Annotated in this window: 40 protein-coding genes (2 of these 40 running past the window's edge); 19 read left to right on the top strand and 21 right to left on the bottom strand. The window is 64.4% G+C overall.

The features are described 5' to 3' along the window. The 4 genes from H0B43_RS09515 to H0B43_RS09500 all read right to left on the bottom strand — a co-directional run. A protein-coding gene (locus H0B43_RS09515) for a hypothetical protein (protein ID WP_185728142.1) crosses the window boundary here: on the bottom strand, window positions 1–384 show its 5' end (the start). 1,077 nt of this gene lie to the left of the window's left edge; only the first 384 of its 1,461 coding nucleotides appear in the window; the start codon lies at window positions 382–384; the stop codon falls past the left edge of the window. Window positions 385–393: 9 nt separating this feature from the next. Further along, on the bottom strand, window positions 394–2,388 hold the full coding sequence (locus H0B43_RS09510; RefSeq protein ID WP_185728143.1) for a hypothetical protein: 1,995 nt from the start codon (window positions 2,386–2,388) through the stop codon (window positions 394–396). Window positions 2,389–2,587: 199 nt separating this feature from the next. After that, a complete protein-coding gene (locus tag H0B43_RS09505) occupies window positions 2,588–4,930 on the bottom strand; it encodes a glycoside hydrolase family 65 protein (RefSeq protein ID WP_185728144.1) in 2,343 nt (780 codons plus the stop codon). A gap of 2 nt (window positions 4,931–4,932) precedes the next feature. Beyond that, window positions 4,933–5,658 (bottom strand): HAD family phosphatase, encoded by a 726-nt coding sequence (locus tag H0B43_RS09500; RefSeq protein ID WP_185730044.1) that lies wholly within the window; start codon window positions 5,656–5,658, stop codon window positions 4,933–4,935. A 316-nt stretch (window positions 5,659–5,974) separates the two neighbouring features. Here H0B43_RS09500 and H0B43_RS09495 point away from each other — a divergent pair, with 316 nt between their 5' ends. Next, complete coding sequence (locus H0B43_RS09495) at window positions 5,975–6,469, top strand: chromosome condensation regulator RCC1 (RefSeq protein ID WP_252189836.1); 495 nt, start codon at window positions 5,975–5,977, stop codon at window positions 6,467–6,469. 25 nt (window positions 6,470–6,494) lie between these two features. Here H0B43_RS09495 and H0B43_RS09490 read toward each other — a convergent pair whose 3' ends face one another. Continuing rightward, window positions 6,495–7,241 (bottom strand): alpha/beta fold hydrolase, encoded by a 747-nt coding sequence (locus H0B43_RS09490; RefSeq protein WP_185728145.1) that lies wholly within the window; start codon window positions 7,239–7,241, stop codon window positions 6,495–6,497. A gap of 190 nt (window positions 7,242–7,431) precedes the next feature. On the opposite strand from H0B43_RS09490, the gene H0B43_RS09485 reads away from it, so the two are divergent. The 7 genes from H0B43_RS09485 (at window position 7,432) to H0B43_RS09455 (ending at window position 16,220) form a co-directional block, all read left to right on the top strand. After that, a complete protein-coding gene (locus tag H0B43_RS09485; RefSeq protein WP_185728146.1) occupies window positions 7,432–7,803 on the top strand; it encodes a hypothetical protein in 372 nt (123 codons plus the stop codon). 598 nt (window positions 7,804–8,401) lie between these two features. Then, a complete protein-coding gene (locus H0B43_RS09480; protein WP_185728147.1) occupies window positions 8,402–9,916 on the top strand; it encodes a sugar transferase in 1,515 nt (504 codons plus the stop codon). A 489-nt stretch (window positions 9,917–10,405) separates the two neighbouring features. Next, window positions 10,406–11,089 (top strand): glycosyltransferase, encoded by a 684-nt coding sequence (locus tag H0B43_RS41380; protein ID WP_252189837.1) that lies wholly within the window; start codon window positions 10,406–10,408, stop codon window positions 11,087–11,089. Window positions 11,090–11,145: 56 nt separating this feature from the next. Then, window positions 11,146–12,252, top strand: coding sequence for a DUF1972 domain-containing protein (locus H0B43_RS09470; RefSeq protein ID WP_185728149.1), 1,107 nt, complete (start codon window positions 11,146–11,148; stop codon window positions 12,250–12,252). A 120-nt stretch (window positions 12,253–12,372) separates the two neighbouring features. Continuing rightward, window positions 12,373–13,704: a hypothetical protein gene (locus tag H0B43_RS09465; protein WP_312033849.1), complete on the top strand. Its 1,332-nt coding sequence runs from the start codon at window positions 12,373–12,375 to the stop codon at window positions 13,702–13,704. A gap of 3 nt (window positions 13,705–13,707) precedes the next feature. Next, window positions 13,708–14,919, top strand: a complete 1,212-nt coding sequence (locus H0B43_RS09460; RefSeq protein WP_185728151.1) for a Coenzyme F420 hydrogenase/dehydrogenase, beta subunit C-terminal domain — start codon at window positions 13,708–13,710, stop codon at window positions 14,917–14,919. A gap of 59 nt (window positions 14,920–14,978) precedes the next feature. After that, complete coding sequence (locus H0B43_RS09455) at window positions 14,979–16,220, top strand: lipopolysaccharide biosynthesis protein (RefSeq protein ID WP_312033850.1); 1,242 nt, start codon at window positions 14,979–14,981, stop codon at window positions 16,218–16,220. Here the strand turns inward: H0B43_RS09455 and H0B43_RS09450 are convergent. Genes H0B43_RS09450 through H0B43_RS09440 form a run of 3 tightly spaced genes read right to left on the bottom strand, consistent with a single transcriptional unit; the run spans window position 16,205 to window position 20,150 of the window. Next, the gene (locus tag H0B43_RS09450) at window positions 16,205–17,320 is read right to left on the bottom strand and encodes a polysaccharide pyruvyl transferase family protein (RefSeq protein ID WP_185728153.1); all 1,116 of its coding nucleotides are present in this window, start codon (window positions 17,318–17,320) and stop codon (window positions 16,205–16,207) included. The genes H0B43_RS09455 and H0B43_RS09450 overlap by 16 nt on opposite strands. Further along, window positions 17,317–18,282: a glycosyltransferase family 2 protein gene (locus tag H0B43_RS09445; protein WP_185728154.1), complete on the bottom strand. Its 966-nt coding sequence runs from the start codon at window positions 18,280–18,282 to the stop codon at window positions 17,317–17,319. Before H0B43_RS09445 ends, H0B43_RS09450 begins: the two co-directional genes overlap by 4 nt. A 35-nt stretch (window positions 18,283–18,317) precedes the next feature. Continuing rightward, window positions 18,318–20,150, bottom strand: coding sequence for a DUF4012 domain-containing protein (locus H0B43_RS09440; protein WP_185728155.1), 1,833 nt, complete (start codon window positions 20,148–20,150; stop codon window positions 18,318–18,320). Window positions 20,151–20,561: 411 nt separating this feature from the next. On the opposite strand from H0B43_RS09440, the gene H0B43_RS09435 reads away from it, so the two are divergent. Continuing rightward, window positions 20,562–31,337 (top strand): non-ribosomal peptide synthetase, encoded by a 10,776-nt coding sequence (locus H0B43_RS09435; protein WP_312033851.1) that lies wholly within the window; start codon window positions 20,562–20,564, stop codon window positions 31,335–31,337. On the opposite strand, the gene H0B43_RS09430 is transcribed toward H0B43_RS09435, so the two are convergent. After that, entirely contained in the window at window positions 31,317–31,628 is a 312-nt protein-coding gene (locus tag H0B43_RS09430; protein ID WP_185728157.1) for a hypothetical protein, read from the bottom strand. The genes H0B43_RS09435 and H0B43_RS09430 overlap by 21 nt on opposite strands. 403 nt (window positions 31,629–32,031) lie before the next feature. On the opposite strand from H0B43_RS09430, the gene H0B43_RS09425 reads away from it, so the two are divergent. After that, complete coding sequence (locus H0B43_RS09425; RefSeq protein ID WP_185728158.1) at window positions 32,032–32,475, top strand: SPW repeat protein; 444 nt, start codon at window positions 32,032–32,034, stop codon at window positions 32,473–32,475. 80 nt (window positions 32,476–32,555) lie between these two features. Here H0B43_RS09425 and H0B43_RS09420 read toward each other — a convergent pair whose 3' ends face one another. From H0B43_RS09420 to H0B43_RS09375, 10 genes are all read right to left on the bottom strand, one after another. Then, window positions 32,556–33,746, bottom strand: a complete 1,191-nt coding sequence (locus tag H0B43_RS09420) for a TerC family protein (RefSeq protein WP_185728159.1) — start codon at window positions 33,744–33,746, stop codon at window positions 32,556–32,558. Between the two features lie 134 nt (window positions 33,747–33,880). Next, window positions 33,881–35,374, bottom strand: coding sequence for a gamma-aminobutyraldehyde dehydrogenase (locus H0B43_RS09415; protein WP_185728160.1), 1,494 nt, complete (start codon window positions 35,372–35,374; stop codon window positions 33,881–33,883). Continuing rightward, on the bottom strand, window positions 35,371–36,756 hold the full coding sequence (locus H0B43_RS09410) for an aspartate aminotransferase family protein (RefSeq protein ID WP_185728161.1): 1,386 nt from the start codon (window positions 36,754–36,756) through the stop codon (window positions 35,371–35,373). The genes H0B43_RS09415 and H0B43_RS09410 overlap by 4 nt, the downstream gene beginning before the upstream one ends. Then, window positions 36,753–37,214 carry an Lrp/AsnC family transcriptional regulator gene (locus tag H0B43_RS09405; protein ID WP_141467450.1) on the bottom strand — a complete coding sequence of 154 codons (462 nt, stop codon included), beginning with the start codon at window positions 37,212–37,214 and terminating at the stop codon, window positions 36,753–36,755. The genes H0B43_RS09410 and H0B43_RS09405 overlap by 4 nt, the downstream gene beginning before the upstream one ends. 86 nt (window positions 37,215–37,300) lie before the next feature. Next, window positions 37,301–38,854 (bottom strand): APC family permease, encoded by a 1,554-nt coding sequence (locus H0B43_RS09400; protein ID WP_213015111.1) that lies wholly within the window; start codon window positions 38,852–38,854, stop codon window positions 37,301–37,303. Between the two features lie 88 nt (window positions 38,855–38,942). Continuing rightward, entirely contained in the window at window positions 38,943–39,284 is a 342-nt protein-coding gene (locus tag H0B43_RS09395; RefSeq protein WP_312033852.1) for a cupin domain-containing protein, read from the bottom strand. Further along, on the bottom strand, window positions 39,281–40,705 hold the full coding sequence (locus H0B43_RS09390; RefSeq protein ID WP_185728162.1) for an FAD-binding oxidoreductase: 1,425 nt from the start codon (window positions 40,703–40,705) through the stop codon (window positions 39,281–39,283). The genes H0B43_RS09395 and H0B43_RS09390 overlap by 4 nt, the downstream gene beginning before the upstream one ends. A gap of 186 nt (window positions 40,706–40,891) precedes the next feature. Beyond that, a complete protein-coding gene (locus tag H0B43_RS09385; protein ID WP_185728163.1) occupies window positions 40,892–42,334 on the bottom strand; it encodes a family 43 glycosylhydrolase in 1,443 nt (480 codons plus the stop codon). 121 nt (window positions 42,335–42,455) lie between these two features. Then, on the bottom strand, window positions 42,456–42,887 hold the full coding sequence (locus H0B43_RS09380) for a nitroreductase/quinone reductase family protein (RefSeq protein ID WP_185728164.1): 432 nt from the start codon (window positions 42,885–42,887) through the stop codon (window positions 42,456–42,458). Between the two features lie 59 nt (window positions 42,888–42,946). Continuing rightward, window positions 42,947–44,752, bottom strand: a complete 1,806-nt coding sequence (locus tag H0B43_RS09375) for an MFS transporter (protein ID WP_185728165.1) — start codon at window positions 44,750–44,752, stop codon at window positions 42,947–42,949. Window positions 44,753–45,101: 349 nt separating this feature from the next. Here H0B43_RS09375 and H0B43_RS09370 point away from each other — a divergent pair, with 349 nt between their 5' ends. Further along, the gene (locus H0B43_RS09370) at window positions 45,102–45,500 is read left to right on the top strand and encodes a hypothetical protein (protein ID WP_185728166.1); all 399 of its coding nucleotides are present in this window, start codon (window positions 45,102–45,104) and stop codon (window positions 45,498–45,500) included. On the opposite strand, the gene H0B43_RS09365 is transcribed toward H0B43_RS09370, so the two are convergent. Then, complete coding sequence (locus H0B43_RS09365; protein ID WP_185728167.1) at window positions 45,484–45,987, bottom strand: hypothetical protein; 504 nt, start codon at window positions 45,985–45,987, stop codon at window positions 45,484–45,486. The genes H0B43_RS09370 and H0B43_RS09365 overlap by 17 nt on opposite strands. Window positions 45,988–46,434: 447 nt before the next feature. Further along, a complete protein-coding gene (locus H0B43_RS09360) occupies window positions 46,435–47,187 on the bottom strand; it encodes an SGNH/GDSL hydrolase family protein (protein ID WP_185728168.1) in 753 nt (250 codons plus the stop codon). A gap of 836 nt (window positions 47,188–48,023) precedes the next feature. On the opposite strand from H0B43_RS09360, the gene H0B43_RS09355 reads away from it, so the two are divergent. The 8 genes from H0B43_RS09355 to H0B43_RS09320 all read left to right on the top strand — a co-directional run. After that, window positions 48,024–49,547, top strand: a complete 1,524-nt coding sequence (locus H0B43_RS09355) for a sugar transferase (protein WP_185728169.1) — start codon at window positions 48,024–48,026, stop codon at window positions 49,545–49,547. A gap of 107 nt (window positions 49,548–49,654) precedes the next feature. Next, entirely contained in the window at window positions 49,655–51,136 is a 1,482-nt protein-coding gene (locus tag H0B43_RS09350) for an oligosaccharide flippase family protein (protein ID WP_312033853.1), read from the top strand. Window positions 51,137–52,162: 1,026 nt separating this feature from the next. Then, window positions 52,163–52,999, top strand: a complete 837-nt coding sequence (locus H0B43_RS43085; protein ID WP_185728171.1) for a glycosyltransferase — start codon at window positions 52,163–52,165, stop codon at window positions 52,997–52,999. A gap of 1 nt (window position 53,000) precedes the next feature. Further along, window positions 53,001–53,759, top strand: coding sequence for a WecB/TagA/CpsF family glycosyltransferase (locus H0B43_RS43080; protein WP_185728172.1), 759 nt, complete (start codon window positions 53,001–53,003; stop codon window positions 53,757–53,759). Beyond that, window positions 53,756–54,643: a glycosyltransferase family 2 protein gene (locus H0B43_RS09335; protein WP_185728173.1), complete on the top strand. Its 888-nt coding sequence runs from the start codon at window positions 53,756–53,758 to the stop codon at window positions 54,641–54,643. The genes H0B43_RS43080 and H0B43_RS09335 overlap by 4 nt, the downstream gene beginning before the upstream one ends. 94 nt (window positions 54,644–54,737) lie before the next feature. After that, window positions 54,738–55,220 carry a DapH/DapD/GlmU-related protein gene (locus tag H0B43_RS42795; RefSeq protein WP_185728174.1) on the top strand — a complete coding sequence of 161 codons (483 nt, stop codon included), beginning with the start codon at window positions 54,738–54,740 and terminating at the stop codon, window positions 55,218–55,220. Then, on the top strand, window positions 55,220–56,419 hold the full coding sequence (locus tag H0B43_RS09325; protein ID WP_185728175.1) for a glycosyltransferase family 4 protein: 1,200 nt from the start codon (window positions 55,220–55,222) through the stop codon (window positions 56,417–56,419). The genes H0B43_RS42795 and H0B43_RS09325 overlap by 1 nt, the downstream gene beginning before the upstream one ends. Before the next feature lie 34 nt (window positions 56,420–56,453). Continuing rightward, window positions 56,454–57,671: the 5' portion of a hypothetical protein gene (locus tag H0B43_RS09320; RefSeq protein WP_185728176.1), read on the top strand. The gene runs 54 nt beyond the window's last position; the window shows 1,218 of its 1,272 coding nt (coding positions 1–1,218); its start codon is at window positions 56,454–56,456; its stop codon lies beyond the right edge, outside the window.

The following is a 57,671-nucleotide window of genomic DNA, read 5'->3' as shown; positions in this document are numbered from 1 at the left end:
GCCGAAGACGAGGACCGCGGAACTGATCACGAAGAACCACGCCGCGACCACGTCGATGTGCATCAACTGGTAATCCTCGGCGAACCGGGGGAGGAGCAGCACCTGGAAGGCGAAGGTGACGAGAAGCCCGATGCCCCCGACGATCTTGTCGGTCTGCCGGTCGTGGATCGGCAGCTCACCCTCACGCCGCAGCGAGATGCCGATCGCGGCGCAGATGCACAGCGCGGGGACGACGAAGACGTATCCGATGGCGGTGCCCTCGGCCGTGCTCCGCCACACGTCCTGCCACGTCTTCCAGAACGCGAACACCGTGGCCACCAGGATGAGGAGCCACCGGGCCGTCAGCCGGACCGCCGCGTCGAAGGCGATGTTGCGGATGATCACGGTCGTCGCTCAGCGCGGCAGTGGACGGGACCGGCGATGACGGACGACGACCGCGGCAGCGATCACGATGCCGGCGAGCAGCAGGATGCCGGCCACCCCGAGTACCCAGCCGACGGTCGTGGAGACACCGGACGAATTCGCTCCGTCCCCGGTGCGGGGCAACGACAGTTGGACGGGATCACGGGTGGCGGCGGTGAACAGCACGTCACCGTTGAGGGCCGCCCAGCGATCCGGTTCGGCGCGTAGCCATTCGAGTGACCGGTCGAGTTCGCCGGGAACGCCCGTGGATCCGGCGACCACCACCTGCCGCGTCCCGTCGAACGCGGTCTGCAGCGAGGCGAAGTCGACCGGCGCACCGAATGTGACGGTGGCGGAACCGTCGGTCCCCGGATCGGTCAATTCGAGAGTGGCGTTCTCGGTGCTCGCCAGGGGCAGGGGCACACCGTCCGGCAGATTCCCGTCGGCGGCGATGAAGATGGCCGGTTTCTGCGAGTCGACGGCCTCGTCCAGCGACACCCAGTTGGGGTCGAGTTCGACGGTGGTCAGCGACTGCAGACCGGTCACGACGGCGACGGCGCGCGCGGTGTCGTCGAATCCGCCGACGGTGCCGGCCACGTCGACGGTCGGCAGCAACGACTGCGGCAGGGCGTCGAATCCTCCGGGATGCGGTGTGCCGGACGGTTCACTGGTGACCTCGCTGTCGGGGTCGATCGACAGCGTGACCGGCTGTTCGAGTCCGCACTGGTTGGTGGCGCCGGTGGTCTGCAGGGCGACGGTGAGTGTGGTGACCCGCCGCAGTGCGTCGTTCGGCACGTCGATCCAGCGGTCGATCACACCGCTGGGCTCGGCGGCCCAGCTGGCGATCTGCCGGTCGCCGGCGGTGACGGAGATCAGCCCGTTCTGCGTGCTCGGCAGCGGTGTGTACGTGCCCTGCAGGTTGACTCGCACCGTGTCCGAGGCCCGCCCGAGCCGGGTCTGATCGAGTCCGAGGGCGACCTCCACCCGCCCGTGTGTCGTGGAGCTGAGGTTGCTCTGGCCGAGACCGCGCAGCGTCGTCGAGGTGGGAGCGAGGATCGGCGGGTGATCCATCGATCCGGCGGTCGCCCGCGCCTCCACGGCGACGCTGGCCACCTGACTCGTGATCAGCCGGCTCTGATTCAGCAGCGTGCGATCGTCACCGGTCAGGCGGAGAGCAGGCGCACCACTGGGGGCGGGGATCAGTTCCGTCGCCGCGGTGCCGTTTTCCCGGATCACGATCGACCGCTCGAACGGACCGTCGACGGACGTCGGTGTCAGCTGGTCGTCGGGGAGGCGCCGCACGTCGACCCGCACCGGCTGCGCACCGTAGTAGGCGACGACCGCCGCGCCGAGGTCGACCGCCGCAGCACTCTCCGCCGAACTGGGATCGCCGGGCAGGTAGAGATGCAGCTGCTGCAGGACCGGTGGGAGGAAGTCCGCGACCACCTTCGGATTCGCGGGGGTGCCGCTGTACACGGCGCGCACATCGCGGAAGTTCAGGCTGCGCCCGGTCCAGTCCTCGGGGCAGATGTTGTCCAGCGGCACCAGTGTGGTCCGTAGCGTGACCGCGACCGCCTGCTCGGTGAGCTCGGCGCCTGCCAATGGAATGGACACCGGCGCATTCGCCGCGGGAGCGCCGGGCAACTCCACCCGTCCGAGCGACCGCCCGGCGGACTCGACGTCGATCCAGGCGCGTCCGACGTTGCCGGGAAGGTCGACGACCCCGTCGAGCGACGTGGGAGTGAGCCCCTGCGGCACCGGAACGGTGATGGTGACCTCGTCGTGGTTGCCGCGGAACGGCACGGCCTCACCGAACCCGAGCGAGCGGGAACCGAGCGCGACGGTGCCACGCGGCTGCGGCTCGATCTCCGACGACACCGGATCCTGTGCATGCGCCACCGGAACTGACAACAACGACAGCCCACACGCGGCGACCACCGCGAGAAGCCGGGCAGCGGGCGGGCGGAACGGTACGGCGACGGGCATCAACGACTCTTTCGGTGCGGCGCGGTGGAGACATCTTCGGGAACGGTACAAATGGGACGGTCGTGCCTGACGCTACAGCGAACCGGTCGGTTTCGTTTATCGAACCGCATTCGACACGGGGAAGTATCGAACCGCATTCGACACGGGGAAGCGTAATTTGTTCGCTTGCTGTCAAGTTGGGTACCGCAGACGGGAGCGCTCAGCCGCCGCGACGTACGGGTGCCCGCCCGTACGGTTGCCGCACGGGCGCGGTGCTCGGCAGATCCGGGATCGGGCGTGTCTCGGGGAACGAGTTGAGTGTGAACACGCTCCCGTGGTGGGCGAGCTGGACCGGTTCGCCGGACAGCAGGCGGTAGGTGGCGGTGTTGGCCCGGATGTCGACGTGGATCTGGCTCCCGCGCACCGTCATCCGGAACGAGAGATTGACCAGTTGTGGGGGGATGCGGGGCGCGAACGAAATCTCGCCGTCGTGGTCGCGCATCCCGCCGAATCCCGCGATGCAGGCCATCCAGGTGCCGGCGAGTGACGCGATGTGCAATCCGTTCTCGACGTTGGCGTGGAGGTCGTGGAGATCGGTCAGGGCGGCCTCGGCGAGGTAGTCGTACGCGAGTTGAAGTTGGCCGACCTCGGCGGCCATCACGGACTGCACGCACGCAGAGAGGGAGGAGTCCCGCACGGTGAGTGCCTCGTAGTAGGCGAAATTCGCGATCTTCTGTTCGTCGGTGAAGGCGTCCCCTCGCAGGTACATCGCCAGCACCAGGTCGGCCTGCTTGACCACCTGCTTGCGGTAGAGATCGAAGTACGGATAGTTGAGCAGCAGCGGATAGTTCTCGGGTGGTGTGCCCTCGAAGTCCCACTCGTCGTGGTGGGTGAAGGCGTCGGATTGCTGATGCACTCCGAGTGCGGTATCGAACGGAATTCGCATGTGCTCGGCCGCATCTCGCCAGAGGGCGGCTTCCTCGTCGTTCACGCCGAGTTCACGCGCCAGCCCGGGACGTCTCTCGCAGGCGGCCGCCGCGTCGCGCAGATTCTTCTGCGCCATCAGATTGGTGAACACGTTGTTGTCGGCGATGGCGGTGTACTCGTCCGGTCCGGTGACACCGTCGATCCGGAACTCGCCCCGCGCATTGTGGTGGCCGAGCGACGTCCACAGCCGGGCCGTCTCCACGAGCAGTTCGACGCCGCACTCGGCTTCGAAGTCCTCGTCGCCGGTCGCGGCCAGGTACCGGGACGTCGCGGCGGCGACGTCGGCCCCCACGTGGAACGCCGCGGTGCCGGCGGGCCAATAGCCGGAGCACTCCTCGCCGTTGATCGACCGCCACGGGAACACCGCTCCGGCCTGCCCCAGTTGGACGGCGCGGTTCTTCGCCTTGTCCAGCGTCGAGTGCCGCCACCGGAGGGCGTCGCGGGCCGAATCCGGCACCGTGTACGTGAGGAGCGGGAGCACGAACGTCTCGGTGTCCCAGAACGCGTGTCCGTCGTAGCCGGGCCCGGTCAGTCCCTTCGCGGGGATCGCCCGGGACTCGCCACGAGCACCCGCCTGCAGCACGTGGAACAGCGCGAACCGCACCGCCTGCTGCAGTTCCGCGTCGCCGTCGATCTCGACGTCGGCCGTCTCCCAGAAGGCGTCGAGGTACTCGCGCTGTCGTTTCAAAAGCGTGTCCCAGCCGGTTTCGAGGGCTCCGGCGAGCGCCCCCTCGACCTGACCGCGCAGGGCCGGCGTCGACCGCCGCGCCGACCACCCGTACGCCAGGTACTTCGTCACCTTCAGGCGCTCACCCTTGGGGACGTCGACGGCGACGGTGAGGCGGGCCAGATCCTCCTCGGTCTCGATGCTGCACCGCCCGCCGGCGGGGTAGTCGATCTCGTGGTCCATGCCCGCGGCCATCCGCAGTCCCGACGCCCTCGTATGGTGGGCGAGGACGGCGCGGAAGTCGTGGGCCGCAGCGAAATCGGAAATCAGTGGGCTGTCGAGGGCGGCCGCGACCCGCGGATCGTCGGTGCGGACCGGGATGGACTCGTTGGCGAGCAGGTCCGACTGCAGGACGAGTTCGATGTCGCCGTCGAGTGGCTCCACCTCGTAGTGGATGGCCGCGACCGCGCGCGAGGTGAACGAGACGAGTCGCTCCGAATGGATCCGCACTCGGCGACCGGTCGGTGACGTCCACTCGGTGGTGCGCCGCAGGGTGCCGGAACGAAAGTCGAGGACGCGCGCGTGGGCGGGTGCGCTGCCGTACCGCATGTCCAGGGGCTCGTCTTCCACCAGGAGGCGGATGATGCTGCCGTCGGTCACGTTCACGATCGTCTGGCCGTCCTCCGGATAGCCGTAGCCCGCCTCGGCGTAGGGCAGCGGGCGCTGCTCGTAGAACCCGTTGAGGTAGGTGCCGGGGAGACCCCGCGGCTCACCCTCCTCGAAAGTGCCGCGAATCCCGATGTGTCCGTTGGACAGTGCGAAGGTGGACTCGGTGGCGTGCAGTGCCTCCAGATCCAGTCCGCGCCACTTCAGCTGCCACGGCGAGATCTCGTAGCCCTTGTCGTCCATGCTCACCTTTCGAGAAGTTCGGCCAGGTCGTTCACCACCACATCGGCGCCGTGCTCGCGCAGCGCATCGGCCTGATCGTTCCGGTTCACGCCGACGACATAGCCGAATCGACCGGCGCGGCCCGCTTCCACCCCGGACAGCGCGTCTTCGAACACCGCGGCCTGGTCGGGGTGCACGTTGAGTGCGCGGGCGGCCGCGAGGAACGAATCCGGTGCGGGCTTCCCGCGCAGGTTCTGCTCTCTGATGACCACCCCGTCGATGCGGACGTGGACGTAGCGGCTGAGGTCGGCGGCGTCCAGTACCGACTTCCCGTTCGCGGACGACGTCACCACGGCGATCTTGAGGCCTGCGTCGTATGCGGCGCTGATGTAGCGGACCGAACCGGGGTAAGGGCTGACGCCCTCCTCCTCGATGATCGCCAACAGCAGCGTGTTCTTGCGGTTTCCGACTCCGTTGATCGTTTCTGCGCCGGGCGGATCGTCCGGCGTGCCCTCCGGCAGGGTGATGTTGCGGGAGGTGAGGAACGTCCGGACGCCGTCGGCGCGGGGGCGTCCGTCCACGTAGTCGTAGTAGTCCTCGTCGGTGAACTCCCGGAAGTTCGTGCCCTCGCGATGCTTCAGGAACTCGTCGAACGTGCGTTTCCACGCCTTCCGGTGCAGGACCGCCGTTCCGGTGAGCACGCCGTCGAGATCGAACAAGCAGGCCGAGATCGCATCAGGCAGTCCCATCACCTCCCCGACGGTACCGGCGGGGACCGCGGTTTCGCTGAGGCGCGCGCAAATTCTGCACTCGATCGGACCGGGCCGCTCGTTGACTCCGGCCGAGGGCGGTCGAATGGGGCCGTTCGTCGTCTACGACGAGCGAGGAGCGGTCGCCGAGGTGTGCGCGCCGACGGGCGGGACGCAGGCACTTCAACTGAACGCGCCGCGCTGGGCCGCAGAGCGTGTCGGAACGGTGACGAATCCTCTCAATTACACCAAAACGTACCAAACGGACCGTATGTTCCGTTCGATCGATAGATACTCGAACGAAGGAGACGGTCAGTTGAAACGCTCGATGGTTATCGCCGCAAGTTGTGCGCTCCTGACTCTGTCGGCCTGCGGGTCCGAAGGCGACCCGACGCCGACGTCCGACACGTCCGGTTCGGCGACCAGGGCCACGTCCACGGCACCGGCGGCCACTCCGGCGTCGACGGAACCCACGCCGCCGGCCGTCGAACCCGAATCCAACGGCGGCGGAGGTGGCGGTTCGTCGGGAACCGGGCAGCAGGGGGGTTCCGGTGGGGGTGGTCAGGCGCCGGTCGCCGGTCAGCAGCAGGCGCCGGTGGTGCCGCCACCGGCCGGGGTGCCGCCGGCGGTCGAGCAGCCTGTCGTGGAGCAGCCGCCCGCAGCCGAGCCGTCGGTGGTCGAGGAGGAACCGCCGGTGGCCGAGGAGGAGCCGCCCGCCGAGGAGAACGAGCCGCCCGTCGACGGGCCGGATCCGGAGGCGGAGGGCGGGGATCCGCCGGCAGGCGAAGAACAGGCACCGGAGAATCCCTGAATGCACTCCGCCTGCGCGGGCACGGTCACTCGGTCAGTTGGTTGACGCGGTCGGCGAGCAGCGCGCAGTAGGTTCGGTCGGTGCCCGGGGCGAGTCGCACCCAGTAGCTGGTGTGGTCGCCCCGGAACAGGTAACCGTTGACGTCGTCGATGGCCTCGGAGTACTGCTGCCAGACCGTCCATGGGCGCCACCAGTTCAGGATCACCGCCTGCCACCGTCGGGTGCGGAGCCGATCGAGGAGGTCCACCACCCACGCTGCCGGGTCGGCGAGTGAGAAGGCGGCCGATTGGTCCGCGAATGTGCGGAGCGGCGAGTTGCCCGGGCAGCAGCAGATGGCGTCCAACGGGTCGGCGATCTGCCACACGGGCATCCCCGTGATCGGGCGTTGCCCCGCGATGCCCCAACCGGGCAGGTTCGGGGACGCCGGCCGCAGGGGGTCGGCGATCAGTCCGGCCCCGCGAACGTCCAGGGTGGGGTGCTGTCCCCGTCCCACCTCGGCCGCCACGGTGCCGGCGAGAGCCGCTCCACCCGAGTAGCCGAGCAGAACAACCGGATTCGGATCCTCGTCGATCATCCGCAACAGGAGCGCGCGACCTTCGGACAGCGCCTTGTCGAACGCCGAGCCGCCCGGATCGGGCACGGGGCCGTAGCTCGCCTCCCACGGCACCTGCTTGACGACGAACCGTGCGGGGTCGAGGAGTTGTGTCGTGTTGGTGAGCATGTTGACGTCGAGATCCTCACCGATACCTCGGCAGCACAAGACGGTGATCATCCAACCTCCCACGTGAGTGCCGATGCGTGCCCGAGCACACTTTCCCACTCGCGTCCCGGGGTGTCCCCTGATCGGGGGAGTCGAGATTCATGCGATGCGCCGCCCGATCAGCGGACAGACGCGGTCGCCGGCTCACGAGAGAGTTGTCCTGTACCGGGATCAGCCGAACACATGGACAGGATATTTCGTGATGTCACCCATCTCCAGCCTCGAGGTCGCCCGAGCCCGCCGGTCTCGTCGCGTGCTGTTCGTCGGCAACCCCACCCGCTACAACGACGTCTCGCAATGGGCGATGGTCAGGCAATGGGTGGCGCTCCACGGACTGGAGCCGATCCGCGAACTCGACGGCAACGTGCTCTGTGTCATCGTCACCGAGGACATTCTGGACGGACGGTGCTCGGCGACGGAGACGGCCACCGTCCAACAGGCCCGCGCGCTGGGGGTGCCGTGCATCGGCGTCTACGACACGACCCAGATCTGGCAGGTCACCGCCCGAGTGCGGGCGCGGATCGGACGGACGGCGGTCGGTGCGTCGCCGCGGTCCCGTCACGACGGTGCGTGAGGCGGCGCAAGGGTTGAGTCGTAGCGCCGAATTCTCGGCGCTGTCATTCGAATTCGGCACCACTTCGAGATTGCTGATGCGAAATATCGTCACCATTCTCGGTGACGAGACCGAATAGAAAAGGTCAACACAAACTTCGAGTATGTATCGCGGGAATTTGCCAGTACTTCGAATGTGTCCGGACGCTCTGTCCAGACTTGCTCGGCCGAAAATCGTTTCGCCTCAGCACCTGTGGTCAGTTTGCTGAAATCGGTTGTGTCCGAACCAATTGTGCGGGTGAGAAACCGCTGCTCAGTGGGTGTTTAGCGCGGACCGCGCGGTCTGATATCCGCTATGGGGATGAGACAGGACCGAATTGCGCTGATAACGTCCACACTCGTTGTGAATGTTCGATGTCGTCCAGCTACATGGCGGTGCTCGGGGCAGTTCTGGATCGTTGCTCGTAGGATTTCGTCGCCTACGCGTAAAGGCCGCACGGCACGCACGGCGTTGCGCCATGGGTGACGACACTGCTCTTCGCTCTGAAATCCGCTGTCGTGAAACGGCTGACTCGACCTTCACACTCTGCCGGCGACCGGTTCGACAGTGGAGGGGATGCATGGCGACGTTCAACTCGACTGTGGAGAGAGCTTCAACTGTTCACAGCGTTGCGGCAGCGTCAGCGCAACGAGGGGTGGCGCGCCGACATTGGCTGGCCGTGTACATCAGGCGAATCCTCCTCACCGACACGCTCGTCGTCGTGCTCGCGGTGGCCCTGGCTCAATGGGTGCGCTTCGGGGGTGCCGGAACTCTCGTCGACTCGCGCACCCTGAACAACGTGAGCTACGGTCTGATCTCCGTCGCCCTGGTGGCCTCGTGGCTCGGCATCCTCGCCGTCTTTCACGTGCGATCCCCGCGAGTCGTCGGGAGCGGCCCGGAGGAGTATCGGCGCATCGCCACCGCGACGCTCCGGCTGTTCGGCCTCATCGCGATCGCCGCACTCCTCCTGCACGTGGAACTGGCACGGTTGTACCTGGCGATCGCCTTCCCGACAGGTCTCCTCGGTCTCCTCCTGACCCGGTGGATGTGGCGGCGGGTCCTCGCTCGCAAACGTGCGCGCGGACTGTGCCGGACGGCCGTCCTCGTCGTCGGCGCCGAACACTCCGTGCGCAACCTCGCGAGGACGTTCGATCGGGGAACGGCGGACGGGTACAACGTGGTCGGGGTATGTATCCCCGCGCACCATCGGCCCTCCGGCGATGCGATCACCGTGGACGGACGGTCGATCCCGGTCCTCGGTGACGAGCACGACGTCGTCGATGCGATCGAGCGATCCGGAGCCGACACCGTCGCGGTCACGGCCACCGAGCATCTCGGCCATCACGGGCTTCGCGAAATGGTGTGGGATCTCGAGCAGTTGGACGTCGACCTGGTGGTCGCTCCGGGAATGATGGATGTCTCCGGGCCGCGCCTCGAGATGCGGCCGGTCGCGGGACTGCCGCTGATCCACGTGGAGAAGCCGCGCTATCACGGCGCCAACCGATTCGGGAAGACCTCGTTCGATCTGGTGTTCGCGATCGTCGCACTCGTACTGCTGAGCCCGGTGATGCTGTTCGCGGCCGTGGCCGTCAAGCTGACGAGCCGGGGACCGGTCCTGTACAGATCGGAACGAATGGGCATGGACGGCAAACCGTTCCCGATGTTGAAGTTCCGGTCGATGGTGGCCGAAGCAGACACGCACAGTGCCACCCTGAGTGGGCACAACGAGGGCGCCGGAGTCCTGTTCAAATTACGCGACGATCCGCGTGTCACGCGCGTGGGTCGCGTCCTGCGCAAGTACAGCATCGACGAGTTGCCCCAGTTCATCAACGTGCTGCGACGAGAGATGAGTGTGGTGGGACCGCGGCCTCCGCTGCGTGTCGAGGTCGAATCGTACGAGAACGAGGTGCATCGCCGGCTCCTGGTGAAGCCCGGCGTCACCGGACTGTGGCAGGTGAGCGGGCGCTCCGACCTGTCGTGGGAGGACTCGGTGCGACTCGACCTGTCCTACGTCGAGAACTGGTCGATGGTCGGCGACATGCTGATCATCGCCAAGACCCTGAAGGCGGTGGTCTCCCATGACGGCGCGTACTGATCCACGACGACATCACGATTCCGACCGTCGCTCTCGATGCGTCACGAGACGAAGAAGCAAGGGAAAGACGGTGATCGCGTAGTGCGAATTCTGGTCGATGCCTATTGGTGGGTCGATGGCCCGTATTCGAACCGTCTGGTACTGCGCGAGATCGTTGGTCGGTGGCGGTCGGCATTCCCCGACGACGAGCTCGTGCTGGCGATCCCGTCCAAGTGGAGTGATTCCGAGGCAGAGTTGCCCGTGGGAGTCGAGCGCATTCCGACGCGAATGAGGCGCCATCCGACCATCAATGCACTCGAGCTTCCCCTATACCTCAAAAGGGGGAGAGACTTCGATGCAATCTTTCTCCAGAATTTCGGTGCACCGACGTCGAACGCCGCAGTCCTGGTGCATGACGTTCTCTTCCAGAGCAACCCCGAGTGGTTCACGCCGATCGAGCGACTCTACCTCTCGGCCATTCCTTTTCTTGCGAAACGCACCGGGCGCGTATTGACGACGACACGCCACGAGGCCGATCGGGTTTCTACGTACAACACCATCTCGGCCGAGGTGGCCGTGACGGGACTGGGGCTGTCGACGACGTTGCTCGAAGCGCGGTCACGACAACCGGGCCACCCGCTGAAGACTCGTGGGTTCCTGCTCACCGTCGGGCGACTGAATATTCGCAAGAATCTGGAGAACACGATCGCCGCCGCAATCGAATCGGGTGCGATCTCGGAGGACTTCCCGCTGGTCGTTGTCGGTCAGCGATCCGGACGGCTCCCCGAGACCAGCGAATCGGTCAGATCAGGTGTGGCAGCCGGTGCGATCGTCTTCATCGAGTTCGTGCCAGACGAGGAACTGCGGTGGCTGTACGAGAACTGCGCGCTGTTCTGTTTCCTCTCGCTCGGTGAGGGATACGGTCTGCCGCCGGTCGAGGCGGCGTACTTCGGCGCACGCGTTCTCGTCAGCGACATTCCGGTCCTGCGAGAGAATCTCGGTGCCTGCGCGCAGTACGTCGATCCACACGATGTTCCTGCGATCTCGGGCGCGATCACCGCATTGTTGGCCACTGAAGCGAGAGAGCAGGACGATGCGGCGCGGTCGAATCCGGGAAGTCCGATAACCGGGGACTGGGATGTGACCGTAGAGACCATCCGAACAACCGTCGCCGAGCTTGTGGACAGCACATAGTCCCCAACGATCTGTCCTCGAACAGCGCGGTTGTCGACAGGAAGAACAGGAATTAAATGACGTCAGTGGGTCGTTCGGTTGCAATCATCGGAACGCGAGGTTATCCGAGCTACTACGGTGGCTTCGAGACCCTGATCCGGCATCTCGCTCCGTGCCTCGTGGAAAAAGGGTGGGATGTCACCGTCTATTCGCGTCCAGGTGCGACTGTCCCCACGGATCCCTCACGTGACCCGAGAGTCGTCGTCCGCAATACTCCCGGGCTCGAGTCCCGGTCCCTCAGCACGCTGTCCTACGGGTTGACGTCATGCCTGGACGCGGCAGTGAAGAAGCCTGACGTAGCTCTCGTCCTGAACGTGGCGAACGGGTTCTGGCTGCCGGCGCTCAAATCGCGAGGAATCCCCACCGTCGTCAACGTGGACGGGATCGAGTGGGAGCGTGCAAAGTGGGGCAACGGCGCCAAGCGGGTCTTTCGTGCCGGCGCCACACTGACCGCGCGCTATGCGACGCGGTTGGTGGTCGACTCCCTCGAAATCAAGCGCCGATGGGAAAACGACTTCCAGCGTGAAGGCGACTTCATACCCTATGGAGGCGACTTCGTCGATCCACTTCCGCCGGTCGAGGGACTCACACCCAAGAAGTACGTCTTGATGGTCGCGCGGTTCGTGCCGGAAAACACCGTCGTCGAGTTCTTCGAAGCCGCAGAGGTCTTGAGCCGCGATCGCGACGTCGTGATAGTCGGATCGTCGGGGTACGGCGGCGAGCTGGACGAGCACGTGCGGGCGCTGGCCCAGCGCAATGAACGGGTCACATGGATGGGTCACGTCAGTGACGATCGAAAGCTGTTCTCACTGTGGCAGAATGCGGGCGCCTATTTCCACGGTCACAGTGTGGGCGGAACGAACCCCGCGTTGGTCCAGGCCATGGCATGTCAAGCGCCCATCGTCGCGCGAGACACGGTGTACAACCGCGAAGTTCTGGGGGATGCAGGCAGGTTCGTCGCGGCGGAAGCATCGGAGATCGTGACCACCGTAAAGGATGTCATCGCCGATTCGGCGGGCCAGCAGGTAATGCGCGATCGGGCACTCCAGCGCGCATACGACTATTACACCTGGGAAGATGTCTGCCAGCGTTACGAAGAGTCTCTTCTTACGGCGATCGGCTGACCTGGCTCAGAGCTGTTCGATGAACCCCAAGGACCTTGATTGATGTTTGTGCACTCCACTGAATCGCGACGTGCCGCCCCATGGCGCACATTCGTCGACGGGCGCGACCGGCACGAGCTGGTGACCTCCGCCCTCGTGGTCGCTGTGGTCGTCTCGTCGTTCGTCGGCCGCTACGTCGTCGCCATCGCTGGATACAACGTCAGATGGGAGCAGGTTGTGCCGCTGCTCCTTGTAGGGTGGCTGATGGCCGACGCCCGGACCAGGGCCGCCTTCTTCCGCGCTCTCACACATCCGGTGGTACTCGTCTTCGGCGCTTTCGTCGCATGGAATGTCGTGGCGACGCTGATGTTCTCCCCGAGCCTCGGTAAGAGCGCGTCGATTCTCGCCTGGTTGGTCATCGATCTGCTACTGCTCGCGGGAATCATCTCTCTCGGCACCCGCGCAATATGGTTCGAGAACACGGGCCTTCGTTGTGTCGTTCCGTGGGGGCTGGCCGGGTTTGCAGCGTTCATCGTCGCCAACACTTCTCACGGTGGCTTCACACCCGGTACGGATTTCGACGGAATGTACCAGGTCTACGTGGCACGCATGACGTCGCAGGAAGCCAACATCTATGCCTCGATCCTGGTGCTGTGGACGTTACTTCTGGTGGCAGGGAAGGGACGCGACCGGGTCTGGATGAGTGTCGCTGCCATCGCAGTTCCGCTGGGAATCGTCGGGTCACAAACGCGCACGGCAGTCTTCTGCCTGGCTGCCGGGCTGATCGTGTATTTGGGGTTCGAGGCGATGCGCTCGTATCGGCAGCGCCGGAATCGCGGGGGGTTGTGGTTCGGTCCGGTGATATTGGCCGTGGGAATTGCCGTCGCCTACGGCGTTGCAACCATGCTGCCGTCCTTCGGTGAGGACGCCCTGCGCGCAGAACCGTCGGCGACGAGTTCGTCGAAGTCCGCGGAACCTTCCGAGCCGTCGGGAAAGTTGGGCGACATCGACCTCGAAGGCGGAAATATCGCGTTCAGGATCGAAGTGGCGAAGGCCGCTGCCCAAGATATGCACGGTGCGAACCTGTGGCTCGGAAACGGCACCAATACATTCAGCCTGCGTCATGACCAGCCCGGCTCACCCGGAGTGCCCGGCCACATCATCATGCTTCCGGTACAGATCCTCTACGACGTCGGCATCGTTGGTCTGTTGCTCTTGGCGGGACTCGTCATCACTGTGTTGCGCCATGTGCCATGGCAGAGGCGGCCGATCGCCTTTGCCGTGGTGGTGGCGTTTGCAGCGGCAGCAACGATGACCAGTATGTTCTGGTTCAGCGTTACCTGGATCATCATGGCGTCGTTGATTCGTCCGGTGACGGACGAGGAACGAGGCGCCGAGGATGAGGACTGTTCTCCGGACCGCCGGTCTGCCGACAGCGTGACCGCGACACACCGTGCAGTGAAGGGCATCTGATTCGTGGACCCGAACCGGCTGCACGCCGAGATCGAAGAGGTCGTCCGACGCGGAAACTGTTCCGGCTGCGGGGCGTGTGCCCTGCTCGACAAGGATGTTGTTCTCGAACTCGCGGACAACGGATTCATCCGTCCCCGCATCGGTGTGTCGGGTCCCTCGGACACCGATCCGACCGCGCTCGCCGAGTTCCGACAGTCGTGCCCCGGTGTCTCCGTCCAGGCACAAAGGCCGGTGGGGACCAGACGTCACGATTTCCTGGGACCGATCGTGTCGATCTGGGAGGCGTACGCGCTCGACGAGGACATTCGGTTCAAGGGAAGCAGTGGGGGCACCCTCACTGCTCTGAACGAATGGTTGGTTGCCACCGGACAGATCGACAGTGTCGTTGTCGCTGCCGCCTCCGAATCGAATCCTGCGAAGACCGAGACCAGTTCAGTGCGGACGCGAGCGGACATCGTACGGGCGACGGGGTCGCGCTACGCGCCCACCGCCAGTGCGGCGGCCGCTGATATGGACAATCCCGCCTCGGCTGTCGTCGGGAAACCCTGCGAGGTAGCCGCACTGCGAGCACTGGCGAAGTCCCGCGATCAACAGTCTCCCCTGATGCTTTCGTTCTTCTGCGCCGGTGTGCCGAGTCAGCACGCGACGGAGTCCCTGATTCACGATCTGGGGGTGGACGATGGCGCTGAGGTGGCGACGGTGCGATATCGCGGGCACGGTTGGCCAGGGGACTTCTACGTGGAAGATGCCCACGGCAACTCGGTCCGAACGTCCTATGACGTTTCGTGGGGAAAGCATCTGGGGCCGGCGGTGCAGCAGCGCTGCAAGCTCTGTCCGGATGGTGTCGGGGAAAGCGCCGACATCAGTGCCGGCGACTTCTGGCGGACGGACAGTAGTGGATACCCCGATTTCACCGACCAGGACGGTCTGAGCGTCCTCATCGCGCGAACCCGGCGAGGCGAGGACGTCATCCGGCGCGCCGCCGAGGAGGGAGTGATCGCGATCAGTGCGATCGATCCTGACGCGGTTGCGGATGTGCAACCCTTCCAGGTGGTTCGGCGCGCGACCCTGCTGGGGCGTATGGCGGGTAGCCGGCTTGCCGGGCACGCGGCCCCCCGGTACCGCGGATTCCGCTTGTGGCGGCTGTCGCTGCGGGCGCCTCTCAGAACCCTTCGCGCCGTGGCCGGAACCTTTCGACGGGCCCGGCGATGGTAGCGAGTAGTGATCCGCGGACGAAGATCTCGGCGGCGATGCAGTCACCGAGCATCATTGCGGTGACGCGACTGATCGTCCAGCTGTCACCCCTGATCACCGCCCCCATCATCGCGCGCGAGCTCGGGCCGTCAGGGCGGGGTCTGTACGCCGCCTGCTTCGCCGCGACGATACTTGCGCCTGTCGTTCTCGGTATGGGCCTTCCCCTTGCCGTCCGGCGACGCGCGTCGATCGGTGCTCCCGAATCCACGATCCGGGCCGTCTACCTCGTTCTGCCGTTCCTGGTTCCGGCAGCAGTTGTGATCGGGCTCCTGATCGAGCGGTTGGTGATCACCGAACTCGATCCGGCCGGCGCCCGGGCATTCCTCCTGGGGATGGGCTGTTCCGTCGGGTTCATCGCAACGTTGTGTTTCCAGAGTGTGTTGATCGCGAGCCAACGCTACGGCGCGATAGCTCTCCTGCAATCGACACAACCCGTGGCACTCACATGCGGAGTCGCCCTCGGATGGATTCTCGGAAGTCTGACGCTTCCGTGGGTGCTGGTCAGTGCGGCGGCGAGCACACTCCTCTCCACCCTCGTGGGCGTGTTCCTCACACGAATATCACCGCGTGGACCGAGATCGCGCCTTCGCCCACTGGCGCGGGAGAGCGTTGTGTATTCCGGCAGCCAAGCGGCAGAGACGGCCTCGAATACGCTTCCTCAGATCGTTGCGGTCGTCGCGATCGGGGCGCACGATGCGGGATTGTTCGCTATCGCGATAACGGTCGCGAGCTTGCCGATGACCCTCGGACATACGATTGCGTCGGTGATGTTCCGGGACGTCGCAGCGTCGGCGTCGGAGGCGAGTAAACGTATTTCGGCGCTGTCGATCCGCATCACGGCCCTCACCGTCGCTGTGCCTGTGGTGGTGCTGGGATGCACGACGCCCGTGCTCATTCCGTTGATCTTCGGTGAGGGCTTTCGAGGCTCGACAGCAATTACTTTGATCTGTCTGTGTGGATCGGTCTTTCTCACCGTGAACTATGTCGCGTCCCAGATGCTGGTGGCGCAGGGCAGAGGGGGTCTCATGACCGCCGCACAGATCCTCGGGCTGGGCGTGAGCGTCGCACTGATGTTCATCCTGGGACCTCACCTCGGCGGTGCCGGGGCGGCGCTGGCGTCGGTCGCAGGCTGGATGGTGACCACCCTTTCGAGTCTGCGCGCTCTCCGATTGAGCCCGACATCGTTGCTGTTTCGAGCCGGTGACCTCCGCCGATGCTTCAACGTCGTGGCGAGGGGACATATCGATTACAGCGCCGCCTGACGGACATCGATGTCACTCAGGCCGGCGCCGAGCTCGTCCATCATCACATTGGTCCTGTTCAGGATTAGCTCCACCTCGCTGCGTGCTGCGGAAAGATCCAACGACTCCACGAGTGCGAGGGTCTCGCGCGCCGGATCAGGCGACGCCCTCAGGTCGACGTGCAAGTTCCACCCCAGAGCATCGACGAGTGGGGCAAATTTGCGCGAATACGCCCAGGGGATCGCCGGCGTACCTACGGACAGAGAGTTGAGACAGGCGTGCATGCGCGCGCCGATGACCAGGTTCGCCGTGGCGAGGATCCCGCGAACACCCGTCAGCGAGTCCGGCACGAGGATCTCGACTGCGTCGCCGAAATGGCTTCCCACCTGTCGGACAGCGGGTACATCGTTGTCCGTCATCGGCGAATCGAGAACGTGTGCAAGCACGCCGACCCGGTGACCGCGCTGGAGAAGCCCATCGATGAGGTCTGTGACGGATCGGCGATAGCTGTGGTAATCGACGTGGGGGTTCTCGGACCAGAGCAATCCGGAGACGTTGACTACTACGTCGCGTTCGTCCGCCCCCTCATGATCTGGCTGTGCCAGTGCGAACACCAAGTCTGTCGACTCTGCTGCGGACTGCCGTCCCAACTGTCGCGCATACGTGAGGCTTACAGGATCGCGTGCGAAGACGCGGGTGGCCTGCCGTAGGGACTTCCTCGCGATCAGCCGTCCGACCCTGCTGTCGAACGGACCGATCGTCTGGGGCATGAGTATGGTCGGCACTCGACGCTGTGCGGCAACGCGCTGTACGTACGCCATCAAGATGAGGCGTCGCAGCCCGTAGATGTCCGTGAAGCTGTCGCCTGCGCCGGTATCCAGAATCGCGTCGTATCGGGAAAGTTCCCGCTTGATCGGCCCTCGTGAGCGAAAGATGTCCCGGAGTACGTTTCGCTTGCTGAGCGGAGTGTCCTGACTGTCCTGCGTGTGGTACGTCAATTCGGCGTTCGGCCATCTCCGTGCGACGACCGACTCCGTACCCTCCGCCAGAGCGCGCAGCCCGAGGTTCGTCGAATCCCGGTCGGCCCAGAGCACGAGGATTCGCGGATTGGTAGTGGTCATGTCGTGGCCTCGTCGATCCTGCTGGATTGCGCGAGCAGTGAGCGGGTGTACCAGAGAAACTTGCGCGACTCGGACCGCCACAGCACTGATCGTTCCGGTGCGCCGAACGATTTTACGTAGAATGCAACCGATCTCGACAGAAGTCCTGCGACGACGGAGATCTTCCACAACACACTGTGTATGCGGTTCCGGGCCAACTTCCACTTGTACAGATCGTAGAGATTGATCACCCATGCAGGATTCGGCCTGGTCGTCGCGGCGGCTCCTGTACTTCCCCCGACTACGTGGGTTCCCGTCTGTTCGGCGCTCATGACTATCCGCTTGCCGTATTGGCGTGTGCGAAGACAGAATTCCAGGTCTTCCGCATACATGAACCATCGTTCGGTGAGTCCGCCCAACTCGTCCCACGTCTGCTTACGGACCATCATGCAGGCTCCGGATACCCAATCCAACTCTCTCGTCGCGAAATCGTGGGTGTGGAGGAGATACAGACCTTCCAGACGAGGATGCTTGTGCGACAGTCGCGAGAGGCCCGAAAAGTGATTGAACACGCTGACCGCATCGGGTCTCCGGCCGCCTTCGCGGATCTCGAGGCGACCCGCCGGTTGACTGAGCGTCGGAGCGACGATCCCGACGTCCGGCGACTTGTCGAAAATGGCCGCCAGTGCGAGAACGTCTCGGGGGGAGATGCGTGCATCGGGATTGAGCAGTAGTAGCGCGCGCCCCCGTGCGTGGCATGCCGCGCGGTTGACACCCCGTGCGAAACCCACGTTCTCCTCGTTGCGGACGATGACGGCGTCCGGCGCTGCCTCGGCGAGAACTGCCAGCGTCCCGTCCGCGGATGCATTGTCCAGCACGACGAGCTCGATTCCGTCCTGCCGGGACAGCGGGCGAACACAATCCCCGATGACGGCTTCGCTGTTATAGGTCACGATGATCACGGAAACCTGAGACTCGTCCATACTTTCCTTCTGTTCGGGACCGAGGTGCGGAAGGATCATCCGGCGCACACCGGCGCGCTGACGGTCACTGTCGGATCGTCGACGAGTGGCTGGACGGGCACCCGGGCTTCACCTGGTGCGGTGGGCTCGGTCAGTTCGTATCGCAACTCGACGGTCGCGCCCTTGGGGATGGTGACGGGAACGGTGAAGACGGGGTGTCCCAGTTCTTTTCCCTGAATGGCGAAGGACTGCTTGCCGTCGACGGTTGCCTTCGTCAGGGTGGCGCCGTTGGTCGACAGCAGCGACACCATGGAGAGGTTGGTTCCGTACGGCAGGCGCTTGTCCTTGAAGGTGCCGGCGACGATTCGTGGAAAGTTGCTGTCCGGCGTGTTGTTGGTGAGCCGGACGGTGACGGCCGTCGTGCGTGTGTCGCCCGTGCAGTCGCCGGCGGTGTAGTCGATTTCGCGGTCGAGGTAGTAGTCGAGCTTGTTGCCGCCGTTGTTGTTGATCACCACACCGGCGTACGGTGCGGGATCTTCGGGGACGGTGTATCCGAGAGTGGTGTCGGCGAGTATTGCCTGCTCGTCCGGATGCGCACTCCATACCGCGATGCGGCGCTCCCCGGCGGCGCGCCCGACCGCGTCGAGCAGGCGCTGGGGTGACTCGATCTTGCCGGTCATCTTCTCGACGACCTTCCCGGCGATGGTCTGGAGGTACTCCTTGCGATCGGCGTTGTCGGCGGTGTAATTGGCCTCGTCGGTGATGAACCGGGTGTAGGCGGTGGATTCGGTCAGTTCCACGACGTTGTCGGCGTCGACGACTTCCCCGTCTGGCAGGGTGACCGGGCCGACCGCCGCCAGAACGTAGCTCAGCGCGACGGGATCGGTCGCGATCGCTCCGTCGACCTGCTCGCCCGACTCCTGCGCCCACATCGATTGCCAGATCCGGGCCGCGTATGGGAAGTGGGAGCTCAGGTTGCTGTTTCGGATGTCGACCGAGGGATTGTAGTTTCCGTACATGCTCTTGTAATCGGAGCCGAGATCGAGAGGCCGCTTGTCGTAGGACACTTCGGTGTTCTTGCCGAGTTTCTCGATGCCCATTTTTCCGTTGCTGGCATGGATGACGCTGTAACCACCGACGAGTCCGCCGGTGGCGCGTGCTTCCGCGTTGGTCTGAAAAGCGAGGAAGTAGCTGCGTGGCCCGTCGAGGCCGAGCATCGCCGGAAGAACTTTGGCACCGATCGACGTGTTCTCCAGGAGTTTTGCCACGTCGTCGGTTTGATTCTGAAGCTGGGTTCGGGCATCGTCCACGAGTCCGAGGTATCCGGCGCCGCGAATGCCCTGTGCCTGAGTTGCCAAGTTCCGCGCGGCGATCGATGTCTCCTGGAGCGCCGGTGCGGCATCGCGCAGCGGCTGAAGTTGTACGCTGCCGCCTTCCGCGATCAGGTCTCGCGGTGACAGCGCCACACCGACGTCGACCGCGGGTGTGAGAACGTCGCGGGTGAGCCCGACCACCACGTCGGACATCTGCTGTGCCGACTCGAACGGTGCGCCGACGCCGGGCACGGCAGCAAATGCACTCCACGGAACCGAATGCAGGTTGTCCTGTGCGGCTGCGGCCCGTTCGCGGGCTTCGGTCGCGGCTCGCTGGGCGCCCTCGGTGTCGCCGTCGAGTAGCGAATCCTTGGCGAGCTGAGCGTTGTCCCGCGCGCCGGTGAGGTTGTGCTGGACCTGCCACGCGGAGAAGCCGAACCAGGCGAGAACAGCGACGGCCGCAACGCCCACACCGGTGAGTATCCGCCGGCGCGGGCTCCAGCGACGCGTATCTTCCGGTGCCTCAGCAGGTATCGGATCGTCGCTGTGGGAGTTGTTGGGCGACTTCGCGTCCATTAAGGTCGGCTCCTAGCTATCGAGGATGAGGTTTCTGGTCGAGTAGCTGAACTATCGGTCGCGGATGTGGGCACACGGCTACTGTCCGTCGTGTCACTGCGGGCGGTTTCCGCCGCCACATTCCCTTTCTCGGGAAGTTCTTCGACTCGGGGCACCGTGTCGTATTCACCTCTGTCCGTGTCTTTTCCGCTCGTCGAAGCCTAAGGGTAAGTGCCACCGCGGTCCTGCTCGGGCCGGACTCCACATACCCGCCTCCCGAGCGCTGCGAACGGGTTGGGACTGCGAGTAGGGTCACGGTAACGATTGGCTCTGCAACACCTATACGTAAACGGCCCGTGCCGGGTGGTTCGTCACGTTGTAGATCGGGGGCAGGTAGTGGGCTCGGGGTTCCCGCGCAATAACGCAGGTGACGTGGATTCACGCGCCTTCCCGCTCTCGCACGCCCAAAAGGGGTTGTGGTTCGCGCAGCAGTTGGAACCGAACGTTCCCATCCTGGTGGCCCAATACGTCGAGTTACGCGGGCCGGTGAACGTCGGAGCGTTGAAGTGGGCGTCCGAGCAGGGATCGTTCGACATCGAGTCTCCCGGGGTCCGGATCGTCGCCCATGCGGGTGAGCCGTACCAGTTGGCGGACGAGACGATCGAGGACGAACTCGCCTACGTCGACCTGCAGTCCTGTGAGGACCCGGTGGCCGAGGCGCATCGGTGGATGGACGAGCGCCGTCGCAGGCCCATGCGGGTGTATCGGGATCGCCTGATCTCGGCGACGCTGCTGCACGTCGGTCTCGATCACTACTTTCTCACCACCTTTGCGCACCACCTGATCCTCGACGGTTACGGCGCCATGGTGCTGATGAACCGGGTGGCCGAGCTGTACACGCACGCAGTCGAGCGCACGGAAGCACCCCGGTCGAAGGCGTTGTCGCTGCGCGAGTTGTACGAGGCCGAGGATGCCTACCCGGATTCCCGCCGATTCGAGATCGACCGCGCGTACTGGGCCGAGCGCACACAGGATTTGCCGGAACCGTCCCGGCTGACCGACCGTCGGGCGGCGCCGTCGGCCGTCTCGCTGCTCGCCGGCAGGGTGATGGATGCCGGCGTCGTCGAAAAATTGGGTGCGCTCGCGCGCGAGTGGAATTCGTTCGAGGTTCCGATCGTGGTGGCGGCGTTCGCCGCGTATCTCGCGCGAATGACGGGCAATGCCGAGGTGGTGCTGAGCCTTCCGGTGTCCGCTCGCACCACCGCGGGTGCGCGACGTTCGGGTGGCAGTGTGGCCAACGTGGTTCCGCTTCGCATAGTGGTGGATCCCCACGGAAGCACTCGCGACCTGGTGCGCCGCGTCCAGTTGGAATTGACGGGTGCACTGCGACATCAGCGGTACCGGTACGAGGACATACTCCACGACATGCGGTCGGCGTCCCGGGTCGGTCGCGGCTTCGGGCCGATGGTCAACATCATGATGTTCCACACCGAGACGTGGTGGGGTGACGTGCTCGGCGAACTGAACGTTCTCACCGCCGGTCCCGTCGACGACCTCGCGGTGGCGATCTACCCGGGCGCGGCCGGCCGGAACGTTCGCGTGGACTTCGAAGGAAATCCGTCGGTGTACGGACCGGGCGAACTCGAGGGCCACCACGAAAGATTCCTGGACTACCTGGGCGGATTCGTGGGCGCGGCCACCGCGGCGGCGGTCGGCAGCCTGCCGTTGCTCACCCCCGGTGAACTCGACGCGCTCGCCCCTCTCACCGGCCCACCTGCGGCGGCACCGTTGACTCTTCCGGAGATATTCGACCTGACGGTGGACTCCGGCTCGGTGGCGCTCCGTTGCGGGGACGCGGAGATGACGTACCGCGCTCTTCACGAGCGATCGAACCGGCTCGCCCGCAGGCTGCTCGCACACGGTGTGGGTGTCGGCAACCGAGTTGCGTTGATGCTTCCGCGTTCGATCGAGCAGGTGGTGGCGGTGTGGGCGGTCGCGCGGTGCGGTGCGGCCTTCGTTCCCGTCGACACGGGCTACCCGGCCGAGCGCGTCGCGCACATGATCGACGAATCCGGCGTCACCCTCGCCGTTGCCGCGGAACCGGAGGTGGTGCCCGCAGGTGTCGAGTGGGTGGATGTGGCCGATGCGCCGGGAGACGGCACACCCCTCGCCGATGCGGAACTGGCACATCCGATCAGGCTGGACAACGCGGCGTACGTCATCTACACGTCCGGCTCGGTGGGGCCGCCACGCGGTATCACGATGCCCCACCGGGGGCTCGCCAATCATGCCGCCGCGGTGGGTCGTCTCTACGCAGCGACCCCGCGGTCGCGGGTGCTGATGGGTGCGTCGCCGTCCTACGACGCCTCGATTCACGAACTGCTGGTCGCCGTCACCGCGGTCGCGACGTTGGTGATCGCCCCGCCGGCGGTGCGCGGCGGAAACATGCTGCTCGACCTGCTGCGGCGTGAGCGCATCACCCACTGGACCACGACGCCGGCGGTCCCGGCGCAGATGGATCCGACGGGATTGCCCGACCTCGAGGTACTCGCCGTGGCGGGGGACGTCTGCCCGCCGGAACTGGTGGCGCGGTGGGGTACCGGCCGCACCGTCCTGAACCTGTACGGCCCGACGGAGGTCACCATCTGGGCCACCGCAACCGAATCCCTCGTCCCCGGGGCACGCACCACGATCGGCCGTCCGATCGAAGGTGTGTCGGCTGTGGTGCTGGATCGGTTCCTGCAGCCGGTGCCCGCAGGGGTGGTGGGGGAGCTGTACCTGTCCGGTCCGGGCGTGGGACGCGGCTACCTGGAGCGGCCGGGTGTGAGCGCGACCCGATTCGTGGCCGACCCGTTCACGACGGATCTGCAGCGCATGTACCGGACCGGCGATCTCGTGCGGTGGTCACCGGACCACGAACTGGAATTCGTCGACCGCGCCGACGATCAGGTGAAGATCCGTGGATTCCGGGTCGAACTGGGCGAGGTCACCGCGGTCCTCGGCCGGCATCCGGGTGTCGACACGGCGATCGCGGTGGCACACGACCGGAACGGCGAGTTGACGGTGGACGGCTACGTGCACGGCGCCGGTCTGGATCCCGAGGAGATTCTCGCGGGGGTGGCGGAGCGGCTGCCCGGGTACATGGTTCCCTCGACGGTCACCGTCCTCGATTCGGTGCCGCTCACCCCGAGCGGAAAGGTGGATCGCTCCGCGCTACCGATTCCGGCACCATACGAACGCGAGTTACGTTATTGGACACGAGAACTCGAAGGTCTCCCGGTCGGCGGGGGGTTGCCGCCCGACCATGACGTGGCGGTGACCTCGGGGACGCTCACCGATGTGGTTCCATTGGCGCTGGAACGCCACCTGTACCGGGACCTGTGCGATTTGGCGTCCGAGCGCGGGGTTCCGCTGTTCACCGTCGTCCACGCGGCCGTCGCGGTGTGGCTGTCCGTCGTGAGCGGCGAGGACGATCTCGCCATCGGAGCGGTTCTGCCCGACCGTCCCGACTCGGTGGTCGACCCGGCCTCGGAGCCGCTGGTGCTGCGCAGCAGACTCGATCCACGTCTCACGTTCGACGAATTCGTGATGGTCACCGACCGGACCGAGCGAGCTGCGTGTGCGCACGGGGCCGTTCCGTTCGCACGAGTGGTCGACGCTGTGGGGCAGCAGCTTTCGCCGTCTCGGCACCCACTGTTCCAGGTCGCGCTCGCCGAGGAGGGGGAGAGGAGGCTCGACTGCCTGGACCTGGTCGTGTCGCTGAACGGTGGCGGTCGCCACCCCGAGGTGCAGTTTCGGTACGCAGCACCTCGTTTCGACCGATCGACCGTGGAGCGGTGGGGCCGGCGGTTGCACCGCCTGTTCGGGATGATCGCCGAGGACCCGCGCGTCGCGCTGAGTTCGATCGACCTGCTGACGCGGGAAGAGCGCGCCGCGGTCCTTCCTGTACCCAAAGAGTATGAGCACCAGACCAAGTCGTTGCCGGCGGTCTTCCGGCGCCGCGTCGCCGCCAATCCCGACGCCCTCGCCGTCCGCTGCGGCACGGAGACGGTCTCCTACGCGGACGTCGACCGTCGCTCCGCTGCTCTGGCGCGGACCCTGCGATCCTCGGGAGTCGGGGATGAGGCCATCGTCGCCGTCGGACTGTCGAATCCGATAGACAGAGTCGTTGCGCACGTTGCCGTGCTGCGGTCGGGGGCAACCTGTCTGCCGCTGGACCCCGACCATCCGATCGAACGCCTGCGGTACCTGTTGGCCGACGTGGTGCCGGCGCTGCTGGTCATCAGTCGTAGCGATGCCGGGGACATCCCGCACGGCGGACACCCGACCCTCGTTCTGGACGACCTCGGCGAGGCGGGGGGCGGCGACCAGGGAGTGACGCTGCCGGAGTGGATTCACCCGGATCGGACCGCCTACGTGTTGTGCCCCGTCGGCTCCGCGCCGGTCGCGCTGACCCACGCGAATGTGCTGGCCGGCCCGCGATCGGCGGACGACGGTGACCGCAGGGTGCGAGATATCTGGGAATCTCTCGCCGCGGGCACGACGGTCGCGTGCGAACCCGCGCAACCCGCGGGCCCGGATATCGGGTCCCACCTCTACGTGCTGGACCGCGCATTGCGGCCGGTCCCGCCCGGCACGGTGGGAGAACTCTATGTGGGCGGGCAGGTCGCCCGCGGATTTCAGCGTCGGCCCGCGGCGACGGCCGAACGCTTTGTCGCCGACCCGTTCGTCTCGGAGCGGACGGCGGGCGCCGGGGGACTGCGGATGTACCGAACCGGCGACCGAGGGCGGTATGTCGACGGGCGGCTGGAGCGGATTCCGGGGGACTCCGACGACAGCGGCCTCGCACGGTGGCAGCGGGCGCTGCGAGGCGTCGGTTCGTCGTCGCCGGTGCCCACCGACCGGGTGGCCGGGGCGGTGGCGTCCCCGTCGGACCGCGTGCACGAGTTCTCGATCGGCGCCGATCGCCACGACGCCGCGGTACGGCTGGCTCGGGAGCAGGGCGGGACGCTGTTCACGGTGTTGCGGGCGAGCCTCGCAATCCTGCTCGCCCGCATCGGTGTTCACCGTGACATCGTCATCGGCGGCGAGGCGGGGTTGGCGGGGGACCGGGCGAACACAGTGGCGTTACGCGCGCGGATCACGCCCGCGATGTCGTGCCTCGAGGTTCTCGAGCAGGTGCGCCGCTTCGACGTCGCGGCGTTCCAGCACGCGGATGTGCCGTTCGAGGCCCTCGCCGACCTCATCGGAGGAGAGCGCCCGCAGGTGTGGCTCGCTCTCTCACCCACCTCGGACGAGGACACGACGCGGATGCCGTTCGATCTGGCATTCACCTATTCCGAGCGCTGGGTGGGTCACGAACCGGCGGGTGTGGACGGTGTGGTCACCTATACGCCGTCGCTGTTCGACGCCGCGACGGTGCGTTCGCTGGCCGCTTTGTTCGTGGATGTGCTGGTTGCCGTCACGGACCGTCCCGAGATCGACGTCGGCAGCATCGGTCTCGCTGCCGGCCCGGCCCTCGACGGCGGCGAGCCGTGCGCACCGAGAACGCTGTCGGAGATTCTGACCGGCACCGCCCGCGTGTTTCCCGACGCTCCGGCGCTCACCGACGGCGAGGTGACCCTGACGTACCGTGAGCTCGATGCGCGGTCCGACTCGCTGGCGCGTGCCCTGATCGACGCCGGGGCGCGGCCTGGTGGAGTGATCGCGCTCGCCCTGCCGCGGTCGATCGAATTCATGATTGCGCTGTGGGCCATCACCAAAACCGGCGCGGCCTTCGTTCCGGTCGATCCGACGCATCCGGCGGAACGCCTGGAGAGGGTGCTCACCGAGGCCGATGTGCGCATCGGAGTGGGTGCGATGTCGGTGGGTGGATCCCGAATCGAGTGGTTGCCGCCGACGGCCGGCGACAATCTGGACGGTGTTGTCCCGGTGCGTGTTCCGGTGCACCCGGACGAGGTGGCGTACGTCATCTACACCTCCGGTTCCACCGGTACCCCCAAGGGGGTGATGGTGCCGCACCGAGGTGTGTCCTCGCTGACCGAGGAGGCGGTCCGACGCTACCGGGTCACGTCGCAGTCGCGGGTGCTCCACGCCTACAACCCCACGTTCGACGCCGCGCTTCTCGAGACGCTCCTCGCCTTCGGTTCGGGTGCGTGCCTGGTCGTTACTCCCGCCGAGGTGTACGCCGGACCGGACCTCCACCGGGTGCTGGTGGAACACCGGGTGAGTCACTACCTTTCGACGCCGGCGGTCCTGACCACATTGAGTACCGACGGCCTCGAGCACATCGAGGTCGTGGCGGTGGGCGGCGAGGCTCTGCACCCCGACCTCGCCGCGGTGTGGAGCGACGGCAGGCGAATGCTCAACGCCTACGGTCCGACGGAGTCGACGGTCGTCGCGACCCTTGCCGACGTCGACGGTCACGTGACCATCGGAGGTCCGATCCGCGGCACCACCGGCCTGGTGCTCGACGACCGGTTGCGCCGGGTGCCCATCGGTGCGGTCGGCGAACTCTACCTGTCCGGTGCCGGTCTCGGCCGCGGATATGTCGGGGACCCGGCACGGACCGCGGTGCGTTTCGTCGCGGGCCCGGGTGGTTCCCGGTTGTACCGGACCGGCGACCTGGTCCATCGCCGCGCCGACGGCAATCTGCAGTTCATCGCCCGCGTGGATCGGCAGGTGAAGATTCGTGGCGTCCGCATCGAACCGGGGGAGGTCGATGCGGTGATCGCCCGGGTCGCCGACGTCGACGGTGCGATCACGGTGGCCCGCCCGCACGTGGCAGGCGCGGACGCGCTGGTCTCGTACGTGGTGCCCCGCGGCAGCCTCGATGTGGAGTTGTTGCGCAAGAGACTCGAGGACATTCTGCCGTCGTACCTGGTGCCCGCCGCCGTCGTGGTGCTCGAGGTTTTTCCCCTCACTCCGTCGGGCAAGATCGACGTGAAGGCGTTGCCGGCGCCTGCGCTCGAGTCGCGCGCCTTCCGGGCACCCGAATCGGAGGTACAGCGGGCCGTCGTCGCGGTCTTCGCCGACGTGCTCGCGGTGGACCAGGTCGGACTCGACGACGAGTTCTTCGCGCTGGGCGGAAATTCCCTGATCGCCACGCAGGCGGCCGCCCGGTTGAGCGAGGCGGTGGACGCGCACGTCCCGGTGCGCATGATCTTCGAGGCGTCGACGGTGGAAGCACTGGCCGAGCAGGTGTCCTCGCTGCCCGGAACGGGCACCCGTGCCGTCCTCGCGCCGCGTCCCCGGCCGGATCGAATTCCCCTGTCGCCCGCACAGAGGCGCATGTGGTTCCTCAGTCGCTTCGACCCGGCATCGCCGGCCTACAACATGCCGCTGGCCGTTCGATTGACCGGTGCACTCGACGTTCCCGCGTTGCAGCAGGCCGTGTTCGACGTGCTGGAACGGCACGAGTCGCTCCGGACGATGTTCCCGGAGCACGACGGCGAACCGGTGCAGTCGGTGGTGCCCGCAGAACGAGTGGAACTGGACCTGTCGCCGGCACCCGTTCCTGAGGATGCCGTGGACGCCCACGTCCTCGCGGTCGTCGCAGGCGGATTCGACGTCTCGGCGTCGGTCCCCATCCGCGGGCGGCTTCTGCGCGTGAGCGAGAACGAACTGGTACTGGTCGTGGTGGTTCACCACATCAGTGCGGACGGCTTCTCCATGGCGCCGCTCGCCCGGGATGTGGCCACCGCGTACCTGGCGCGGGCGCGAGGCGAGAGCCCGGCGTGGGCCCCGCTTCCGGTGCAGTACGCCGATTTCACGCTGTGGCAGCGCGAGGTGCTGGGCGACGAGGACGATCCGGCGTCGTCGGCGGCGAAGCAGTTCGAGTACTGGACGCGGACACTCGCGGGTATTCCCGACTTCCTCGAGCTACCGACGGATCGCCCCCGGCCCGCGGTGCGCACCAACCGGGGTGCCGCGGTGCCCGTGACGATCGATGCGGCAACTCATCGCCGACTCGGTGCCCTGACGCAACAGCACAACACGACGCTGTTCATGGTGGTGCACGCCGCTCTCGCGGTGCTGCTCGCCCGGGTGACGGCGACGTCGGACATCGTGATCGGCACGCCGGTGGCCGGCCGCGGTGAGCGGGTGCTCGACGATGTGGTCGGCATGTTCGTCAACACGCTCGTGTTGCGCACCGAGGTGGATCCCGACGCTTCGCTCGTCGACGTGCTGGGGCGGGTGCGGCAGACCGATCTCGATGCCATGGCGCACGCGGAGGCGCCGTTCGAGCGTCTGGTCGAGATTCTGAATCCTTCTCGTTCGCAATCCCATTCGTCGCTGTTCCAAGTGATGCTCGCGTTCCAGAACCAGAAGGCGGCGTCGCTGGAACTGCCGGGACTGACCATCGCGCCGCTCGCGATCGACGCGCAGGTCACCAAGTTCGACCTCGACTTCTCGCTGTCGGACGGCTACGGCGAGAACGGTGACCCTGCCGGCATCTCCGGAATTCTCACGTACTCCGCCGATCTGTTCGACGCCGCGACGGCGCAGCGGTTCGTGCGGGGTCTGCTGCGCGTCGTCGAGGCGTTCGCGGCGCACCCGGACGTCCGGGTCTGCGACGTGTCGCTTCTGACTGCCGACGAGACGGTCCAGATGCGGGACACCTGGAATGCGACGGATGTCGCGCTGCGCGACGAGACTCTGGTGGATCTCCTCGATGCACAGGTGGCCCGCAGTCCCGGTGCGGTCGCGGTCGTCTTCGACGGCGGTTCGTGGACCTACGGCGAACTCGACGCGCGAGTCAACAGGCTGGCGCGACTGCTCGTCGATCGCGGCATCGGCCCGGATTCGCTTGTCGCGCTCGCCTTCGAGCGGTCATCGGACATGATCGCCGGAATGTGCGCGGTGCTCCGCGCGGGCGGCGGCTACGTGCCGCTCGACCCCGACCACCCGGCAGAGCGGATCGACGACGTGCTGCACTCCTCGGCAGCGGATCTCGTGCTCACCTCCGCGCGCACCCGGGCGCCGTTGCCGGCCGGCACACCACGCATCGACGTCGACACGGTCGACCTGTCCGGGTTCGATCCGGCCCCGGTGCGCGACACCGACCGGGTGCGGCCGCTGCGGCCGCAGAACACGGCCTACGTCCTCTTCACGTCGGGATCGACGGGTCGGCCCAAGGGCGTCGTCGTCAGCCACGCCGCGATCGTGAATCAATTGCGGTGGCTTGCCGACGAATACGACGTCACCGCGGACGACCGCGGAATGCTCAAGGCCCCGTACACGTTCGACGTGTCGGTGTGGGAGATCTTCCTACCCCTGACCGTGGGCGCGCGGGTGGTCGTGACCCGGCCCGGGGGGCACGCCGAACTCGACTATCTGGCGGCCGTGATCCGGGAGTATCGGATCACGATGATGCACCTGGTGCCGTCGGTGCTGGCCGCGTTCCTCGCGGCGGGCGAGGGTGCGGCGTTGTCGTCGCTACGACATCTGTATGTGGGCGGCGAGGAGGTGTCGTCCGAGCTGGTGGAGGACGCCCTCGCGCTCCGGCCGGGCGCGTTCCACAATACGTATGGCCCCACCGAGGCGGCGATCACGAGCACCGCGTTCACGCTGGGTGCGTCCGCCGACGCGCGCGTGCCGATCGGTGCGCCGGTGTGGAACACCCGAGCGTACGTGCTGGACGCGCGGCTTCGACCGGTCCCGGTGGGTGTCGCCGGCGAGCTGTATCTCGGCGGCGCCCAGCTGGCGCGCGGGTACGTGGGGCGCAGCGAACTCACCGCGGAACGATTCGTGGCCGACCCCTTCGGCCCGCGCGGCGACCGGCTCTACCGCACAGGTGACCGCGCGAAGTGGACCCCCGCCGGGCAGCTGGTTTATCTGGGGCGGACGGATCTCCAGGTCAAGATGCGCGGGCTGCGAATCGAACTGCGAGAGGTCGAATCGGCGCTGGAGGCGGCGGACGGGGTGTCGCAGGCCGCCGCGGCGCTCGTCTCGGACGACGGCGGGGGTGACCGTCTCGTCGGCTACGTCGTGGCCGAACCGGGCAGGCAGATCGACGCTTCCGCGCTGACGGCGTCGGTGCGACACCGGCTTCCCTCGTACATGGTGCCGTCGCAGATCATGGTCCTGAGCGAGCTGCCGTCGGGGTCGGCCGGCAAACTCGATCGACGCGCGCTCCCGCGGCCGCGGTTCGAACCCCGGGCGTTCCGCGCCCCGGCGACCGACACCGAGATCGTGGTGGCCACCGCGTTCGAGGAGCTACTGGGCGTCGGGAAGGTGGGCGCGGACGACAACTTCTTCGAGTTGGGTGGCAATTCCCTCCTGGCGGTGCGGCTGGTGAGTGCGCTCGCGGCGTCGACCGGTGCCGCGGTCCCGCTGCAGACGGTGATGACGGATCCGACGCCGAGTTCGATAGCAGCCCGGATGAATTCGGCCGATCACGGTGGTGACGCGGCGCTCGGTGTGGTCCTTCCCATCAGGACGGCGGGGGCGGGGCGTCCGCTGTTCTGTATTCACCCGGTGGTCGGTCTGGCCTGGTGCTACACCGGTCTGGCCTCCCGGGTCGATCCCGATCGGCCGATCTACGGACTCCAGTCCCCGGCGATCGCCGAGGACGGCGCGCAGCCCGCCTCGATCGACGACCTGGCGGCGCGGTATGTGGCGGAGATCCGTCGCATCCAGGCGCACGGCCCGTACGACCTTCTGGGATGGTCGCTCGGCGGTGTTCTCGCCCATGCCGTCGCGGTGCGACTCCAGGACGCGGGCGACGACGTGGCGACCCTCGTGATGCTCGACAGCTACGCCCACCAACCGCAGACGGCGCAGGCGGACCTTCCGGTGAGTGTGGGCGATCTGCTCGCGGGAATCGGTGTCGAGAGGGACGTGCCCGCGGCCGTCGCGGAGATGACTCCCGAATCGGCGGTGGATCTGCTGACCGGCACCGGGGGACCGATGGCCGTGTTCACCCGTGAGCAACTCCACCGGCTGATCGCGAGCGCCGCGCACAACTGCGCGCTGCTGGATCATCACCGCCCGGGTGTCTTTCGCGGCGACGTCGCCTTCTTCACCGCGGGCCGCGACGATCCGACCGGGTCGGCGGCGGCAGCGACGTGGCAGCCCTATGTGGCGGGCGCCGTCCGAAACCGCACCGTCGACAGCGCACACTGGCACATGACGTCGCCGAAGGTCACGAGGGTGGTCGGATCGGCGCTGAGGGGCGACAGCCGCTCAGTAGCGACTACGGAGTAGCTTCCTGCGGCGCCGCGCCGGACGCCGCGCCCACGGCCGGTCGCGGGTGGTCGCGAATGTCCAGACGGCGATCGCGAGCGCGGCGACGGACAGTAGGTCGGACACCGTGAGGCCGTGCGTGGCGTCGAACTCCCAGAGGATCTGGCCCTCGAGCGGACCGTTGCCGAACAGCCAGAGCACGGCGGCGGCGACGGTGGCGCCCGCGGAGATACGGGAGGGCCGGGCGAGGCACAGCGTGGTCGTCGCGAACAACAGGTTCATGAACACGAGGGGATAGAAGGGCGCCGCCATCCGGCCATTCTTCCAAGCCGGGCCGGGAATGCGCCCGCTGGGGCGCGGTCAGGCCACCGTGCGGTCGGGAGGGTCGTTCCGTGTCGCGTCGTACGGGGCGGGCCGCTCGCGCAGGTCTTTCTGTCGAATCGCCCTCCCAATGAGGATGGCGAGCGGTACCGACAGCGCTATCCACGCGAGCACGACCCCGACGATCCACCACACACATCGAGTATGCCCGTCCCCTGGACCCGGGCCCAAGGCCCTGCTGGTCCGCGTTCGGCACTGATCGGGCGCATTATAGGTCCATGGGTACCGGTCGGTAGCGGAAATTCGGAAAAATTACCTGGTCATCGCAGGTTTGCCGCATCCAGTTCGGGGCACCCCCTCGGTAGGGATGTGTTCACTTTCAAGGAGGTGGGTGATGACGACACCAGGTATGTCGATCGAGAGACACCCTGATATCGCCGAGTTGCGGGCTCGCTACGACCGAGTCTCGGAACAACCGATGACGCAGGTCACAGAGGGCCTGATGTTCATGGCGGGCCTCTACATGGCGGCGTCGCCGTGGGTGGTCGGGTTCGCCAGCCAGTCGGGCCTGGCGGTGTGCAATCTGTTGTCAGGTCTCGCGGTGGCCTTGCTTGCGGTCGGTTTCACGTCGGCTTACTCCCGCACCCACGGCATGGCGTTCGTCGCGCCGTTGCTGGGTCTGTGGATGATCGTCAGCCCGTGGCTGGTCGTCGGAGTTACCACCACTGCGGGAATGATCTGGTCGAACGTGGTCTGCGGCATCATCGTGTGCCTGTTGGGTCTCGGTCTCACGGCCATGGGAATGGCGGACGGCGGAATGAGGATGAGGAGAAGGTAAATGACGGCACGTGCCTGCATGGGGATGGGGCACGAGCAGAGAAGCGCCCGCCGATTCGGTGGGCGCTTCGTCGTGTTCGGCTAATGCTGTTTGAGGAACGCGTCGTGCTCTTCGTGGGCGCGTCGGATGAGGTCCATGAGGGTGGTTTCCTCGCGGATAATTTTCTTGAATTTCGGGTCGAGTTTCTTGAGTTGTGCTTCCTCGCCCAGCAATTTGTCATACATGCGTTCGCGCTCGGCCAGGTCTGCGGTGTAATCGAGGTCGAGGTAGTTGATCGCGTGCCGCCGGGCGCCGCCGACCGCGGACTGGGCGCGGCCCCGCTTGCTGGTGAGCGACGCGATGACGGTGATCACGAGGATGCCGATGATGACGCCCAGCGACACGTACGTGCTCACCTCGATGACGTTCACGGGTTCGCCGTCGTTGACGAACGGCAGGTTGTTCTCGTGCAGCGCATGCAGGATCAGCTTGACGCCGATGAACGCGAGAATCGCGGACAGTCCGTACGACAGGTAGACCAGGCGATCGAGCAGACCGTCGAGCAGGAAGTACAGCTGCCGCAGTCCCATCAGCGAGAACACGGTGGCCGTGAAGACGACGAAGACGTTCTGGGTGAGCCCGAAGATCGCGGGGATGGAGTCGAGCGCGAACAGGAGGTCGGTGCCACCGATCGCGACCATCACCAGCAGCATCGGCGTCATGGCGCGCTTGCCGTTCTCGACGGTGAAAAGTTTGTCACCGTCGTAGTGCTCGGTGGTGTGCATGAACTTCTTCGCGATGCGGATGATGAAGTTGTCGGCCGAGTGCGAATCCTCGGTTTCGGGCCGCAGCATGTTGCCGGCGGTGATCAGCAGGATGAGCCCGAAGAAGTAGAACACCCACGCGAACGAGTTGATCAGCGCGGCGCCGAGAAAGATGAACGCGGTCCGCGCGAAGATCGAAAACACGATGCCGAAGAGCAGCACCTTCTGCTGGTCTTCGCGCGGGACACGGAAGCTGGACATGATGATCAGGAAGACGAACAGGTTGTCGACGGACAGCGCCTTCTCCGTCACGTAGCCCGCGAAGTACTCCGAGCCCATGTCGACGCCACCGAAGATCAGCACCGCGACACCGAAGAGCAGCGCGAGGCCGACGTAGACCGTCGACCAGATGGCCGCTTCCTTCAGCGTCGGGATGTGCGCGCGGCGGACGTGGAAGAAGTAGTCGAACGCGAGAAGCGCGACGATCACCACGATTGTCAGTGCCCACGCCAGGGGAGTTACGTGCATCGTCTCTGCCTTCCAGCCGAAGCGAACGCGCTTGTTGGTCAGCGTAGACCGCCGCGTGGCACGACTTCGGTCGATGGCAGAACTGTCGGGGGCGCCGGGTCGGCAGACGGGCTGCCGTCCCGGCGCGGCGGACGCTAGCTTCGGTCGCCGAACACCGTCCGGTGCCAGTCCTTCCGGGCGGTCCCGGTGATGTCGGACATCACGTGCTTGACGTTGGTGTACTCGTCGAGCGAGTACGTCGACATGTCCTTGCCGTAACCGGACGCCTTGTAGCCGCCGTGGGGCATCTCGCTGATGATCGGGATGTGGTCGTTGATCCACACGCAGCCCGCGGCGATGTCCCGGGACGCGGTTTGCGCGCGGTACAGGTCGCGGGTCCACGCCGACGCCGCCAGCCCGAAGTCGGTGTCGTTGGCCAGCGCGATTCCGTCCCGGTCGTCGTCGAACGGCAGGACCACGAGAACCGGGCCGAAGATCTCCCGCTGCACGATCTCGCTGGACTGCTCGGCGCCGACGACGAGGGTCGGCTCGTAGTAGAAGCCGGCCGCGAGGTCGCCGCCGGGAATGGCACCGCCCCGGACGATCTTGGCCCCGGCATCGCGGGCGCGGTCGACGAACCCGGCGACGTGCTGCTGCTGTCGCCGCGACACCAGCGGTCCCATGTCGGTGCCGGGATCGGACGGGTGCCCGAGCCTGACGGTGTCCATCAGTGCCGCCACCCCGGCGACGAAGTCGTCCAACAGCGGACGCTGAACGTACGCGCGGGTGGCCGCGGTGCAGTCCTGACCGGAGTTGATGAGGGCACCGGCGACGGCCCCGTTGATGGCGGCCTCGAGGTCGGCGTCGTCGAACACCACGAACGGTGCCTTTCCGCCCAGCTCCAGATGAAGTCGTTTGCCCGCGGCGGCAGCGGCGATCTGCCGTCCGACGGGAGTCGATCCGGTGAAACTGACCATCCCGACGTCCCGGTGCGACACCAGCGCCGAACCGGTGGTCGCGCCGTGACCGGTGACCACGTTGACGACGCCGTCCGGCATTCCGGCGCGCGTCGCGGCCTCGGCGAACAGCAGCGAGGTGAGGGGCGTGATCTCCGCGGGCTTGAGCACGATGGTGTTGCCGGCGGCGACCGCGGGCAGGATCTTCCACGCCGCCATCTGCAGCGGGTAGTTCCACGGCGCGATCGACCCGATCACCCCGACCGGTTCACGGCGGATGGTGGACGTGTGGTCGGGCGAATACTCACCGGACGCCTTGCCCTCCAGGTTGCGGGCCGCGCCGGCGAAGAACGACACGTTGTCGATCGACCCGGGCACGTCGAACTCGGTCGACAGCTTGATGGGCTTGCCCGCCTGCCGGGTCTCGGTGGACGCGAGATCGCCGGACATCGCCGTCAACTCGTCGGCCCACCGGGTCAGGACGGCGGAGCGCTCGCCCGGGCTCGTCGTCGACCACTGCGCGTACGCGGCCTTCGCGGTGGCGACCGCGTCGTCGACGTCCTCGGCGGACGCGTCGGGGCGCGACGACACCACTTCGCCCGTCGCGGGATCGAGCACCTCGTAGTGCTCGGCTGCTCGGCCGTCCCGGTAGCGGCCGCCGACGTACATCCCGGGCAGATCCTGGTGCTTCACAGGAGGGTCCAGGCTTCGGTGAGGACGCTGCGCAGGATGGTTTCCATTTCGTCGAATTCGGGTTGTCCGCAGATCAGCGGCGGGGCGAGTTGGATGACCGGGTCGCCGCGGTCGTCGGCCCGGCAGTACAGGCCGGCGTCGAACAGGGCGGTGGAGAGGAATCCGTGCAGCACCCGCTCGGCCTCGGCGTCGGTGAACGTTTCCTTCGTGGCCTTGTCCTTGACCAGTTCGATGCCGTAGAAGAAGCCCTCGCCGCGCACGTCGCCGACCATCGGCAGGTCGGTGAGCTTGTCGAGGGTGGCGCGGAACGCCGGCGCCTGCTCGGCCACATGCGCGTTGAGGCCTTCGCGTTCGAAGATGTCCAGGTTCGCCAGCGCCACCGCCGCGGAGACGGGGTGCCCGCCGAAGGTGTAGCCGTGGGCGAACATCGAGGTGCCGTCGGCGAAGGGTTCGAACAGCCGGTCCGAGGCGATCATCGCCCCGATCGGTGAGTATCCGGACGTCATCCCCTTGGCGCAGGTGATGATGTCGGGGACGTACCCGAAGTCGTCGCACGCGAACATCGACCCGATCCGGCCGAACGCGCAGATCACCTCGTCGGAGACGAGCAGCACGTCGTAGTCGTCGCAGATCTGCCGGACCCGGGCGAAGTAGCCGGGCGGGGGTGGGAAGCAGCCGCCGGCGTTCTGCACCGGTTCGAGGAAGACGGCGGCGACGGTGTCGGGGCCCTCGAATTCGATGGCCTCGGCGATCCGGTCGGCGGCCCAGATCCCGAACGCCTCCGGGTCGGTGTCCAGCGGTGCGGGGGCGCGGTAGAGGTTGGTGTTGGGGACCCGGAACGCGCCGGGGGTGAGCGGTTCGAACGGGGCCTTCAGCGCGGGGATGCCGGTGATCGCGAGGGCGCCCTGCGGGGTGCCGTGGTAGGCGATGGAGCGGGAGATGACCTTGTGTTTGCCGGGTTTGCCGACCTTCTTGAAGTACTGTTTGGCCAGTTTCCAGGCGCTTTCGACGGCCTCGCCGCCGCCGGTGGTGAAGAAGACCCGGTTCAGGTCACCCGGGGCGTAGCCGGCGAGGCGTTCGGCGAGTTCGATGGCGGGTTCGGTGGCGTAGGACCAGAGCGGGAAGAACGCGAGCTGTTCGGCCTGTTTGGCGGCGGCCTCGGCGAGTTCGCGGCGGCCGTGCCCGGCCTGGACGACGAACAGCCCGGACAGTCCGTCGAGGTAACTGCGGCCGGCGGAGTCGAAGATCCGGGTGCCCTCGCCGCGGGTGATGATCGGCGGGGTGATGGTGTCGCCGTGCCGGGAGAAATGCCCCCACAGATGGCGGCGCGCGGATTCCTCGAGGCGGGTGGACGTGGGCGAAGCGGTGGTAGCCGTAGTCATCGGGTTCCCCAATCGTATTGCTGTTTGACAAGTTTCAGGTACACCATCGTCTCGGTGCCGAGCACACCGGGAAGGGTACGAATTTCTTTGTTGAGCACGGTCAGCAGGTGGTCGTCGTTCTCGCACACGATCTCGGCCAGGATGTCGTAGGCGCCGGCGGTGAGCACCACGTAATCGATGGCGTCGACGTCGGCGAGCCGGGCGGCGATCTCGGTGACGTCACCCGAGCAGCGGATCCCGACCATGGCCTGGCGCGCGAATCCCACCTGCACGGGGTCCGTCACCGCGACGATCTGCGTGACACCGGTGTCGATCAGCTTCTGCACGCGTTGGCGTACAGCCGCTTCCGACAATCCGACGACCTTGCCGATGGCCGCATACGATCGTCGCCCATCCTCCTGAAGTTGCTCGATGATCTGCTTGGACACGGGATCGAGAGACGCGGGCTGCTCAGACATGGTCGCATCTTCCCCTGCTCGTCGTATCGAAGACAATCGGCTCGGACATTTCGGAAGCTATCGCCTCTTCCCGGTGACGTCGGTGCTCATTGCTCGGGCACCTTCACCTCCGTGTCGGCGGTGAGGGTGTGGCCGCGGAAGAAGTTGCGGGTGCCGGTCGCGAAACACAGCAGCATCAGCGGGATTCCGACCACCAGCATTCCGACGCCGAGGACGAACACGCCCCCGAGCGGGCCGAAGGCGGTGAATCCGTAGTCGGGACTGAGCATGTCGACGGCGCTCTGGAGAAACGCCCACGTCATGCACAGCCCACCCAGCAGCGGGAAGATGCCGCGCATGAACAGGTTTCGCGCCGAGGCGAACAGTGTCCGACGGAAGTACCAGACGCACGCGTAGGACGTGATGCCGTAATAGAACGCGACGGCGAGTCCGAGCGAGGCCACCGAATCCTGCAGCGCGTTGGCGCTGAGGAACGAGAGCACCAGGTAGAACAGGAGTGCCGCCGCGCCCATCACCAGCGTTCCGAAGCCGGGCGTCATGTACCGGGGGTGCACCGAGGCGAACCGCCGCGGCAGCGCCTCGTACACCGCCATCGACAACGTCCCCCGGGCCGTCGGCAGGATGGTGGTTTGCGTCGACGAGAGCGCGGAGATCGACACCGTCAGCAGCAGCAACGAGGCCGCCCACGGCCCGGCGACGGGACCACCGAGGGTGGTCAGCACGTCGTCGACGTTCTCGGGATTGTTCAGTCCGATACCGGTGTCGCCGAACCCGGCGAACGACTGGACGGCGTACCCGACCAGTACGTACGTGGCCACGAGAATGACCGTCGTCAGAACGGCGGCGCGTCCCGGAGTCCGCTCGGAGTCCTTCGTCTCCTCGCCCACGGCCAGGCAGGCGTCCCACCCCCAGTAGATGAAGATGCAGAGGATGATCGCCTGGGCGGCATCGGACATCGAGACGCCGGTCGGGATGATCCAGTCGAGTTTCGGGGTGACCGCCTGCGGTCCGGCCGTGCCGCCGAAGACCTTCGTCAGCGCGAGGACGTTGACCCCGATGAGGACGGCGAACTGCACGGCGATCAGGATGTTCTGCAGTCGTTCGCTGATGAGGATGCCCCGGAAGCTGACGTAGGTCATGGCCGCGATGAAGAAGCACCCCAGCAGCACTTTCGCGGTGAGCGATTCGGCCGCCCCGTGCAACCCGAGAACCTCGAACAGGTAGATGGCCGCGATCTCGGCGGTGTTGGCGAGGACGATGATCGCGGACACCGCGAGTCCCCATCCCGCCATCCACCCGATCCAGGGGCCGAAGGCCTTGGTGGCCCACGTGAACGAGGTGCCGCAGTCCGGGGTGTCGCGGTTGAGTTCACGGTAGGCGAACGCGGTCAGCAACATCGGGACGAAGGCGACGAGGAACATCGACGGCGCCTTGTCGCCCACCGCGAGGACGACGTAGCCGAGGGTTGCGGCAAGGCTGTAGGCGGGCGCGACCGAGGACAGCCCGATCACCGTGTTGCCGATCAATCCCAGTGCGCCGCTGTTCAGCCCCTTCGCGGGGCTGTGCAATTCGGACTGGGGCGTGGAGGGCTGCGTCGTCGAGGGCTGGATCTTCACGGGCGGAGGTTCGGCAATGCTCAATGTGTCTCCCTCGGTGGGTGCGGGGCGGCGGGCGGGGTGCCCGGGCAGGGTGGATCGGGGGTCGGGGGTTCCGTTCGGGGTGGCCGGCCTAGGTGGCCGCGACGAACACCTTCCGCAAGGTGTCGCGCACGATCCACCGGGTCTTCTGGCCGGTGTGCACGCGGACGAGGCTTCCCGGTCGCAGTTCGAGATCGGGGGTGCCGTCCTCGAACTGCACTGTCGCGTCGCCGCTGAGGACCACGAACACCTCGTCGATCTCGACGTCGCGCGTGACGCTGGGCTCGATTTCCCAGATCCCGACGGTGGCGCCCGCGACGTCGCCGAGCAGTCGTTCGCCGACCCTCGGGGCCGGTCCGCTGACCACCTGAACGGCGGGGAGGTGCTGGTACGTGAGATCGGTCGTGTGCGCGTCCGTGGGCAGGATTGTCACGAGTCGAATCCCAATCCCACGGCGTCGAGAGCCTTGAGGAAGGCATTCCGGCGGCCCTCCGTGTGGTCGGCACGGTCGAGCGACCACCGGGTGGCGTTGATGCCGGCCGCCGCCAAGGGCTCGGGCGGGAAGGGGAGGGGCATATCCTTCACCATCTGCAGTTCCGTCAACGCCGTCGTCTCGCCGGACACCTTGTCGAGCATGACGTCGGCCGCGAAGCGGGACGCGCCCACACCGAGGCCGGTGAAGCCGGCGGCGTACGCGATGCGCCCCTTCGCGGCGGAACCGAAGAACGAGCAGAAGCGGGTCGACGTGTCGATGACGCCGCCCCACCGGTGGGTGAATTCGAGGCCCTCGAGCTGGGGGAACGTCGTGAAGAAGTGGTTCGCGAGCCGGGTGTGGGATTCGGGACGGTTCTCGAGGTCGTGCCGCATGCCGCGACCGAAGTGGTAGATCGCGTCGTATCCGCCCCACAGGATTCTGTTGTCCCGGGTGAGCCGGTAGTAGTGGAACTGGTTCGACATGTCGGCGATGCCCTGTCGGGCAGACCATCCCACGTCCGCGAGTTGCGCGTCGGAGAGCGGTTCGGTCATCAGCACGTAGTCGTACACCGGGACCGTGTGCAACCGGTAGCGCTTCAGCAGCGACGGAAAGGCGTTGGTTGCCAGGATGACTCGTCCGGCAGACAGCGTCGCACGCGCCGTCCGCACGCCGACGCGGGCCGACGACCGGGAGCGGTCGAGGCCGAGCGCCTGCGTGTGCTCGAAGATGTCGACGCCGTGCTCCGCGCAGGTGCGGCCGAGTTCGGCGGCGAGTTTGGCCGGATGCACCAGCGCGGTGGACTCCTTGTCCCACACGCCGGCGAGGTAGGTGGGGGAGTTCACCTGGGCGCGCATCGCGGGGCCGTCCAGGACCGTGGTCGTGGCACTGGGCGGGGTGGCGAGCACGTCGTCGGCCTGGTAGTCGGCGATCGCGACCGAGATCGCGCCGTTGCGTTCGAAGTCGCAGTCGAGGCCGAGGGTGTGGACGGTCTTCTCGATGGCGTCGAGGTTCTCGAGTCCGAGTGCTTCGAGGGTGTCGAACTCCTCGGGCCAGCGGCGGCGACCGTTTTCGCTTCCGTGCGTCAGGCTGGCCTCGACGAATCCGCCGTTGCGGCCGGAGGCCGCCCACCCGATGGTCTCGCCTTCCATGAGGGCCACGGACATGTCGGGGTTGCGCTGTTTCGCGAGGAGGGCGCTCCACAGTCCGGTGTAGCCGCCGCCGACGACCACCAGGTCGTAGGCGGCGTCCGCGGTGGCGGCCGGGTAGGTGGGCGTGTCGGCGATGTCCTCGATCCAGAACGGGGCCAACCGGGTGCGCCGGAGCGCATGGTCGACAACCTTCGCGTTCGGTGGATTCTGCTCGAACACTGTCTGCATCACTGGGGCACCTTTGTTGGCGGGCTGACCGAAACTGTGGCGTGTGAGGCACGTCACCGTGGTTCCCTATCCTGACGGGCGCACGCCACTATTTCAATAGTGATTCGCAGAAAGTTGCACTGATTCCGTTGTCAATCGTTCGAATGGGAACTGAATCGGTCGTTTCGGTCGATCCGTACCGACGGGTCGCTAGCGCCGCGCGATGCTCCCGACGTGCAGCGAGACGGAGCGGACCGGGCTGATCTTCGGTTCGCCGCCCGTCTTGACGGCGTGGACGGTGCCGAATTCGACGGTCTCGTCGGGGTAGCTGCCCGCGAACGCGTAGACGTAGTGGGTGCCGGCCACCGCGTCGCCGGGGACGGTGTAGGTGACGGCCTCCTCGAGCACCTCGCCAGGTTGGAGATTCACGTCGATCGGCCCGAAGAACGGTTCGCTGGTGCGGCCGTCGGGGGAGATCGCGCTGGCCCACACCTGGCCCGCGTAGGGGCGGTCCTCGGGTGCCTCGACGAGCATCGTGGCGTCGATCGCCCCGCCCTCTGACGGCAGGGTGGCGTCGGAGTCGCCGCTCAGCGTGACCCGCACCGGCAGATCGGTGTCGGGGTTGGCGGGTCCGGTCGACGCGGGCGAGCCGTCGCCGACCTCGGGCCACCCGTTGGCCCACACGATCCGGTCGATCATTCCCTCGCGTCGCCGCGCGCCGCTGGGCAGATCCCGGTTGTCGCGTGGAATGGCGTGGTACACGATCCAATCCGCGCCTGCGTCGTCGGACACCACCGTGTTGTGGCCCGGGCCCGCCCACGGTTCGCTGCCCGCGAGGATGAGGGCGCCGCCGCCGTCGTTCAGGTCCTGACCCTTGCGGTCGAGGTAGGGCCCGGTCAGCGATTCCGACCGGCCGACGAGCACCCGGTACGCGGTGTCGGCGCCGTTGCAGCAATTGCCGGCCGAGAGAAACAGGTAGTAGTAGCCGTCGTGGAACTCGACGTACGGACCCTCGAAGCGTTCGTCCGCCACTCGCACGGGTTCGCCGGCCGCCGCGGTCCCGTCCGCGCTCAGCGGAATGGCGTGGACGCCTTGGAAGTTGCCGACGAACATGGTCTTGGTGGTGCCGTCGTCCCACACGAACGGGTCGATGGTGCCGCCGACCCCCACGTCGTGGGCGCAGAACACCGGGCGCCCGAGGTCGTTCCACGGTCCCCTGGGGTTGTCGGCAGTGGCGAGGCCGATGCAGGGATTCGACTCGTCGTAGAGGGAGTAGTACAGGCTGTAGCGGCCGCCGGTTTCGAGGACGTTGGGCGCCCACGCGAGTTTGCCGTCGGGATGCCACGCGGGCCGGTCGGGGAAGACGTCCCCGAGGTACATCCAGTCCATCAGGTCGGCGGATTTGAAGATCGACATGTTGTGCATGCCCTGGCCGTCGCCCCAGTCGTCGGCGGTTGTGTACATGTAGAACATGCCGTCGGACGCGCGGACGACGCTCGGGTCGGCGGCCACGGGTTGCACGATCGCGTCGGCCGTCGCGGTCGGGGCCGGCGCGACCGTGAGGACGAGGAGCGTCAGGGCCGTCACGATCCATCCGCGCCGCGGGAGGGGCCGGACGGGGGACCTGCGCGGCGCAGCATCGTCAGTGTTCACACGTAGCTCCCAAACCTCGCCCGCCCGGAATGCGCCAATCTATAAGGGTGAGGTGGAGGTCAAGAGTGAATTCGGGGCACTATGCCGGACTGCAACCGAACCGTGTTCTGCGTGACGGGTGTCAGGATTCGGGGTCGAGCAGGACGAGAGGGATCTCGCGGTCCGTTTTCTTCTGATAGCCGGCGTATCCCTTGTAGGCGGCCGTCACTTGCGGCCACAGCCGGGCCCGCTCCTCGGGGGTGGCCGTGTGGGCGCGCATCGACCGCGCGGGCCCGCCCTGCAGCGAGAGTTTGACCACCGGGTTGGCCTGCAGGTTGAGGTACCACGCGGGGTGGTGGTCGTCGCCACCCCGCGACGCCACCACCACGAGGGTGTCGCCTTCGCGCACCGGCACGGTCAGCATCACGCGGTGCACCTGCCCGGTCTTGCGGCCGACGGTGGTCAACTCCACCGCCGGCATCTTGCCGAAGCTCTTCCCGACCCGCCCGCCCGTGAGGCGCAGGACGACACGGTGCAGGGCGTTCATGAACTTGAGTGACCGGTCCGAAGGCATGGTTTCAGCGTAACGAGGTCGGCGCCCGCACGAGGCTTGATGCGGGCGCCGGCACCGAGTTACGGCCGGTCGTGGACGAGTTCGCTCGGGCCGATTCCGGCCTCGCCGGCGATTCCGGCGAGTTCCGCGCCCACCGATTCCCGCGGTTCGTCCGCCGTGGCCTTCTTCTGCGGTCCGGTGAGCAGTGAGGCGATGCCGCCGATCACGCACGCGACGATGGCGAAGGCGAATGCCATGGCCAGACCGTCGGCGAACGGTCCCGAGATCAGCTGCGGGAAGAAGTCCAGGCCGGTGAGGTGCGCCTGCTGCTGCTCGGTGAGCGACGACAGTTGCGGTCCGAGCAGTTCCTGAATCGGGTTGACACCGAGGAACGCCGCGAACAGCACGGCGACGGTGGGCAGGTTCGCGATCTGGGTGGCCTGCGCGGCGGAAACCCCGTTGGCCATCAGTCCGTCGCTCATCGCCGACGGCAGGTGGGTGCTGAGGCCTGCGATCATCAGGCTGAAGAAGAACCCGATCGACAGCACCATTGCCGCGTTCTGGAACGTCGTCATCATGCCCGCGCCGACGCCGCGCGCGTTGGCGGGCAGGCTGTTCATCACTTCGGCGCGGTTCGGGGCGGAGAACATGCCCATGCCGATGCCGTTGATCAACAGCGTCACGGCGAATGCCCAGTAGTGGAAGTTCACCGGCAGCGCGATCAACATTCCGAACGTGGCCGCGGTGATGAACATGCCGGTGCTGGTGAACCACTTGGTGCCGAATCTGTCGGAGATCACCCCGGCCACCGGTGCCGACAGCAGGAATCCGACGGTCATCGGCAGCATGTAGATGCCGGCCCACAGCGGGGTGCGGCTGTAGTCGAAGCCGTGCTGCGGCAGCCAGATGCCCTGGAGCCAGATGATCAGGATGAACTGCAGACCGCCGCGGCCCAGCGACGCCACCAGATTGGCGATGTTGCCCCACGTGAACGACTTGATCTGGAACAGATGCAGGTTGAACAGGGGGTTCGCGACCTTCGTCTCGATGATGCAGAACACCGCGAGGACGACGACACCGCCGATGAGGCACGACAGCACCATCGGGCTGCCCCATCCCATCGACGACGACCCGTACGGCTGGATTCCGTAGGTGATGCCCACCAGCACGGCGATCAGTCCGACGGCGAAGGTGATGTTGCCCCACCAGTCGATGTCGGCGTGCTGGCGGACGCCGGTGTCGTGGAGTTTCAGGTAGGCCCAGATCGTGCCGACCACGCCGAACGGCACCGAGACGAGGAAGATCAGATTCCAGTGGATCGGCGCGAGGATGCCGCCGATGAGCAGGCCGAGGAACGACCCGGCGATTGCGGCGACACCGTTGATGCCGAGCGCGAGGCCGCGCTGATCGGCGGGGAAGGCGTCGGTGAGGATCGCCGACGAGTTCGCCATCAGGAACGCCCCGCCGACGCCCTGCACGACGCGCCACCCGATGAGCCACAGTGCCGCCTCGGAGCCGTCGAACCACGTCACGGCCAGGAAGATCGAGGCGATCGTGAACACGGCGAAGCCCATGTTGTACATCCGGGCTCGCCCGTACATGTCGCCGAGGCGTCCGAAGCTCACCACCAGGACTGCGGTGACCACGAGGAAACCCATCATCATCCACAGCAGGTAGCTGGTGTTGCCGGGTTCGAGCGGGTTGAGGTGGATGCCCTTGAAGATGTCGGGGAGTGCGATGAGCACGATGGACGAGTTGATCGTCGCGACCAGCATGCCCAGCGTGGTGTTCGACAACGCGATCCACTTGTAGCGGGGGCCGAGCGTCTCGAGTGTCCGGGGCCCGTCATCGTTCGACACGGGGGGTTCCTGCGTGTGCGAGACCAAGGAATTTCACCTCTCAAGTTTTCATAGTTTTCAAAAGTAAGTAATCGGAAAGCAAAGTGTTCTGTTGTCGTGCGTTCTGCGGGGTGGGCATCCGGCCGACCGCGACCTCCCTGGATCGGGACTGTCCGGCTTGTCCGTTGTGTCGCTGTCGCTCAATCGGTTCCGTCGAGCGCGGTCGATCAGATTTGTGATGATACGCACTCCCGATCCACGGCGCAGCGCTGCGCCGACGGGCCGATCGGGGGACGGGCGATTCGTCCGATTTTCGGCCCGATCGGGGGACGGGCGCCGAGTGAGATTCGCGACAGGATGATTCGCATCGAGTTGAACCCACGAACGGAAGAGAGCGATGTCGACGATTGCGAGCACCGGGTTGGCCGAATTGGCGTCCGAGTGGTGCACGGAGGCGGAGATTCAGGTGCAGTCGGCCGTCGTCGCGGGCGGACGGAACAGGACACGGAGTGTGCTGTTCATCGGCAACCCGTCCACCGTCACCGAGGTGACGCACTGGGCTGCCGTGCGGCACTGGACGGTGGAGCAGGGGCTCAAACCCGTCCGCGATTTCCGCGGCGACGTGCTCTGCGCGATTGTCACCGAAGCAGTTGCTCACGGCACCGGTTCCGGTTCGGATGCGGCCGTCGTGCAGCGTGTGCGTGCCCGCGGCCTGGATTGCATCCCGGTCTACGACATCGAGCCGTGGGGGACGGCCCGGTTGTCCGGTGGGGTTCCTCCTACATCGGCTCCGTGAGTACCCGCTGGGCGGCTGGCCAGAATTCGAATCCCGCCGTCATCAACCCGCCGAGCCCGATGATGAGTACCGCGGCGTCGACGCTCGTGCGTCCCTCCTTGGCCCAGTAGACGTCTTCCAGATCCAGCAGCAACGCCAGTTCGTCGACGATGAGCGCGGTGCCGACGCCGTACGAGATCGGCACCGTCGGGTGGCGGCGTTGCTTCTCCGAGCCGCGTACCGCCACGGCCCCGACCCCGGCCAGCGCCGCGATCCCCAGGTTGTAATGGTGGAAATGCCGGCCGTGCAGACTCATGCCACCCCCGGACGGTCCGTGCCCACGCCTGATCCAGTGCGTCAACGCCCGCACCCCCGCGAACGTCAACGTGAACGCCGCCCACGACACCACCGCCGACTGCTCGCTTGGATCGAGCTTCCTCCGCCACGCCGCACGCAGCCGGTGCCAGCGGCTGGGGTGGGGTGCATCGTCGAGCGGCTGAGCGGTCACCGATCAATGGTGCCACCTATGCACGTGACCTACATGGAGTTCGGTAGTCGAACGTTGCTATAGGTGCAGCAGTTACGAGACACCGAGGCATCCCGAGATCTCAACTCTGCTGGCAGTCGGTGCCACCAACGGACCCTGGGTTTGAGCGTGCCGAGCGCGTGGATGCGCTCCCGGCACGATGGGAATCCACAGTCAAATTGTGCTCAATTTGACGCTTGGGCTATACCCGCACCCTAGCCGTCGCCTGCTGATCCGTCCGCGCCGGCGACGAGAACACCCCACCGACGAACGTATCCATCGTTTCCCTGACCCGGTCGAGAGCGCGTGCATCCACGCAGGCATGGTCTCGGGAATTACTGTGAAGTTGGAGCAGACACGCCGAGATAACAAAGTCCTACGAGGTCCATTCACTGTGCGTGCCCACGCGGAAACGGGCAAAGGGGCTTGCTAGCAGCGTGTGAGGTTTGGGAGGTTTAGCTGTCGGATAGATCCAAATACATTTTCTGCCATCAGCTTGTGCCCAAAGCGATTTAGGTTAATACCGTCTTCTCCGAAGTTAAAGCTGCCGGGCATCCATCCGGCAGCAATGGGGTCAATAAAGGGAATGCCTTCACCGTCTGCGGCTGCACGAACTGCGTCCCGTGAGGCCGCAACTCTCGCCGGATCTTCCTTCGGCGGCGCGACTGGACCCAGGGCAATGATTTGAGCGTTGGGGAGTCCGGCACGAATTGCGGAAAATACCTTGCGTGCCTTATCCGTATTATCCTCACCCCCATCATCATTGGTGCTCCCCTGGATGACTACCACGTCAGGGCTCGCTTCGATTACCGCATTCACGCGCTGGAGGTAGGCACTTTCGCCTTCCGCCGGTTGACCGGGATTTGTGTATCCGGTGCCACCCTGCCCGAAGTAGGCGCCATCCCAGCAGAATAGCGCTGCGACTTGCTGACCAAAGCCCTCGTCGATCGCGGCACCAGCTCCTGCCGTGTACGAGTCGCCCAGAATCGCCAGTTTGCTGTTGACCTGGGCTGGCGCGGGGCCGGGAGTGTAGGGCGCGATGGCGCTCGCAGGCGGAGTCCGTTGCTCATTCGCGTAGTACATGCCGGCGCCGGCGACGATCGCGAACGCGATGAAAGACCAGAAGGCCACGGTCTTCGGGTCGCGTTTTACATCGGACACTGAACGCGGCTTCTTCGACATAGCGAGCATTCTCCCGCATGCCCCCGTTGGCTAAGCATGTAGACCGACTGAATGAACGTGCAACCATGTGGTACGCGACCTCGCGCACTGCGGGCCCCTCTCTCAAATCCAGGGGGTGTCCTGCGGAGGCGAGGCCAACGGGACGGAGCGGCGCGGCTTTCATGTCGTTGGTCGAACAAAATGGGTGTCGCTTCGCGAAGATCCGTGTGAACAAATCGTGCGACCGTTCGGGAGACTACTCGTCGCCGACATCTCCGAAAGTCCGAACCGATAGTGCAGGGACCTCGCGGCCAGTGGTGGTCATCTAGTGATCAGATCGGATCGAAAAGGACTGCGGTCACGCTGACCCCGACGAGACCTACCCGGATTGCAATGAACGCTCAAGCCTCGTCAGGAACGGCTGTGCGCCGCTATCCCGGATCAGCAGCGTTCACACACGGTGGGCGTTCGTGCTCAGCGTCCACAGTGCGCTACAGACCGATATGGGAAGCAACAAACGTGGGCAGGGTCAAGCGCTCCAATCTGACTTGCGGACAATTTGCGGCAAAATACCGAAAATTCGCCCAGTTGGCTAGGACCTTCGGCCCTATCCGCAACGGCCAAGATGGTGTAAACCGTGTCATTCGTTCGATCTATAGACCCGTGACCTGCGTAGGAACCTGTTCTCGCCGTTGAACTCTCGTTGGTGTGACTCTCGCCACTCCAGTTGTAACGAAGATGGTTGAAGGTGCGATCATAAACCCGGCAGCAATACAGGGGGGCGGTCGTTATCTACCGCCAACAGTCGCAAGACAGCAGCGCTTGCCGGCTTATTGGTACTCAGGTGGAAGGCACGAATGGTGACCGCATTCGATGTTCCGCTCGGCCCTGCCTCAGGCACGCCGGGTGCAACAACGGTCTCTACGGAGACGGGGCGACTCAGGAGTCGTAGAGAGTGGCAGGCGGCGTACATACGTCGTCTGTTGATCTCCGACACCCTAGTGGTGATTGCCGCCGTCGCGTTGGCCCAGTGGATTCGCTTCGGCGATAGTGGTGTTCTCACGGCCGGCGAAGCCATTCGCAGCCTGAGTTACACGCTGGTGTCGGCCCTGCTGGTGGTCGCATGGCTGGTGACGCTGGTGATCTTTCGGACCCGCACCATCCGAGTCATCGGTAGCGGTCCCGACGAGTACCGCCGCATCTTCGTTTCGACGGTGCGTCTCTTCGGTTTCATCGCGATCCTGGCACTCCTCTTTCGACTCGACCTGGCACGCCTCTACCTGGCGATTGCGTTCCCCGTGGGCTTGGTTGCCCTGATGGTGAACCGCTGGGTGTGGCGCCAGGTGATCACGCGCAAGCGTTCGCGGGGCGAGTTTCAGACCTCCGTACTGGTGGTTGGTGGGGAACGTTCGGTGCGCAGCCTTGCCGAATCCTTCGCCCGCGGTACTGCCGATGGCTACCGCGTCGTCGGCGTGTGCATCCCGGGGCATACCGGTACACACGGCGACAAGATCACCGTGAACGGGCGCGAGATTCCGGTACTCGGAGACGAGCAGGACGTGGTGGATTCGCTGGAGTTTTGCCGGGCAGACACCGTGGCAGTCACAGCAACTGAGCACCTCGGTCACGATGGCATGCGGGACCTGGCGTGGGCGCTGGAGCCTCACCATGTCGATCTTGTGGTCGCTCCGGGAATGATGGACGTCTCCGGCCCTCGGCTCTCGATGCGCCCCGTTGCCGGCCTCCCCCTGATCCATGTGGAGAAGCCGCAGTACCACGGTGCGCAGAGGTTCTCGAAGCTGTCATTCGACTTCGTCTTTGCAACCCTCGCGTTGATCCTGATCAGTCCGGTTCTTCTGGCGGTCGCGATCGCAATCAAGCTGACCAGTAAAGGCCCTGTCTTCTACAAGTCTGAGCGAATGGGCTTGGACGGTAGACCGTTCCCGATGCTCAAGTTCCGGAGCATGGTTGTCGACGCAGACAAGCAGGTGGCCTCTCTGATGAAGGTGAACGAGGGTGCCGGGGTGCTGTTCAAGATGCGCGAAGATCCGCGCGTGACGGGGGTCGGCCGCTTCATGCGCAAGTTCAGCATCGACGAGTTGCCACAGTTCATCAATGTCCTTCGCCGCGAGATGAGTGTTGTAGGACCTCGTCCGCCGCTGCGACGCGAAGTTGAAGCCTACGACGGGACGGTTCGGCGCCGACTGCTGGTGAAGCCTGGCGTTACGGGACTATGGCAGGTGAGCGGGCGATCGGATCTGTCGTGGGAAGAAACTGTGCGACTCGATCTCTCATATGTAGAGAACTGGTCAATGATGGGCGACTTGTTAATCATCGGGAAAACGCTGCGGGCGGTGGTGGCTGGTGCGGGTGCGTACTGACCGTCGCCGTCGTCAACTAACACCGCACGCTCGCCATGAGCCAACTGCTCCGCGGCGAGCGTGCGCGAGATTCGTGGTCAACCTAGCGCTCATGCGAGGACATTAGTGTGAATGATCCGCAGAGCCTCACCCGCGGTGAGCTCGCACGAGGAGCTATATGGACATACGGGGCTATGGCCGCAAGCACGGTTGCGCAGCTCATTTACACAGCAGTTGCGGCGCGATCCTTTACTCCGTCGGACTTCGGGGCGTATGCAATTGCAATCTCCACTGTGCAGGTAGCAACATACTTCGTCGGCTCAGGGGTATCGCAGGCCATCCTTCAAAGCCCGGATTCGGACCAAGATGTAGCAGGGCTTGCCGTCCGTCAGGTGCTCATCTCGGGTACCGCAATCGGCCTGCTCCTTACGCTTCTCGCGACCAATATCGAGATCATTTGGAACATTGACGGCTTAAGCCAGATGATGCTGATTGCGGTTGGTATTCCACTTTGTGCTGGAATCTCCTCGATCTCAATGTCGATTCTTCGAAGAAGAGGGCAGTTTAAGGCGGCGTCCCTTCGTGAGACGCTCGGATTGGTGGTCAGCTTTGCGATGACTCTTGCGCTAATATCCGCGGGCGCGCCCGCATACATCCTTGTAGTCGGCTCGCTCGCCTTCCCGGTGTTCGTCGCCCTCTTAGGGTGGTGGGCTCTGAAGCTGTTTCCGATTCCGAGTGGTGCAGTGACTTCAAGACAATTTCTTCGAGTGTCCTACCAGATTGGTATGCAGAATCTCGTGCATTACGCGATTCTTACGCTTCCGCTGTGGCTACTCGGAAGAATAGCTCGCGCGTCGGATGTGGGCCTATTCTCAAGAGCGCAAAACGTTTCTACTATCCCAATGAATAGCCTGTCCGCGGCATTTACTAAAGTGGTATACCCCAAACTTGCAGCGATGGGGCGTCATGGGCGCGACTTAACTGATCCGATCACTGGCGTTATTGGAATAGCGTCAATTATAGGGTCTGCATGCTTCGGCGTCATCGCTGGATCGGCCCAGCCACTAATTGCCATCTTGCTTGGCTCGCAATGGGCAGATGCGGACGGACTGCTGACACTATGGACGATCTTTTGCACGATCAACCTCTGCTACATCGCCGCGAGCTCGGCCCTCGAATCGCAGGCGCTATTTGGCCAGATTTGGCGCGTCCAGCTAATTGGTGGAGCAAGTCTTGTTTTGACGCTGACGGTTGCCGTCCTTCGGTTCCCCACTACGGAGGGTGTCCTAGCGTGCGCAACGGTGGCGCTTGGTGCCTCTCACGCAGACCAGCTACGGCGGCTAAAGAACGCACGGATGATAAATATTCGCCGTGCAATGAACTCCTATCTGCAAGGTACTGCTACCTATATTGCCGCGTGGGGTTCGGGTGCAGTGGTCGCAAATATAATGGGAGGGCCAACTTCCGCAATTGCACTCCCTCTCACCCTGGTCGCGTCGCTGGCCGCAGTGATAGGTATTTGTGCCGTGTGTTGGAGGACGAGGACGAGTCGTATAGCTATGGGCGTGCTCAGGGAACTGGGGCGATCCCGGAAGGTGGCACCGTCATGAACGGTTGGTCAGTCGCAAGTCCAGTCGGTGGGCTGAGGGGCGCCGGCCTAGGAAATCAAGTAATTCCGATGGGTAAGGCTTGGATCGCTGCGCAGACTTTGGGCAAGAAGTATATAGAGATGCCGTGGGCGCTCAACCCGCGGGGATACCGTGGTGAACTGCAGGCATCACGCACCCAATCAGTTGAGTATTTTGGTGTGCAGATATTCCCGAAACACAGTATTGGGGAACAAGAATTCATCCAGTCCGGAATTCTAGATTATGCGGACTTCATATCGGCAAAATATAAGAATACTTCCGCGCCATGTACTATAATCCATAAATCAGGAATGGTGGGCGGCTACCGGGCTATCAAATCGTCCCGCGAATTCATTCGGACCAGAATACTTGGCACCAGCGCTGCGTTGTCGAACCAACAATGCCGCCTGATGGAGAAGTATCGTCTTAGCGGCCCAACTGTTGCGGTTCATGTCCGGGCTGGCGATTTCGCAGACGAACCGCCGATGCCCGGTACGTTCAACCGACGAATACCCGTGACATGGTACCGGGATGTAGTGGCCGAAATCGACTCGGCCTTGGAAAACTATACGCTCTATTTGGTGACTGAACCATCGGGTCTTGCCACCTGTAACAGCCTCGCAACGATTGCGAGTCGTGCACACCGTTCGATCGTGGTGAGCGGATCCCCGACATCAGATCTATCGATAATGGCTCGCGCCGACCTGCTCGTATGCTCTGTCTCAAGTTTCTCGATGCTGGCAGCCTTTCTATCCGAGGGCGAATATGTCTGGTACGCGCCGCATCTCACGCGAGTATCGGGGCGGGGATACATATGGCCGCCCGAGAGCAACTACAGGTTCGATGCGCAGAATGAGGAACGTTACACCCGAGGACGAGGTGTTCCGTACCCGCTAGATTCCGCCAACCTCGATGACGCGCTTGCAGGAATCCAAAATTTGGCCAGGCTCCGTAGCTCGAGTCGCGACCTACTTCAGCACGGGTACGTAAGGACGGAAGGAGAATCAGATGCTGTCGGTAGCGCTGATCATGGCGAGTCATAATCGTGGGGCCCTGACTGAGCAGTGCGTTCGCAGCATTCTCCAGCAAATTTCCGACGAGTATCTAGTTCGGGTCTGGGTCGCCGATGCGTCGAGCAATAGCGACACGCGTGAGAGACTAAGTCGCGTAGACGGTCCTATCTCAGTTGAACGTGTGCCCGCAAAGTGGTTCTGGGCGCAATCAATGAGCCATGTCGAGGTGAGGGCACTCGGGGATGATCCACAGATAGTGGTGTGGATTAACGATGATGTTGCCCTTGCGGATGACGCGCTGGCACGATTAATTTCGTCGTGGCAATCGCGACCGGATCGGAGCAACTCGGTCGTCGTTGGCAGTATGCGAGACGCCGAAGGATCTATAACGTATGGCGGCATCAGGCTGGGCTACCCAATCACTCGATGGGAGCACATCGTTCCCGCCTCAGAACCGATATTGGCTGACGCCGCAAATGGAAATCTTCTACTAATCCCGACAGAACTGTTGCGCCGGATTGGGGGATTGGATTCTGAATTTGAGCACTCGTACGCGGACTTTGACTGGACACTCAGAGCGCACCGCGCCGGCGCGGAGATTGTTGTTGCGCCCGGTTGGTTTGGGTTGTGCGAACGTAATCCAGTGGGGGAGTCATATCAGGCTCCCTCTATCACCTTGTCTGAGAGGTACCGACGTGTACTTCACACGAAAGGCCTTCCGTGGCGAAGCCACTACAGATACCTGCGAAGACATGCAGGTGCAATCTGGCCAGTGCTATTTGCGTACCCATACCTGCGGATCTCAATAGACCATCTACTTCGGAGATTCTGAAATGTACCGTACAGCGTCGATTCAGACTCGCGAACTGCCGATACATATTTCGGATATTAGCGAGGAAGAGTTATGTCAACTCGTTACCTCGCGGTCTTCCGATGAGGATTGGGGAATCGTTGTAACCCCGAATATGCACCATATTGCTCAATTAGAAGTCGGCTCGCCGATCGATGCGGCCTATCACCTTGCGAAGTTCGTCGTTGCTGATGGTTGGCCAGTGGTAAGCCTCGCGCGGCGGTTAGGTAATCCCCTGCGTGGTCGTACAACAGGTTCCGGGTTGATCACTCGGGTCTCGAAGTGCGCAGTAGATGGACGTCGGGCATTCATCATCGGAGGATCGACCGAGTCCAGCGGAATAATGCTAGCTGAAAAGATGCGGGCAAGAGGTTGGTTGACTGAGGTAGACCACTTTCCTGTTGGGTCGTTCGGAAGCGTCGAAGCGCACGATCGGCTTTACCGGGCGGTTGAGCGATTTGAGCCCGATCTTGTAATTGTGGGTATCGGTACTCCAAGACAAGAAATACTTGCAGTTGAGATATCGGCACTTCCGGGAAATGGCTGGATACTATGCGTAGGCGCGGGAGTTGACTACGCGGCGGGGGCTCGATCTCGATCCCCTGTCATTCTTCAACGCCTGGGTTTGGAGTGGATGTATAGGATAGCGCGCGAGCCAAATCGACTCCTTCTTCGTTATCTTCGCGATGTCCCCCCATTCGTAGCAGTTGCACGACGTTCAACTACCGGGAGATCAAAGTGACAGATGCAAAAGTGCTGATTGTGACGCCAATGCACAATGAGCGTTCAAATATCGGCGATTTAGCACTCTCGTTATCGAAACTCTCATTTCGGGCATTTGACTGGGTAGTCGTCGATGATGGCAGCACCGACGATTCGGTAATGCGGCTTAATGAGAAAGGCGCTATTCAGCGATTTCGGCTTGAGGTTCGCCGAAATCATGGAATGCTGATTGGTGGCTCCGCATTCTCGGCGTGGCGTCATGGCGTTGATGCCGCTGGAGATCTGGCGAAATATACGCATATTATGAAGCTAGATGCTGACGTGAGACTTCCAACGGACTACTTCGAGCTAGTATTGGATAGATTCACCGACGATGTCGGTGTAGCTGGGGGAGTCATCGAAAACCCCAAAATGAGAGAGCAACGTCTCCACGTTCCTGGACCGGTCAAACTCTACTCAGTACGCGCCTATAGAATCCTCGAAGAATTGCCGTCTGCGGTAGGTTTCGACGTGATGGATGAAGTCGCGATCCAGCAACGCGGACTTTCAGTGGCAGTTGTCGAATCTGCCCGATTTGAGCTTGCGCGAGCAATCGGCGCGAGCCAGGGTGGCCTTCATGGCAGGTACCGGAATGGCAGGGTCTGCAGGTGGACAGGGTACGACCCCCTGTATTTTGCTCTTCATCTTCTTCGCTACCTTGCACGCCGGCCGTACATTCTCGGGTCGTTTGCGATGCTCCGCGGTTTCGTCACCGCGGGCACTGGGCCATACGCTCATCATTTGAAGAAGGCGCATCGGAGTATTCAACGCGGCAAGTTAACACGCGCTGTGCGCAGCCCGGTGTCTTGGGTCAGAAACACCTACGGAATTGGGCTGAAGGAGGAGGCTCCCGATGCCATCTAGGCTAATTCGACGTCTCGATACCGTGGGGGCGAGCTGGATTCTCCGTCGAGCAGGTGTCCAGTTCGGCACTGTTCTATTGAGAGGACGGCCGATAGTGTCTCGCTTCGACAGGAGTGTGATTTCTCTCGGCGACAATGTTGTTCTTTGCAGTAGAAGTCAAGATACAGCGCTCGGGGTAACGACGCCGGTGATTTTGAGGACGCTACTGCCCAATGCGTTATTGAGCGTCGGTGACGATGTGGGAGTTAGCGGGGCAGTAGTATGCGCGGCGCGCTCGGTAGTGATCGGGAATTCGGTGTTAATCGGCAGTGGGGCGATTATCTGTGATACAGATTTCCATGCGCCCCGTATGTCGGATGGACGTCGTTACGCTCCTTTGCCCGATCCGGCGGAGTCTGATGGTGTTGTGATTGGTGATGAGTGTTTTATCGGAGCCAGGGCAATGATTCTTAAAGGGGTCAAAGTGGGTGCAGGATCAGTCGTTGGTGCTGGAAGCATTGTTACGAAGTCCGTGGCTCCAGGTAGCATTGTGGCTGGGAATCCTGCCCGTGTGGTTGGCGCAGTTGTGGATTCGTGATGCGTATTGGTTTCGCTGCGCCGGTTGATCCGACTGCGCTCTTGCGGCATATTCCGGACCTGCCAACTGAAGGTGTGTACTCGTTCCCGTATACGGCCGCCCTGGTTAATGGGTATCTTGATAGGGGTCATTCGGTTGTCGTATTTGCGCAATCGTCTTCCCCGGGGCCAAAGAGAACCTACTTATCTAAAGATGGAAATCTGACTGTTCATATCAGTCGCCGCCGGAAGGCGGCTCGACTGCGAGCGGCCGATCTTTTCTTGTTGGAGCGGCGACGTATTGCTAGATTGATACGGCGGTCCGATGTTGACGTCGTTCATGCGCATTGGACATATGAGTTCGCCGCTGCGGCACTTTCCTCAGGAAAGGCGACCGTTGTTACAGCACACGACTCTCCGTTGGCGTTAACCCAGAACTTCGCCGGGTTCTATTGGCGGAGAAGGAGTCAGCTCGGCACTAAAGTGCTCCAGCGTTCGGTTTCGCTCACTGCGGTATCGCCCACGCTTGCAACTGAAATCGCGGCGAGCGGATCTCGTGAGCGACCAATTGTGATCGCGAATGGGGTTGAAACTCCGGACGGAACTGCGGTCCGCTCAGTGCAAAATGTTGACTCCCCATCTTTTATGTGCATCGCAAATGGATTTGATGGACGGAAGAACACGGCGAGTGCGGTCAAAGCCTTTCAACGGTTTAGGCGAACTCTTCCTAACTCAAAGCTCACGATGATTGGACTCGGTCACGAACCTGGAGGCGCCTGTGAACGGTGGGCGCAGTCGGTTGGTCACTGCACCAACATCGAATTCTTGGGGTGTATCCCGCACGAACAAGTCATTTCGCTGCTCAAATCTAAGATCGATATCCTGGTCCACACCAGTCGATGGGAAGCGTGTAGTCTGGCAATCTTGGAGGCCCAATCGTATGGGATCCCAGGCATCGGGGGAATGGATTCGGGTGGAGTCGCGTATACGCTAGGAGAAGGAAATTCCGGAATCCTGGTTGATGTTCAATCCGCAGAAGATATTTCGTGCGCGATGAGCCGACTTGTTTCGGATGAGGATTTCTACGAGCAGCAAAGCGTCGCGGCCATTTCGCAATGCCAAGGTACATTCTCTCTTGATCTTGTGGTAGATCAATATATAGAAGTTCTGGCAAAAGCCGCGGACTCGCTAATTCCGTCGTTGGGCGAAGGCGGAATGTGACATGGTCTCGTGGGCTCCTCTCCTGGGTTTCATTGTGGTTTCGTCCATCGTGTTTGCGAAACAAGATGTGAAACTCGGTACCACTGCGCTTTTTTGCATGGCCAGCTTTTCTGCGGTCACGGAAAATGACCAAACTCCATCCCCTCTTTTCGCGTTGGGCGGAATTCATCTATTCCCCTATGATGTCATAACCATTGCATTAATTGTGGTTTCCGTGGTTCAGAGAAAACAGCTGTGGAGAAATTTGCGCCCGTGGCTTGTGGTGATGCTAGCGCTCTTGCCCTTGTTGATGGTTTCGGTGGTCGTGGGCTATGTGAAGTATGGAAACGCCTCCCTCGTTGAGTTCCGTCCTTTTGCGTATTTTATGGCTGCGATTGTAGCCTTTGCGAGTATTGAGTGGTCCGATTCGAGTGTCCGCAGGCTTGCATTACTTACTACACTGGCAGCATCCGGCGCGATCGTGATTATCGCCGTGGCACGGTTAATGGACGTTGGCTTCGTGAGCTCGGACGAGTTCTTTATTGATGTGACCGGTACGTACAGAACTTTGCGTCCGGTCGTGGCATCGCAGGCTGCGGTGCTCGGTTCAGGCTCAATCGTTGCGCTGGCCGCGTGGATCCGTTCCGGAAAAGTCGGATACGTATTCTCCTGGATTGTGTTGACATCTGTTGTTGTGGTGGTTCAGCATCGCTCCGTTTGGATTGCGACTTTTTTTGGAATTGTTACACTTGCTGTGATCTCTCGGGGTCGGGCAATAAGTACTCGCTTTGTTGCGGCTATTGTGTGCTGGTTGTCATTTGCGACGCTTCTCTATCTCACGGGTGCTCTGGATTTGCTCCTTGATAAATTGAGCACCTCCTTTGCAGACGTTTTCAGCGCTCGGAGTACTGTTACGAACAGAACATCTGGTTGGGACCTGCTAACTGATGAGTTGTTTGCGCAAAATAGCGCTGCGTCCGCGTTGGGTCTGCCAATGGGGCATGGTTACGCGCGTATTGGTCCGTCTGGCCTGATTGAGACTTATCAGCCTCACAATTGGTATGTTCAACTCCTGCTGAGGGTTGGCGTACTAGGTGTCACCTGTTTCGTAGTTGCGGTGCTACTTGCAGCTCGTGACGCGTGGACGGTACGCGAATCGCGTTTGCATTTTGCTCTTATCGCGTTTGTGTCTGTTTTTGTATTGGCGTATGGATTCATATGGTATTTGGCTCCATTCTTTGTGTTCGGAGCTTGTGTCGTGGGGAGGGGGTGT

Source organism: Rhodococcus sp. 4CII, from assembly GCF_014256275.1.
In the GTDB taxonomy this organism is placed as follows: domain Bacteria; phylum Actinomycetota; class Actinomycetes; order Mycobacteriales; family Mycobacteriaceae; genus Rhodococcus_F; species Rhodococcus_F wratislaviensis_A.
Note: the sequence above shows the minus strand (reverse complement) of the source record. Positions and strands in the feature narration are given on the sequence as shown.

Bases quoted from the DNA above. Each gene is read 5' to 3' on its own strand.
- H0B43_RS43085 (WP_185728171.1), top strand. From the start codon at position 52,163: ATGCTGTCGGTAGCGCTGATCATGGCGAGTCATAATCGTGGGGCCCTG.
- H0B43_RS09430 (WP_185728157.1), bottom strand. From the start codon at position 31,628: ATGGCGGCGCCCTTCTATCCCCTCGTGTTCATGAACCTGTTGTTCGCG.
- H0B43_RS09370 (WP_185728166.1), top strand. From the start codon at position 45,102: ATGTCGACGATTGCGAGCACCGGGTTGGCCGAATTGGCGTCCGAGTGG.
- H0B43_RS09500 (WP_185730044.1), bottom strand. From the start codon at position 5,658: ATGGGACTGCCTGATGCGATCTCGGCCTGCTTGTTCGATCTCGACGGC.
- H0B43_RS09490 (WP_185728145.1), bottom strand. From the start codon at position 7,241: ATGATCACCGTCTTGTGCTGCCGAGGTATCGGTGAGGATCTCGACGTC.
- H0B43_RS09510 (WP_185728143.1), bottom strand. From the start codon at position 2,388: ATGCCCGTCGCCGTACCGTTCCGCCCGCCCGCTGCCCGGCTTCTCGCG.
- H0B43_RS09505 (WP_185728144.1), bottom strand. From the start codon at position 4,930: ATGGACGACAAGGGCTACGAGATCTCGCCGTGGCAGCTGAAGTGGCGC.
- H0B43_RS09360 (WP_185728168.1), bottom strand. From the start codon at position 47,187: ATGTCGAAGAAGCCGCGTTCAGTGTCCGATGTAAAACGCGACCCGAAG.
- H0B43_RS09380 (WP_185728164.1), bottom strand. From the start codon at position 42,887: ATGCCTTCGGACCGGTCACTCAAGTTCATGAACGCCCTGCACCGTGTC.
- H0B43_RS09480 (WP_185728147.1), top strand. From the start codon at position 8,402: ATGGCGACGTTCAACTCGACTGTGGAGAGAGCTTCAACTGTTCACAGC.
- H0B43_RS09420 (WP_185728159.1), bottom strand. From the start codon at position 33,746: ATGCACGTAACTCCCCTGGCGTGGGCACTGACAATCGTGGTGATCGTC.
- H0B43_RS09445 (WP_185728154.1), bottom strand. From the start codon at position 18,282: ATGGACGAGTCTCAGGTTTCCGTGATCATCGTGACCTATAACAGCGAA.
- H0B43_RS09425 (WP_185728158.1), top strand. From the start codon at position 32,032: ATGACGACACCAGGTATGTCGATCGAGAGACACCCTGATATCGCCGAG.
- H0B43_RS09450 (WP_185728153.1), bottom strand. From the start codon at position 17,320: ATGACCACTACCAATCCGCGAATCCTCGTGCTCTGGGCCGACCGGGAT.
- H0B43_RS09440 (WP_185728155.1), bottom strand. From the start codon at position 20,150: ATGGACGCGAAGTCGCCCAACAACTCCCACAGCGACGATCCGATACCT.
- H0B43_RS09405 (WP_141467450.1), bottom strand. From the start codon at position 37,214: ATGTCTGAGCAGCCCGCGTCTCTCGATCCCGTGTCCAAGCAGATCATC.
- H0B43_RS09355 (WP_185728169.1), top strand. From the start codon at position 48,024: ATGGTGACCGCATTCGATGTTCCGCTCGGCCCTGCCTCAGGCACGCCG.
- H0B43_RS09410 (WP_185728161.1), bottom strand. From the start codon at position 36,756: ATGACTACGGCTACCACCGCTTCGCCCACGTCCACCCGCCTCGAGGAA.
- H0B43_RS09470 (WP_185728149.1), top strand. From the start codon at position 11,146: ATGACGTCAGTGGGTCGTTCGGTTGCAATCATCGGAACGCGAGGTTAT.
- H0B43_RS09325 (WP_185728175.1), top strand. From the start codon at position 55,220: ATGCGTATTGGTTTCGCTGCGCCGGTTGATCCGACTGCGCTCTTGCGG.
- H0B43_RS43080 (WP_185728172.1), top strand. From the start codon at position 53,001: ATGTACCGTACAGCGTCGATTCAGACTCGCGAACTGCCGATACATATT.
- H0B43_RS09485 (WP_185728146.1), top strand. From the start codon at position 7,432: ATGTCACCCATCTCCAGCCTCGAGGTCGCCCGAGCCCGCCGGTCTCGT.